We start from the raw sequence: 55,199 nt of genomic DNA on the forward strand, positions 1-55,199 counted from the left end.
GTTACATTCCGAACCCGGAAGCTAAGCCTCATAGCGCCGATGGTACTGCAGGGGGGACCCTGTGGGAGAGTAGGACGCCGCCGAACAATTCTTCTGAAGAAGCCCCCACTGGGTTCCAGTGGGGGCTTCTTCGCGTTCCGGGGTGGGGCCGGGTAAAGTCGAGCCCGCACAGCTCATCATCAGGACAGGAGGCCCCCGGGTGGAGGTCCAGGAGACGCGCGTCCAGACCGACCGCGTCCTCACCATTCCCAACCTGCTCAGCATGGCGCGGCTGGTCGGGGTCCCGGTCTTCCTCTGGCTTATTCTCTGGCCGAAGTTCGACGGGCCGAACAACGACGGGTGGGCGTTGCTCATCCTGCTGTTCAGCGGGGTCAGCGACTACCTCGACGGGAAGCTGGCCCGTCGGTGGGGTCAGATCAGCCGGCTGGGGCAGATCCTGGATCCGCTGGCCGACCGGCTCTATGTGCTCTCCACCCTGCTCGGGCTGACCTGGCGTGAGATCTTGCCGTGGTGGGTGACCGCGATCTTGCTGGCGCGGGAGCTCTTCATCGCCTCGCTTCTACCGATTCTCAACCGGCACGGCTACGGTCCGCTGCAGGTCAGTTTTCTGGGCAAAGCGGCCACCTTCAATCTGATGTACGCCTTTCCGCTTCTGCTGCTGGGACTCGGCGATGGCTGGATCCACCGCACTGCCGAGGCTGTCAGCTGGGCCTTCATCTGGTGGGGCACCGTCCTGTACTGGTGGGCCGGCATCCTCTACGCCGTGCAGGCCCGGCGGATCGTGAAGGCCGAGGCCGCCGTCGCGGGCTGACAGGGCGTAATCGTGGCGCAGATGACTCGTCTGTCCGCGCGTCGGAACTTTTCTGCCGGGTAGAGGACTCCTGGAACGGTTTGATGGACGTGGAGTCCATTGCCGAGAAGGAGGACGCACCCGCAATGAAAGCCGTTGTGATGGCAGGAGGCGAGGGAACTCGTCTCCGCCCGATGACTTCAAGCATGCCGAAGCCGCTTCTGCCGGTGGCCAACCGCCCGATCATGGAGCACGTGCTGCGGCTGCTCAAGCGGCACGGCCTCACCGATACTGTGGTCACCGTGCAGTTCCTCGCCTCGCTGGTGAAGAACTACTTCGGTGATGGTGAAGAACTCGGTATGAACCTCACCTATGCGAACGAGGAGGTTCCGCTCGGCACCGCCGGCAGCGTCAAGAACGCCGAGGACGCGCTGCGTGACGACTCCTTTCTCGTTATTTCCGGAGATGCGCTCACCGATTTCGACCTGTCCGAGCTGATCGCCTTTCACCGGCGCAAGGGCGCGTTGGTGACGGTCTGTCTGACCCGGGTCCCGGACCCGCTGGAATTCGGTATCACGATCGTCGACGACGACGGCCGGGTGGAGCGGTTCCTGGAAAAGCCCACCTGGGGCCAGGTCTTCTCGGACACGGTGAACACCGGGATCTACGTGATGGAGCCCGAGGTCTTCGACTACGTCGCGGCCGGGCAGTCGGTCGACTGGTCGAGCGATGTGTTCCCGCAACTGCTCAAGGAGGGCAAGCCGGTCTTCGGCTACGTCGCCGAGGGCTACTGGGAGGACGTCGGCACCCACGAGAGCTACCAGAAGGCGCAGGCCGATGTCCTGGAGGGCAAGGTCGAAGTCGAGCTGGACGGCTTCGAGATCTCGCCGGGCGTCTGGGTCGCGGAGGGGGCGGAGGTCGACCCGGAGGCGATCCTGAGGGGTCCGCTCTACATCGGCGACTACGCCAAGGTGGAGGCGGGCGTGGAGCTGCGCGAGCACACGGTGCTCGGCAGCAACGTGGTCGTCAAGCGCGGCGCGTTCCTGCACAAGGCCGTGGTGCACGACAACGTCTACGTGGGGCCGCAGACCAACCTGCGCGGTTGCGTGGTCGGCAAGAACACCGACGTGATGCGCGCGGCCCGGATCGAGGACGGCGCGGTCATCGGTGACGAGTGCCTGATCGGCGAGGAGTCGATCATCGCCGGCGGGGTGCGGGTCTACCCGTTCAAGACGATCGAGGCCGGCGCTTTCGTCAACACCTCGGTGATCTGGGAGTCGCGCGGCCCGGAGCACCTGTTCGGCGCGCGCGGCGTCTCGGGGATCCTCAACGTCGAGATCACCCCGGAGCTGGCCGTGCGGCTGGCGGGGGCGTACGCGACGACGTTGAAGAAGGGCGCCACCGTCACCATCGCGCGTGACCACTCGCGTGGTGCCCGTGCGCTCAAACGGGCGATGATCTCGGCGCTGCAGACCAGCGCCATCGACGTGCGCGACCTGGAGAACGTGCCGCTGCCGGTGGCCCGTCAGCACACCGCGCGGGGCAGCGCGGGCGGCATCTTCCTGCGGACCACACCGGGCGTGCCGGACTCGCTGGACATCCTCTTCTTCGACGAGCGCGGTGCCGACCTCTCCCAGGCGGGCCAGCGCAAGCTGGACCGGGTCTACTCCCGCCAGGAATACCGCCGGGCGTTCCCGGGCGAGATCGGGGATCTGACCTTCCCGTCCAGCGTCTTCGACGCCTACGCGGGCAACCTGCTGCGGGCGATCGACACCACCGGGGTCCGGGAGGCCGGGCTCAAGGTGGTGGTGGACACCGCGCACGGCAGCGCCGGGTTGGTGCTGCCCAGCATCCTGGGCCGGCTCGGGGTGGAGGCACTGACCGTCAGCGGCGGTCTGGACGAGGCCAGGCCCACCGAGGACGTCGAGTCGCGGCGGGCCGGCCTGGCCCGGCTCGGGGCCCTGGTCGCCTCCTCGCGGGCGGCCTTCGGGGTGCGGTTCGACCCGGTCGGCGAGCGGGTCTCCTTCGTGGACGAGCTGGGCCGGGTGATCGAGGACGACCGGGCGTTGCTGGTGCTGCTGGACCTGGTGGCCGCCGAGCGCCGTAGCGGGCAGGTGGCACTGCCGGTGACCACCACCCGGATCGCCGAGCAGGTGGCGGCCTACCACGGCACCCAGGTCATCTGGACCTCCACCTCGCCGGACGACCTGGCCAAGGCGGCCGCCGCCGACGGCACCATCTTCGGCGGGGACGGCCGGGGCGGCTTCGTGGTCCCCGAGTTCAGCGGCGTGATGGACGGGGCGGCGGCCTTCGTCCGGCTGGTCGGCCTGGTGGCCCGCACTCAGCTGACGCTCAGCCAGATCGACGCGCGGATCCCGCAGGCCCACATGCAGCGTCGGGACATCGCCACCCCCTGGGCGGCCAAGGGCATGGTGATGCGCTCGGTGGTGGAGGCGGCCGGCAACCGGCGGCTGGACACCACTGACGGCGTCAGGGTGGTAGAGCCGGACGGCCGGTGGACCCTGGTGCTGCCGGACCCGGCGGAGGCGGTGACCCACCTGTGGGCCGAGGGTCCGGACGATGCGGCCACCCAGGCGCTGCTGGACGAGTGGGCGGCCGTGGTGGACAGCGCCGGACGGTGACCAACCGCGCGGCGCGGACGCGCCGTTGAGCGTGCGGCCGCCGGCGGCCGGCCCCGGTTCGGGGGCTGGTCGTCGGCGGCCGCGGCGTCATGGGACGATGTCCCGCATGTCAGCGACGCGGCCACCGGTGCGAGGGAGCGGGCGGTTCGCCCGTCCCGATGCCTCGATGAGGCTGCTGACCACCGTGATGGACCAGAGCCTGGACGAGGGCTACGCCGCTGCCGCGCGGGCCCGCGGCGAGGTCGGCAAGCGTCGCCTGCCGACCACCACCCGGGGGCGGCTGCTGCTCGCCCTCGGGCTGGCGCTGGCGGCCGTGGTGGTGACGGTCAGTGGGGTCACCGCGCACGACGACGAGCCGGCGCTGGCGAGACAGCACGACGCGCTGGTGCAGAAGGTCACCGCTGGGACCGCAGCCGCCGACAAGCTGCAGCAGCAGGTCGAGGCCGCCCGCACCCAGGTCGACCAGGAGCAGCGGCGTGCCCTGAAGGAGAGCGGCGGCGACCTGGCGCTGACCGACCTGGCGGCCGCGGTGGGCACCGGTGCGGTGCACGGTCCCGGCCTCAAACTGGTGCTGGACGACGCGACCGGGACCGACTCCGGCGGCGGGATCGACCCGCGCACGGCGGACGACTTCAGCGGCGGACGCCTGCACGACCACGATCTCCAGCTGATCGTCAACGGGCTCTGGGAGTCCGGGGCCGAGGCGGTGGCGGTGAACGGGCAGCGGCTCACCTCGCTCTCCGCGATCCGGGCGGCCGGCGACGCGATCCTGGTCGACAACCGGCCGCTGGTGCCGCCGTACACGGTGCTGGCGGTCGGGGACGAGAAGCGGTTGCCCGGCGCCTTCCAGGACAGCAGCGGGGGTCAGTACCTGCGGATCCTGGAGGAGAGCTACGGGATCAAGTCGACCGCCACCGCGCAGCGCTCGCTGGACCTGCCGGCCGCGGTGGGCTTCACGCTGCGCCTCGCGACCCCGGACTCCGGGACGCCGAGCGCCGCCGGATCCACCATTGCACCTTCACCCTCCACGACAGGAGCAGCCAAGCAGTGATCGCCGTACTGGGCCTGGTAGCCGGGATCGTCGTCGGGCTGTTCGTGCAGCCGTCGGTGCCGGCGAGCGTCGTGCCGTACCTGCCGATCGCCGTGGTGGCCGCGCTGGACGCCGTCTTCGGCGGCGTGCGGGCGATGCTCGACGGGATCTTCGACGACAAGGTGTTCGTGGTCTCCTTCCTCTCCAACGTGGTGGTGGCGGCGTTGATCGTCTTCCTCGGAGACCAGCTGGGCGTGGGCTCGCAGCTGTCCACCGGTGTGGTCGTGGTGCTGGGTATCCGGATCTTCTCCAACGCGGCCGCCATCCGGCGCCACGTGTTCCGGGCCTGAGACGGGTGCCTGGCGTGGCGACGGAAGCCGAGGACGAGGCGCGCGAGCCGGACGAGGCGCAGCAACCCGACGTGCCCGACGTGCCCGACGTGCCCGACGTGCTCGACGTGCTCGACGAGCACGATGCGCCCGGCGAGGACGAGGCGCCGACGGAACAGGAGCAGGAGCAGGCCGCCCCTGAGCCGTCGGCGGAGCCACAGCAGCCCCCGCAACCCCAGCAGCCCACAGCGCTGCTGGACGGCCGTGGACGGCTGCGCAAGGCGGTCTGGCCGCCCCGGCTGTCCCGCGGGCAGCTGGTGGTGGCGCTGCTGCTCTTCGCGCTCGGCCTGGGCCTGGCGATCCAGGTGCGCAGCACGAACGACCACAGCGCGCTCCGTGGCGCCCGCCAGGAGGACCTGGTGCGGATCCTCGACGAGCTGGACAGCCGCCAGCAGCGCCTGCAGCAGGAGAAGAGCCAACTCGACCAGTCGCTGACCCAGTTGGAGAACAGCTCGAACCAGGCCAAGGAGGCCCAGGAGCAGACTCAGCAGAAGGCGCTGGAGCTCGGCGTGCTGGCCGGCACGGTCAAGGCGAGCGGTCCCGGCATCGTGCTGACCGTCGATGACCCCCAAGGGCAGGTCAAGGCCGATATGCTGCTGGACACCCTGCAGGAACTCCGAGCGGCGGGGGCGGAGGCGATTCAGATCAACGATGTCCGAGTGGTGGCGCACACCTACTTCACCGACCTGTCCTCGGGCGGCGTGTCGATCGACGGGACGAAGGTCTCGCAGCCGTACCGCTTCACGGTGATCGGCGACCCGCAGGACCTGACGCCGGCCCTGAACATTCCGGGTGGCATCGTCCGTACCTTGGAGAAGGAGCAGGTGGGCACCAACATCTCGGAGCAGCAGAAGGTCACGGTGGACGCGCTGGTCGGACCCGGATCCGCGCAGTTCGCCAAGCCGGCGGCGCAGTGAGGCGCCGCCCGCCGCCCTGCCAGGGTTCTGCGCTGACGCTCCGTCGGCTCCACCGCCCCTCACCTGCGCTTGTGAACGGCCCCCGGTGCAGACCACCGGAACACCGTCGGCCACACTGTTCGTTACCACTCTCGCAGCCCCGGTCCGATGCCGGGCTCGCAGCCTGTCCGAGGTTCTCACCCTGCCCCGCGGGCGGGTCTGTTTCACGCAAGGGGATTCGCCCGTGAGTCTGTTCTCGAAGTTGTTCGGCCGTTCCAACCGCCGTAGCGCCGCCGTGGAGATGCCCACCGCGCGTCACCGGCGCGAGGACGAGGAGCCGGGCCAGGTCCCCGGGATGCGGGGCGCCCCGCAGGACGGCTACCAGCCGGCCGGCGAGCGGCCGCTGTTCCGTGACGCGGGCTACGGCGCGTCGGTTGATTCCTCGGGCGCGCCGCGCATAGGTTTCCCGTCAGCACCCTCAACCTCTGGTGGAGGGTTTGCCCCGGATCCCTACGCCGGGCACGTCCCAGGGGGAGTGCCGCGCCAGGAGGCTGCGAACATGACCGGCCCGATCGTCTGCCCTCGGTGCGGCACCCAGAACCCGGCCACCGCCCGGTTCTGCAACAACTGCGGGAGCCCGCTGCGCGGCGGCGCGCCGGAGATGCCGGCCGAGACCACCTCGACCATCTCGATCTCCGGCCTGGAGTCCTACGACCCCACCGCCACCGGGACCGGCGCCACCCCGGCGCTGTCGGCCGAGGTACTGGCCGCGATCGACGCACTGCCGCCGGGCTCGGCCCTGCTGATCGTGCAGCGCGGTCCGAACTCGGGCAGCCGCTTCCTGCTGGACGCGGACATCACCACGGCCGGTCGGCACCCGCAGGGTGACATCTTCCTCGACGATGTCACCGTCTCGCGCCGGCACGTGGAGTTCCGCCGTCGCCCGGGCGGGTTCACCGTCGCGGACGTCGGCAGCTTGAACGGGACGTACGTCAACCGCGAGCGGATCGACGAGGTCGGTCTGAACAACGGTGACGAGGTGCAGATCGGCAAGTACCGACTGGTCTTCTTCGCCGGACCGCAGCGGTACTGACGACCGCGGCGGAGGACCGCGCCGGGCGGTGCCGGGGCACGGACAGGTGGGGGTTCGCAGCACGACGGCAGCAGGAGAGTGCGCATGACCTCGAATCAGACCGTGACAACCGTGACCAACCAGCGCCGCCACGGCGGCCCGGTGCCCCGGGCCGCCGAGCGGCGCGGGGGCGAGCTGCTGAGCATCGGCGCGGTGCTCGCCTTCCTGCGTGACGACTTCCCCGAAGTCACCATCTCCAAGATCCGCTTCCTGGAGGCGGAGGGGCTGATCGAGCCACAGCGCACGCCCTCGGGCTACCGCAAGTTCGGTCCGGCCGACGTCGAGCGGCTGGCCTACGTGCTGCGGATGCAGCGCGACCACTACCTGCCGCTGCGGGTGATCCGCGAGCACCTGGACGCCATCGAGCGCGGCGAGCAGCCGCCGGCCCTGCCCACCGCCGATGCCCGCCCCGGGCCGCTGGACGAGGCGGACCGGGAGCTGGGCGCCGCGGCCAACCAGGGGCCCACGGTGCGCCTGGGCCGGGCCGAGTTGCTGGCCGCCGCCGGTGCCGAGGAGCGGGACCTGACCGAGTGGGAGTCCTACGGGCTGGTCGTGCCGGGGCCGGACGGCGGCTACGACGCCGACACCCTGCAGATCGCCAGGCTGGTGGCCGAGCTCGGCCGGTTCGGCCTGGAGCCCCGCCACCTGCGCCAGGTGAAGGCCGCCGCCGAGCGCGAGATCGCGCTGGTGGATCAGGTGGTCGCCCCGCTGCGCCGGCACCGCAACCCGCAGACCAGGGCGCACGCCGAGGCCACCGCCCGCGAGTTGGCGACGCTCTCCGTGCGGCTGCACGCGACCATGGTCCAGGCCGGCCTGCGTGGCCATTCCTAGCGCCCGGACCGGGCCGCGCTTTCATATCTCACGGAGGGGCCATAGGGTTGCCTTGTGAATGAGCTCGACGTCGTGGGTGTCCGGGTGGAGATGCCCTCCAACCAGCCGATCGTCCTGCTACGCGAAGTGGGGGGTGATCGGTACCTGCCGATTTGGATCGGCCCAGGCGAGGCGACCGCGATCGCCTTCGCCCAGCAGGGCATGACTCCGGTCCGGCCGCTGACGCACGACCTCTTCAAGGATGTGCTGGAGGCGCTGGGCCAGCAGCTCACCGAGGTGCGGATCACCGATCTGCGCGAAGGGGTCTTCTACGCCGAGCTGGTCTTCACCGGCGGCGTCGAGGTGAGCGCGCGTCCCTCCGACGCGATAGCGCTGGCACTGCGTACCGGCACGCCGATCTACGGGGCCGAGGAGGTGCTCGCCGAGGCGGGCATCGCGATCCCGGACGAGCAGGAGGACGAGGTCGAGAAGTTCCGCGAGTTCCTCGACCAGGTGTCGCCCGAGGACTTCGGCGGCAGCGCGCAGTAGCGGCGCCCCGCGATCGGTCCGGTCGAGCCGGATTCGATCGGCGTTTTGCCAAGATCGGCCGTCCTACCCACACTAGGGGCACGCGAAACCACTCGGTGGAGTGATGTTGTTTCGGCGGCCCGGCGTGGCGATCGTTGACGCGTCTTGGACGACTGCCTACCGTCAGGGGTGGTCGCCGGGATGACCCGATCCGGGCGCCCGGCGCACGAGTGGACGGAGGTTGGCATGAGCAGCAGCGGCGATGAGGCGGCCGTGGGAGGCCCGTGCGCCCTCCACCTGCCCCGTGGCAACCGGACGACGATCGGCCGCTCCTGGGAGACCGTCGGCGTGGAGGCGGTCGCCGAACTGCCCCGGGTCGGTCGTTTCCCGGCCGTACAGCCGGGTCAGCCGGCCGTCGAGCGGATCACGCCGGCTTCGGAGTTGCTGGCCTACCGCGGCCCGACGGCCTGCGCGGCCGCCGGGATCACCTACCGGCAACTCGACTACTGGGCCCGCACCGGCCTGCTGGAGCCGAGCGTGCGGACCACCTGTCCGGCGGGCGCCCAGCGGCTCTACAGCTTCCACGACATCCTGATCCTGAAGATCGTCAAGCGGCTGCTGGACGCCGGGGTCTCGCTGCAGAACATCCGAGTGGCCGTCACCCACCTGCAGTCCGCCCAGCTGGCCGATCTGGCCGGGCTGACCCTGATGAGTGACGGGGCGACGGTCTACGAGTGCACCTCGCCGCAGCAGGTGGTCGACCTGCTGAAGGGCGGTCAGGGGATGTTCGGGATCGCGGTCGGCGCGGTCGCCCAGGAGCTGGAGACCACCCTCTCCCGGCTGCACGCCGAGCGCACCGACACGGGGGAGACCCTGGTCGGCCACGACCCGGGCGACGAGCTGGCGCAGCGGCGCAACCGGGCGGTCTGACGATCCGTCGAGCGGGCCCGGGCGGGGAACCGCCCGGGCCCGTCATGTCGTCCGCCCTGATGATGGATCATGGCGGGCGGAACCGGGGGACGAGGTCATGCGGGTGAGCGGGTTGCGGCGACTGGGCGGGCTGCCGCGCCGAGCGGGTGGACTGCTGCGCGGGCGGCGGCGGCAGCGACGGGCGTTCCAGGGCGTGCTGCTGCTCAGCGTGATCGCGCTGGTGCCGAGCGCCTGGCTGTTCTGCGCGGAGAGCTCGCGGATCCGCAGCCTGGCCGACGTGCCCGGCGAGCCGGTCGCAGTGGTCTTCGGCGCCGCCGAGGTGGACGACGTGCCCTCGCCGTACCTGGCGCACCGGCTGGACGCGGCGCTGGACCTCTACCGGTCGCACAAGGTGCGGGCGATCCTGGTCACCGGCGACAACAGCAGGACCGGCTACAACGAGCCGGGCGCGATGTACGACTACCTGGTGGCGCACGGGGTGCCGGCGGTGCGGGTGGTGCGCGACTACGCGGGGTTCGACACCTGGGACTCCTGTGCGCGGGCCAAGCAGATCTTCGGCGTCGACCACGCGGTGCTGGTCAGCCAGGACTACCACGTACGGCGGGCGCTCGCGCTCTGCGAGGCGGCCGGGATCGACTCCTACGCGGTCGGGGTGCCCGAGCCACGCGACTCCACCTGGTACCACGGCACCGTGCGCGAGATACCCGGGGCCGAGAAGGCTCTGCTGAGCGCGCTCTTCCAGCCGAGTCCGACCCTGCTCGGGCCCAAGGACCAGGGCGTGGCACGAGCGCTGGCGAACGCCGCGCAGGGCCCCAGCTGACCTGGTCCTGTCGGGCCCGGTTCTGTCAGACCCGTGCGCGATGATCGTCGTGTGCGGACCCTGCCGAGCATCCTCCACCTCGACATGGACGCCTTCTTCGCCTCGGTGGAGCAGGCGGCCAAGCCGAGCCTGCGCGGCAAGCCGGTGATCGTGGGCGGGCTCGGCGGCCGCGGCGTCGTCTCCACCGCCTCCTACGAGGCGCGGGTCTTCGGGGTGCGGTCGGCGATGGCCACCGCGGTGGCGCGCCGGCTCTGCCCGAACGGCGCCTACCTGTGGCCGAGGTTCGTCGCCTACCGCGACGTCAGCGAGCAGGTGATGGCGATGATGCGGGAGCTGTCGCCGCTGGTCGAGCAGCTCAGCGTGGACGAGGCCTATGTCGATCTGCTGGCCGGCCCCTACGGCGCCGCGCTGGCGGCGGCGTCGCCGGGCGAGGGCGCGGAGCTGATCGAGGCGATCGCCCAGGACCTGCGGGCCGACATCCAGGCGCGCACCGGCCTGACCGCCTCGATCGGGGCGGCGAGCTCGAAGCTGATGGCCAAGATCGCCTCCGAGCAGGCCAAGCCGGACGGCCTGGTGCTGGTGACCCCGGGGCAGGAGCGGACGGTGCTCGGCCCGATGTCGGTCCGGGCGCTGCCGGGGGTGGGCCCGGCCACCGAGCAGGCGCTGCGCCGGTCCGGGCTGCTGACCGTGGCCGAGGTGGCCGACCAGTCCGAGGAGGAGCTGGTGCGCCTGCTCGGCAAGGCCCACGGGGCCGGGGTGTGGTTCATGGCGCGTGGTCTGGACGAGCGTGCGGTCGTCCCGGACCGGGACACCAAGTCCGTCTCGGTCGAGGACACCTACGAGGTCGACCTGGCCGACCGCGACCAGGTGCTGCACGAGCTGGACGTGCTCGCCGCCCGCTGCGTGCGCCGGCTCCAGGCGGCCGGGCGGTCGGGGCGCACCGTGGTGATCAAGGTGCGCCGGTTCGACTTCAGCACGCTGACCCGCTCCGAGACGCTGCGCGGCCCGACCGACGACGAGCGGGTGATCGCCGCCACCGCCCGGCGGCTGGCCGCCCAGGTCAATCTGACCGGCGGGATCCGGCTGCTCGGGGTCGGCGTCTCCCAACTCGCCGAGTACACCCAGGAGGACCTCTTCGCCCAGGCAGCGGCTGAGGCCGAGGCCGAGGCTGAGGCCGCTGTCGAAGCGGCGGCGGCCGGCGCGGATGCGGCGCCGGCGCCGGGCGATGGGGATCCGCCGGAGCAGCCGTCGTCGCCCCCCACCGCCTCGGCCGACCAGGCGCCCCGCCCGCGCATCTGGCTGCCCGGCCAGGACGTGACGCACCAGGAGTTCGGCCCCGGCTGGGTGCAGGGCAGTGGCGTGGGCCGGGTGACGGTGCGCTTCGAGACGCCGGACTCGGCACCCGGCCGGGTGCGGACCTTCGCCGTGGCCGACCCGGCGCTGACGGCCTCCCACCCGCTGCCGCTGCATCCGCCGGGTGGCCCGTAGCGGCTCGGGTGGTAGCGCGGGCGAAAACGCGGATCGCCCCGCCCGAGAAGTCGGGCGGGGCGATCCGTGCGGCCGACGCCGCCGATCCCTGGTCGGCGTCGGCTGTGGGCGCCTCGTCAGGCGCCGGTCTTGGCGGGCTGCGGCGCGTCGTCCAGCGCGGCGGCCTGTGCCACCGGGGTGGAGCGGTGGGCGGTCCGGATCGCGAACGGGACGACCGCGGCCACCAGGCAGATCACGGCGGTGATCCAGTAGGCGTGCTTGTACGCGTCCAGGGTCGGGATCTGCACCGGCAGCGGGAACGGGAACTTCATGGTGGACCCGGTCAGGGTCGCACCCAGCACGGCGGTGCCGATCGCGCCACCGACGGTGCGCAGCACGGCGTTCATGCCGTTGGCGATGCCGCTCTGCTCGGCCGGCACGGCGCCGTTGATGAAGGCGGGCATCGCCGCGTAGGCCATGCCGACGCCGAGGCCGAAGAGCGCGGCCGCGAAGTAGATGTCGCCCTCGGCGCTGTGGCGCAGCGCCAGGTAGACCATCGCGACGCCGCCGAACAGGCCGCCGAGGACCAGCGGCAGGCGCGGGCCGCGGCGCGCGATCAGCATCGCGCCGAGCGGCGCGGCGACCATCGAGCCGGCCGCGGAGGGCAGCAGCAGCACACCGGCGTGCAGCACGCTGGCGGTGAAGCCGTAGTGCGCGAGCTTCTCGGGGGTCTGGGTGAAGTTGCTGATCACCAGGAAGGAGCCGTACATCCCGAAGCCGATCAGCAGGCCGGAGATGTTGGTGAAGGCGACGGCCGGGCGGGCCATCATCTTCATGTCGACCAGCGGGTGCTTGACCTTGACCTCGATGACGCCCCAGATCAGCGCGACCACGGCGGCGACGGCGAACAGGCCCAGCGTCTTGTTGGAGGTCCAGCCCCAGTCGTTGCCGCGGCTGACCGCGATCAGCAGCGCGGAGAGCCAGCCGGCCAAGGTGATGGCGCCCAGCGGGTCGGCGCCGCCGTTGCGGTCCACCACCGGGTCGTTCGGGACCCGCAGCACCACCAGGGCGACCGCGATCAGGCCGAAGACCAGGCCCATCCAGAAGATCGACTTGTAGTCCCAGTGCTCCAGCAGCAGACCGGTGGCCACCAGGCCCAGGCCGCTGCCGACGCCCATCGAGGCGCTGATCGCCGCGACGCCGCCGGTGACCTTCTCACGCGGCAGCTCGTCCCGGACGATGCTGATCGCCAGCGGCAGCACGCCACCACCCGCGCCCTGCAGCACCCGGGCGATGATCAGCAGGGTGAAGGAGTGGGTGGACACCGCGAGCCCGGAGCCGAGCACCAGGCCGGCCAGCGAGATCAGCAGCACCGGCTTGCGGCCGCGCAGGTCGCCGAACCGGCCGAGCAGCGGGGTCAGCACGGCGGCCGACAGCAGGTTGGCCGTCATCAGCCAGGTGACGTCGGAGGTGGAGACCTTAAACTCCAGCGCCAGCGAGGGCAGGATCGGCACGACCGCGGTCTGGACAACGCTGTAGGCCAGCATCGCCAGAACCAGGGCGGGCAGCACGCGGGCACTGCTCGGTTTCACGGCCGGTGCGGTGGGCTTGGCTGCCTCACTCACGGTGGCTCCTTCAGGAACGGGCTCGAACGGCTTTGCAGCTGCTTCAAGCCAGCGATAGTCAATGAACTGAAGTAACCATGCCCAAAGTGCTTCACTATGTCAAATATCTAGCGCTGAAGCTTTGGTGCGCGCGAAGGCCCGGACCCGCCGATGCGGGTCCGGGCCGTGCGGTAGTCGCCTGCTCAGCCGGTCTGCCGACCGGTTGCCTCCGCGGACATCTGCGGGTGGGCGGGCCCGCCTGCGGCGTGGTTCGCGCCCGGCGCGGCGGCGGTGCTGTCGTGGATCTCCACCTGCTCGCGGCGCAGCTCCTCGTGGATCACCTTCTCCTCGGTGTACCGCTCCACCACCATCCGCACCCGCTCCAGCGGCGCCAGGTACTTGCGCACCGCCGGGCGCTCCTCGCGCAGCGTCACCTCTTCCACCGCCTCGGCGATCTCCTGCGCGGTGAGCGTGGACCGCTCCGCGTCGCTGACCGGCACCCGCTCCACGCGGACCCGCTCGCGCACCACCTGTACCCGCCGCTCGACCGGCTCGGTCACCACGTACTTGCGCAGCCGGGCGGTGCCCAGCACGTGCCACTCGTTGGTGATCTCCAGCCGCTCCTCGCGCAGCGTCAGCTCGATCGGTCCGGGCGGCGGCGAGCTCTCCGGGGTGTGCGCCGCGCCGTGCTTCGCTGCCGCGTGCACCGGGTCCGGGGTGGGGGGCGGGGTAGGAGCGGGCTGCGGCTCGGTGGGCTTGTCCAGGCCGATGGTGGCCGGTGCTGGGGCCGAAGGCTGGCCGGCCAGCTGGGTGGCGGGCGCGGGGCCCGCGGGGGTGGGGCGGGTGGCGGTGGCCGCCGCGGCCGCCATCGGGGCGCCGGCGCCGACGCCGAAGTCCAGGTCCGCCGAGCCGCGCGAGCGGTCGGTCGCGGTATTGGTGCGCTCGGTGGGGCGGCCGCCGGCTGGCGAGTCCATCCCGTAGTAGCGGTAGAGCTGCAACTCCTGGGCGGGGGACAGGTGCTGCCCGACGCCGAAGTCGGGGGACTCCTTGATCAGCGACTTGTCGTAGGGCACGCGCAGTTCCTCGCCGGAGAACTCGCTCGTGGTCAGCGGGACGAACGCGTCCCGCCCGAAGATTCCGGTCCGCACGGCGGCCCACTCGGGTTCACCCGTCGCGTCGTCGAGGTAGACCTCGTCCACCGTGCCGATCTTGTCGCCGTTGCGGTCGACGGCCTTGTGCCCGATCAGGTCTCGGGGATCGATGTCGGTCTGCACGCTTTCCTCCAGCTCGTCACTGCCTGCGATTCACACCAAAAGGCACGAAGGGGACGCCAGCGAGCCGAGCGCGGCCGTCCGTGCGCGTACTGCGCCATCTGGGGGAGTGGATTCGCTCACCTGAGCGGCTGTTTCGCAGGTCGGCGCTGGTACCCTGGGCGCGACCGCCGAACCCGCTCGGGAGAGTCCTCACCCTTGGAAGCGCAGGGGAGTGAGGCGCCGAAGGAGCAAACCCTCCCCGGAATCTCTCAGGCATCCGTACCGTGTGGGATAGGTCACTCTGGAAAGCAGGGCAGGGCCGCCGGCAGGGAGCCGGCGGGGGCCACCCTCACCGACGGTGCAAGCCGACGGGGCGTCAGCTCCGCGCGGGCGAAGCTCTCAGGTCCCGATGACAGAGGGGGAGGCCTGTCGGGCTCGCCCGTCCAGGCTCATCCGCTCCCCACGGCGGCGAGTCCTGCGGCGTGCGTGCCCCCGCCGGTCCGTGACCAGGAGGCCTCGACCACCATGACTGCCCAGCCGACCACCGGTCGTCCCCGCAGCGCTGCCACCCTCGCCGAGCTCGAAGCGGCCAGCCCCTTCGAGTCGCGGCACATCGGCCCCGACGCCGCCGCCCAGGAGAAGATGCTGGCGCAGGTCGGCTACGGGTCGCTCGACGAGCTCTCTGCCGCCGCCGTCCCGGAGGCGATCCGCAGCATCACCGGCCTGGACCTGCCGGCCGGCCGTACCGAGGCCCAGGTGCTCGCCGAACTGCGCGAGCTGGCCGGCCGCAACCAGGTGCTCACCCCGATGATCGGGCTGGGCTACTACGGCACCTTCACCCCGCCGGTGATCCTGCGCAACGTCATGGAGAACCCGGCCTGGTACACCGCCTACACCCCGTACCAGCCGGAGATCTCGCAGGGCCGGCTGGAGGCGCTGCTCAACTTCCAGACCCTGGTCTCGGACCTGACCGGGCTGCCCACCTCCGGCTCCTCGCTGCTCGACGAGGGCACCGCCGCCGCCGAGGCGATGGCGCTGGCCCGCCGGGTGACCAAGGTCAAGGGCGGCGTCTTCCTGGTCGACGCCGACACGCTGCCGCAGACCATCGCGGTGATAGAGACCCGGGCCCTGCCCACCGGCGTCGAGGTGGTGGTCGCCGACCTGTCCGAGGGCATCCCGGCCGAGATCGCCGAGGGCGGCGTCTTCGGTGTGCTGCTGCAGTACCCCGGTGCCTCCGGCGCGGTGCGCGACCTGGCCGCCGTGATCGAGCAGGCGCACGGGCTCGGCGCGATCGTCGCGGTCGCCGCCGACCTGCTGGCGCTCACCCTGCTGAAGTCGCCCGGCGCGCTGGGCGCCGACATCGCCTGCGGTACCTCGCAGCGCTTCGGCGTGCCGATGGGCTTCGGCGGCCCGCACGCCGGTTACCTCTCGGTGCGCGCCGAGTACGCCCGCTCGCTGCCCGGCCGCCTGGTCGGCGTGTCGGTGGACGCCGACGGGCACCGCGCCTACCGCCTGGCCCTGCAGACCCGCGAGCAGCACATCCGTCGCGAGAAGGCCACCAGCAACATCTGCACCGCCCAGGTGCTGCTCGCCGTGATGGCCTCGATGTACGCCGTCTACCACGGGCCGGACGGTCTGGCCGACATCGCCCGCCGCACCCACCGCTACGCGGCCGCGCTGGCCGCGGGTCTGCGCGCCGGTGGCGTGGAGTTGGCCCACGAGGCCTTCTTCGACACCGTCACCGCCAAGGTCCCGGGCCGGGCCGCCGCCGTGCTGGCCGCCGCCCGCGAGGCCGGCGTCAACCTCTACCAGGTGGACGCCGACACCGTCTCGATCTCCTGCGACGAGACCACCACCCGTGCGCACCTGGCCGTGGTCTGGGCCGCCTTCGGCGTCGCGGGTGTCGACGCGGACGCGGTCGCCGAGACCCTGCCGGCCGGCCTGCTGCGCGAGGACGAGTACCTCACCCACCCGGTCTTCCACAGCCACCGCTCGGAGACCGCGATGCTGCGCTACCTGCGCCGCCTCTCGGACCGGGACTACGCGCTGGACCGCGGCATGATCCCGCTCGGCTCCTGCACCATGAAGCTCAACGCCACCACCGAGATGGAGGCGGTCACCTGGCCGGAGTTCGGCCAGCTGCACCCCTTCGCCCCGATCGAGCAGGCCCAGGGCTACCTGACCCTGATCCGCCAGCTGGAGCAGCAGCTGGTCGAGGTCACCGGCTACGACGCGGTCTCGATCCAGCCGAACGCCGGTTCGCAGGGCGAGCTGGCCGGTCTGCTGGCGGTGCGCGCCTACCACCACGCGAACGGCGACACCCAGCGCGAGGTCTGCCTGATCCCGGCCTCGGCGCACGGCACCAACGCCGCCTCCGCCGTGATGGCCGGCATGCGGGTGGTCGTGGTCAAGACGCTGACCGACGGCGACGTGGACGTGGAGGACCTGAAGGCCAAGATCGAGCAGCACCGCGAGCAGCTCGCCGTGCTGATGGTCACCTACCCGTCCACCCACGGCGTCTTCGAGACCCAGATCACCGACATCTGCGCCCTGGTGCACGAGGCCGGCGGCCAGGTCTACGTGGACGGTGCCAACCTGAACGCGCTGGTGGGCCTGGCCAAGCCGGGCAAGTTCGGCGCGGACGTCTCGCACCTGAACCTGCACAAGACCTTCTGCATCCCGCACGGCGGCGGCGGCCCGGGCGTCGGCCCGGTGGCGGTGCGCGCGCACCTGGCGCCGTACCTGCCCAACCACCCGCTGCAGTCGGAGGCCGGTCCGGCCACCGGTGTCGGCCCGATCTCGGCCGCCCCGTGGGGCTCGGCGGCGATCCTGCCGATCTCCTGGGCGTACGTGCGCCTGATGGGCGGCGAGGGCCTCAAGCGCGCGACCCAGGTCGCCGTGCTGAACGCCAACTACATCGCCAAGCGGCTGGCCCCGCACTTCCCGGTGCTCTACACCGGCCCCGGCGGCCTGGTCGCGCACGAGTGCATCATCGACCTGCGCCCGCTCACCAAGGAGACGGGGGTGACCGTGGACGACATCGCCAAGCGCCTGATCGACTACGGCTTCCACGCCCCGACCATGTCCTTCCCGGTGGCCGGCACGCTGATGATCGAGCCGACCGAGTCCGAGGACCTGCACGAGATCGACCGGTTCTGCGCCGCGATGATCGAGATCCGGGCGGAGATCGAGAAGGTCGGCTCGGGTGACTGGGCCGCCGAGGACAACCCGCTGCGCAACGCTCCGCACACCGCCGCCACGCTGGCCGGCGACTGGGCGCACGGCTACTCGCGCACCGAGGCGGTCTTCCCGGCGGGCGTGAACCCGGCCGACAAGTACTGGCCGCCGGTGCGCCGGATCGACGGCGCCTACGGCGACCGTCACCTGGTCTGCTCCTGCCCGCCGCTGGACGAGTACGACGCCTGATCCCAGGGCGGATGACGAAGTCCCCTGCGGCGGTCGCCGCAGGGGACTTCGTCTGATCGGGCCGGCCGTCCCGGGATCAGGCGGCGATCAGCAGCGCCCGGTGCGGCGCGATCACCCGGCCGTCCGGCAGTAGTTCGCCGGTGTCCTCGAAGAGCAGGACCCCGTTGCAGAGCAGGCTCCAGCCCTGCTCGGGGTGTCGGGCGACCGGGACGGCGGCCTCCCGGTCGGCGGATTCGGCCGACGGACACTCAGGTCGGTGCTGGCACATCCTGGTACCTCGCTTCACTCACGATCCACGCCCCCCGCAGCGGTACCGGCCCGAGTCCTCGCGGACCCGGCGGCTCCGGAACACCGTTGACGGTGGTCGGATCCTGTCCGGCCGGCCCAGGTGTGAACCGGCGCGTCTGTGGGTAGGACAGGTGGTCCTTCCACGCTGGTTCCCAGTGTCGGCATCCCGGGCCCGTCCCGCAGCTGTTTGGTGACATGCGCCACAACTACGGGCCAGAGATCACCCATTCAGATGGCTCCCCGGGATTTGGGCGCACAAACGGGCCACCCGGCTCTGGTTCGGCCGGGTGGCTACGAGATAGTCCGTCAGGATGGGGCTGGTAGCCCGGGTCGGTGGCCTGAGGGGCGGGCTAGAACGCGGGCACCGCCGCGAGCGGAGCGCCCGTCGCTGCCACCGCTCTGGCGGCGGTGGCCGTCGCGGGCCGGGCGAGCAGGGCGAGGAGTTCTCCGGCCGGATAGGCGCGGTGGGCGGTGACCCCGAGTGGTGCCGGGGCCAGTGGGATCAGCAGATCGTCGTCCGGCGTGGCGTCGATGCCGTGCAGCCAGAGCGCCGTGGCGTAGTGCCCTGGCATCGACAGCAGCCGGGCCTGATGGCTGGTGCGCTGAGCCTGCACCAGCTGCCAGGCCTGGGCCAGCGCCTGCACCGTGGAGTCCAGGTAGGGACCGGCCGCGAAGTGCGCGAAGCTGTGGCCTTCCGCCGACTTCACCACCTCGGCCGCCGCGACCACCGCCCCGCCGTGCTCGATCAGGAACCGCCAACCCGTGCGCGGCGCGGCGACCAGCGCCCGTGCCGTCGTCGTCCCGGGCGGCAGTTGGTGCACCGCCAATGGATGGGAGGGCGACAGCGTGCCGGTGGGGCTGCGCAGCGCGGCGGCCCCTGGCTGGCGCAGGGCGGCGGGCGAACTCAGTGCGGCCAGTACGGCCCGCAGGGCGCTGGGCGGGGGCTGGGGCGTTTGCAAGGTCATGGCAGGTCGCCTCTCCGTGCGAGATCGGCGTGCGAAAGCGGCATACCGGCATGGCGCGAGATGGCCGGGTCCGGTTGGGCGTGATCGCGGGGCTTGGCGCGCGGGTGGACTGCGCCGCACGCGAGGGTGTCGCCCGAGCCCGGGAAAGCGAACCGGGGCCGGGGCGACAAGCGGGGCGCAGCCTACTCGAACAAGTGCGCAGGGTGACCTTCTTATCACCTTCCGTCCTGCCCGGCAAGTTGACCTAGCGGTGAGAAATCGTCAGTTCCCTTGTGCCGCAAGGCAATGCGTCGCGTCGGGTATCGATCTTCCGGCTGGGCATGATGCAGTGCACGGTGGCACCGGCCTAAGGGGGCATCCATGGGGGAGAAGGTCATCGCGACTCGCGCGGACCTGGCTGACCGGCAGCAGTACCGGCTCAAACTGCAGGCCTGTCAGGAGGCACTGGACCGAATGCTCGTGGAGGGCCGGTTCGACAAGCCCAGGGCGGTGCTCGGCCTGGAGATCGAGCTCAACCTGGCGGACGAACAGGGTCTGCCGCTGATGCGCAACGAGCAGGTGCTGGCGGCGATCGGCTCCGCCGACTTCCAGACCGAGCTGGGCCAGTTCAACATCGAGGTCAACATCGCCCCGCACCGGTTGAGCGGCCACGTCTTCGAGGAACTGCGCGAGGAGATCGACACCGGTCTGCGGTACGCCGACCGGCGGGCCGCCGAGGCGGATGCCCGGATCATCATGGTCGGCGTGCTGCCGACGCTGGGCCTGGAGCACACCGGCCTGGAGTCGATGTCGCACAACAACCGCTACACCCTGCTCAGCGACCAGATCATGGCGGCCCGCGGCGAGGACATCGCGCTCGACATCGAGGGCGTGGAGCACCTGGTGCTCGAATCGGTGACCATGGTGGCCGAGGCGGCGGCGACCTCGCTGCAGCTGCACCTCCAGGTCACTCCGGACCGGTTCGCCTCGGTCTGGAACGCCGCCCAGGCGATCGCTGCCATCCAGGTGGCGCTGGGCGCCAACTCGCCCTTCCTGTTCGGCCGCGAGCTGTGGCGGGAGACCCGCCCGGTGCTCTTCCAGCAGGCCTGCGACACCCGTTCGGCGGAGCTCAAGGCCCAGGGCGTGCGCCCCATCACCTGGTTCGGCGAGCGCTGGGTCGACTCCGTGCTGGACCTGTTCGCGGAGAACCTGCGGTACTTCCCGGCGCTGCTGCCGATCTGCGACGACGAGGACCCGGCCAAGGTGCTGGCCTCCGGCGGCATCCCCAAGCTCGCCGAGATGCGGCTGCACAACGGCACCGTCTACCGGTGGAACCGCCCGGTCTACGACGTGGCCGACGGCGTCCCGCACCTGCGGGTGGAGAACCGCTGCCTGCCGGCCGGCCCGACGGTCGCCGACACGCTGGCCAACGCCGCGTTCTACTACGGCCTGGTCCGGGTGCTCGCCGAGCAGGGCCGGCCGATCTGGACCAGGCTGCCGTTCGACCGCGCCGACCAGAACTTCCAGACCGCCGCCCGCTACGGCATCGACAGCGCCATCCACTGGCCCCGGCAGGGCCGCGGCGCCCGCGGCGCGCTCGCCGAGGTACCGGTGGTCGACCTGGTGCTCAGTGAGTTGCTGCCGCTGGCCCACCAGGGCCTGGACGCCTGGGGCGTGCAGCCGGCCGACCGGGACCGCTACCTGGGCATCATCGAGCAGCGCTGCCTGCGCCGGACCAACGGCGCGTCCTGGCAGGCCGCCACCGTGCACCAGCTTCGCGAGCGGTACGGCATGGACCGCGCCACCGCGCTGGCCACCATGACCCGGCGCTACATGGAGCTGATGCGGGCCGGCGAGCCGGTGCACACCTGGCCGGTGGGCTGACCTCCGAGGTCACGGCCCGGCTCATCCTGGTATGACAGGATGATCGGCCATGACGATCGCACCGCCCGCACACCCCGAGAACACCCTGCCGCCCGGCTCGCCCGGGCGGCGGCTGCTCGGCTTCGAGCTGCTGATCGTCCTGGGTCTCTCGCTCGGCGCGAGCGGCGTCTACGCGGCGATCAGCTTCGTCGACTCGCTCACCCGGCACGCCGCGCTCAGCCAGCAGGTCGCCCCGCTGAACTCCTCGGCCGCTCCGGGTCGCCCCTGGCTCGACCTGGCCTACCAGCTCTACTACATCGGCCGCGGCCTGATGCCGGTGGCGCTGGTCGGCTACCTGCTGATCCGCGAAGGGGCCAGCCTGCGGGTGCTCGGCTTCGATCTGCGCCACAAGCTCGCAGACCTGGGGCGCGGCGCGGCGGTGGCGGCCGTGATCGGCGGCAGCGGGCTGGCCCTCTACCTGGGCTCGCGGGCCGCCGGGTTCAACCTCACGGTGGTGCCCTCCGGCCTGCCCGACGTCTGGTGGCGGATCCCGGTGCTGATCGGCTCCGCCTGCCAGAACGCCGTGCTGGAGGAGGTGGTGGTGCTCGGCTACCTGATCCGCCGCCTGGAACAGCGCGGTTGGAGCTGGCCGGCGATCGTGCTGGCCAGCTCGGTGCTGCGCGGCTCCTACCACCTCTACCAGGGGGTGGGCGGTTTCATCGGGAACATGGTGATGGGTGCCGTCTTCTGCCTGCTCTACCGGCGTTGGGGCCGGGTGATGCCGATGGCCGTGGCGCACGCGCTGATCGACACCACCGCCTTCGTCGGCTACGCGCTGCTGGCGGGGCACGTCAGCTGGCTGCCGACGGGCTGAGCGTCGCGGCCGCATCGAACGTCGCCGAGGGGCGGCGCGGCGCTGACGGGTCGAGCCCTGCCGACGAGTTGGCCACCGCCGAGGGGCTGAGCGCGCCGTCCAGCACGGTGACCGCGTGGCCGGCCAGCAGCACTCGCGTCCAGCCGTCGGCCGGGGGCGTCCCCAGCCCGCTCTCGCCGCGCGGGCCGCGCAGCTCGCAGTGGACCAACCCGCCGCGGGCCGAGGCCTGGTAGCCGGTCAGCACGGTGCGCCCGAGCCGCTCGGCCCAGAACGGGGCCAGCACCGTGTGCGCGTTGCCGGTCACCGGGTCCTCGGGCACCCCGGCGGCCGGGGCGAAGTAGCGCGAGACGAAGTCGTAGCCGTCGGACGGGTCTTCGGCGAGCGCGGTGACCACCACGCCGCGGGCCTGCTGGCGGGTGATGCCCGCCAGGTCCGGGGCCAGGCCGCGCACGGCGTGCTCGCTGCGCAACTCGGCGAGCAGGATGTCCAGGCCGCCGGTGGTGCGGCAGCCGAGCACCGGGCTGCCGAGCGCCTCGGCCAGGCCGTCCGGGATCTCGGCTGCCTGCGGTCGGGCTGCGGGGAAGTCCAGGCTGATCATTCCGTCGGCGCGGGGAGTGGCGGTCAGCAGGCCGCTCAGCGAGCTGAACCGGACCGGGCCCTGGCCGGCCAGGCCCTGGGTGCGCAGCGCGTGGGTGGCGGCCAGCGTGCCGTGGCCGCAGAGCGGGACCTCGGTCATCGGGGTGAACCAGCGCAGCGCCCAGTCGGCTTCGCCGCCGTCGGTCAGCGGGCGGACGAAGGCGGTCTCGGAGAGGTTGAGCTCGCGGGCCACCTGGCGCATCCACCGCTCCGCGGGCCACGCGTCCGTCTCCAGCAGGCAGACCCCGGCCGGGTTGCCGGCGAAGGGTCGGTCGGTAAAGGCGTCGATGATCGAGATGCGCATGCCCTGAGCCTAGGGGCAGTCAGTGTGCGCTCGACAGGGCCAATTCGGCAGGTCTGGCCCGGCCGGTTTGGGCACGATGGTGGGGAGCGGCCTGCCTGGCCGCTCCCCACCACCGCGTCGCGGGCCGCTACGCGGGGCTGCCGCTGGCCTCGCGGACCTCCGCGTACGGGGCGAGCCTGCGGAGCGACTCGATGTTCTTCAGCAGCGATTCCTTGGTCTCGTGCGCATCGCCGACCACGATGACCGAGCCGTTGCTGGCCTTGAGCCGGAACCGGTGCATGCCGCTCTCGTCGGTGTACAGCTCGAACTTCCCTGCCATGGAGTTTTCACCTTTCGTACTTGGTCGCACCCCCTCCTGACGCACCGTAGGCGGGGCCCGGGCGAGCCGCACGCCGGGTGCCGTCGTCCGGGTGCGCGCCTGCGGGGTCAGCCGAGCAGCCGGATCAGCGCGCTGTCGAAGAGGTCGAGCGCGCGTGGCAGCGGGCCCTGGTCGTGGTGGTGCAGGGCGGACCAGAACAGGTCGCCCGGGTGCGCGTGCTTGGACGCGTACACCCGGTACGCGTACCAGTGGCCGTCCACGCCGGCCAGTTCGACCAGCCAGCAGCATTCCGCCGACTGGTCTGACGATCCGTCAAACATGAAGAGCTGCATCGGCCGTGGCAACGGATCTCCCTCCCGGGGTGGCGGACCTCACGGGGTGAGACCGCCGTCGCGGGCGGAAGGTTGTACCGCGCGGCCGGGGTTCAGTCGCCGGTGGCCGGTCGGGCGAGCAGCCAGCGCTCCATCATGAGGTGGATCTCGGCGAGGATCGCCGGGTCGCCCTCGGGCCGGTCGCGGAAGGCGGAGTTGAGCAGGCGCCCGGCGCTCGCCACCGCGAGGTCGGCGCGCAGCGCGAAGGCGGGGGTGTCCGGGTAGCCGTAGCGGTCCACCAGGACGGTGCGGATGGCGCCGGCCAGCCGGCGATCGGTGTTCTCGTCGTACTCGCGCAGTGCGGGCAGTGCGGGGCCGGCGAACCAGAGCCGGTGGAAGCCCGGCTGCTCGCGGCGGAACCGGGCGTGCGCGTCGAGCAGTTGGGCGGCCAGCTCGCTCGCGGTGGCGGGCAGCGGGCCGCTCAGGATCTGCTCGGTGAGGGCCGTGAACTCGTCCAGCCAGCGCACCGTCAGGGTGCTGACGATCGCGTGCTTGTCCGGGAAGAACCGGTACAGCACGCCGATCGAGACCTCGGCCTCGGCGGCGATCAGCTTGGTTCCGACCTCGTCGTAGTCGTGCTGCTCCAGCAGCCGGGCCGTGGCCGCCAGGATCCGGGCCACCTTCTCCCGGCTGCGCTGCTGCTGCGGCTCGCGCAGCACGCCGGCGGGCAGCGGTGGGACGCTCGCGGTCATCGCACTCCTTGACAGGGCCTCAAAGCTGAACCAGAGTCTAGTTCATGTTTTCCACTGGGGGAGCGGCCGCCGGGCCGCTGGGACCGCGCTTCCGACTGCTCTGGACCTCGGTCACGGTTTCCGCGCTCGGTGACGGCATGCGCTTCGTCGCGCTGCCGCTGCTGGCCGCCCGGATCTCCGGAGATCCGCGTGACCTGGCGCTGGTGGCCGTCGCCGAACAACTGCCCTGGCTGCTGCTCAGCCTGCCGGCCGGGGCGCTGGCCGACCGGGTGGACCGGCGGCGCCTGCTCTGGACGGTGGACGCCTGCCGCGCGGTGCTGGCCGCCGGCTTCGCGATCACGGTGGCGCTCGGGGTCGCGCGGATTCCGCTGATCGCGCTGGTCGGCTTCCTGCTCGGCTGCGGTCAGACCCTCTACAACGCGGGCTGGGCCGGAGTGGTCCCGGCCGTGGTCCGACCGGCCGACCGGCCCCGGGCCAACGGCCGGCTGCAGGCGGGCGCGCTGGTGACGGACTCGCTGCTCGGCGCCCCGTTGGGCACCGTCTGCTTCGGACTCGCCGCGCTGGCGCCGTTCGCGGTGGACGCGCTCTCCTTCGCACTGGCGGCCGTGCTGGTCTTCCTGCTGCCCGGCAGCCTGCGGGTCCGGCGCCCCGAGCCGTTGACGGACCGTCAGGCGGCGCGTGGCCTGCTCGCCGAGGCGGCCGAGGGCGCGCGGTGGCTGGCCCGGCACCGGCTGCTGCGGGCGCTCTGCCTGGCGGCGGCGACGGCCAACCTGGTCTTCGGTGGCGTGCTGGCGGTCCTGGTGCTCTACGCGCGCGAGGTCCTGCGGCTGGGCGCGGTCGGCTACGGACTGCTGGTCGCCGCCTTCGCGGTCGGCGGGGTGCTGGGCTCGCTGGCCGCGCCCCGGCTCGGCCGGCTGCTCGGTACCCGCTGGACGCTGCTGGTCACCATGCTCGGCTCCGGCCTGGCGCTCACCGTCGCGGGGCTGACCGGCAGTTGGCTGCCGGCCGGTTGCGCCACGGTCGGCTACGGCGCGCTGAGCATGGCCTGGGGCGTGCTGGCGGTCTCGCTCCGCCAGGACCTGGTGCCGGAGCAACTGCTCGGCCGAGTCAGCATGGCCTACCAGATGGTGGCCAACGGCGGCTTGGCCGTCGGTGCGGCGCTGGCCGGCGAGCTGGCCCACGCCTACGGGCTGCGGGCCCCGTTCCTGGCGGGCGCGGCGCTGACCGTGCTGGCCGCGCCGCCGCTGTACCACGTGCTGAGTTCTCGTCAGGCCGCGGCCTGCGCGCCGGTGGGGACGGCCTCCGCGGCGCCGCCCACCGTGGGCGGCAGCGCCGACGCCCGGGCCAGCCGCCGTACCTCGGGCACCGCCAGCACCAGCAGCGACAGCAGCGTCATGCCGCCGGCGCAGGCCCAGAGCGCTCCGTTCAGGCCGAGCCCGCCGGCCAGCGGGGCAGCCGCAGCGGTGCCCACCGGTGCCAGCGCCACCGAGCCGCACCAGTCGTAGGCGGCCACCCGGGAGAAGCTCGCCGCCGGGATCTCCTGCTGCAGCGCGATCATCCAGCAGACTCCGTAGACCGTCCCGCCGACCCCCGAGGCGAACATCGCGCACCCGATCGTGGTCAGCGACGCGCCGGCCGCAAGCGTCGCGGCCGGCGCCGCGAACAGCAGGATCCCGAAGGTGCCGGCCAGCAGCAGCCGGCGGGGCTGCCAACGGACCATCAGCAGCCCGCCGGCCACCAGCCCGGCGCCCATCGCCGCGTTGACCAGCCCCCACGGTCGCGGCCCGCCGAGCCGCTGGTCGGCCACGATCGGGCCGAGCACCGATTCGGCCGCGATCAGGCAGGCGTTCACCACGCCGTACTGCACCACCACCGCCCAGAGCCAGCGCCGGGAGGTGAACTCCCGCCAGCCCTCGCGCAGATCGGCCAGCATGCCGGGTGCGGCCTCCCGGCTGGCTTCGGGGTCGCCCGCGCGCTGCTGCGGGGGTCCGGCGGGTGCCGGGTCGCGCAGCAGGACCCGCAGCGCGCCGGCCGCGGCCAGCGTGGCGGCGTCCAGCGCCAGCACCCAGCCGGGGCCGACCACCGCGACCAGGGCGCCGCCCAGCGCCGCGCCGGCGATCAGTGAGGAGTTCAGCGCGGTGCGGAAGAGCGCGAAGGCCCGTGGGGCCTGCTCCTGCTCGACCGACTCCATGATCATGCCCTCGGCCGCCGGGGCGTAGAAGGCCTGTCCGATCCCGTTCGCCGCCGCCAGCAGCACCACCTGCCAGAGCCGGGCCGAACCGGTCAACACCAGGGCGGCCAGCAGCGCTTGGGAGAGCGCGTTGCCGAGGTTGGCCGCGACCATCACCCGGTGCCGGGGCAGCCGGTCGGCCAACGCGCCGCCGATCAGCAGGAAGAGCACGATGGCGGCCAGCCGTGCGCCGGTGACGTAGCCGATCTCGGCGGCCCCGCCGCCCATCCGCAGCAGCGCGAAGGCGGTGGCGATCGGGGCGCCGGCGTTGCCGAGGCCGCCGACCACGGTGGCGCCGGTCTGGATCAGGTAGTCGCGCCCGGCCCAGGACAGCGGGCGGGCGCGGTGCTTGCGCGGGGTCCGGGTGCTGTGGGTGCTCGGGGGTTCGAGGTGGTTCGGCGTGCGGCCGACGGTGGTGGTGGCTCGGTTCGGCATTCGCCCGACTATGACGGTGGCATGGATGCCTGTCCACGTTACGGACAGGTATGGACAGGTATGGGGAGTTACCCTGCACAAACCGATCGGAAACTGGTAGAAGCTGATCGAAAATCAACTTGGATGCTCCGAATGCCCATGACAGCATCCCGTCGTGGTCAAGGGGTTCACCTGCGAGCGGCTCAGCCCAGGTGCCCGCGCAGGAAGCTGAGGGTGCGGCGCCAGGCGATCTGGGCCTGCAGCGGGTCGTAGGTGCCGTTCAGGTTCTCGTCGTTCATGAACGCGTGCCCGGCGGGATAGAAGTGGATCTCGGGTCGGCGGTCGGTGGCCTCGCCGATCCGGATCGCCGCCTCGTCCACCGTGGCCGTGGGCAGCCCGTGGTCGCGCTCGGCGAAGTGGCCCAGCACGTGGGCGGTCAACCCCCGGTAGTCGTAGTCGGGTTCGCGCGGCAGCCCGTAGAACGGGACCACGGCCGCCACCTTGTCGCCCTCCTGCGCGGCCAGCCGGAGCGCGAAGCCGCCGCCCATGCAGAAGCCGACCACCGCGACCGCGTCCCCGAGCAGCGCCGGGTGGCCGAGCAGGAAGTCGACGGCGCCGCGCAGGTCGCGCACCGCCCGCCCGGCCGGCAGCTCCTGCAGCAGCCTGGCGGCCTCCTCGCGGTCGTGCGTGGTGGCGCCGCCGTACAGGTCGGGGGCCAGCGTCACGAAGCCCTCGGCGGCGAACCGGTCGACCATCGAGGTCATGTGCGTGGTCAGACCCCACCACTCCTGCACCACCACCAGCCCTGGCCCGCGTCCCTCGGGCGGCAGCGCGAGGTAGCCGTGCGCCTGGCCTCCGTTGCTCGGGAAGGTGGTGTTCTGCGCCCCGGAGGGGGGTTCGGCCATCGGGCATCTCCTGGTGAGCCGCGGACCGGGCCACGGCGGCCCGCGGGGACGATGCTATTCGGGCCGGGAGCCGAGCGGGAGTCAGTTCCTGGACGTCATCGGCGTGTCGCGTGGCCGCTCCGTCAGCTCAGGCGGCGGCTCCGTAACCCCGGAATGCATCTGGCATGCCCATGGTCATTCAGATGTGCTGGATCTCCGTGCCGCCACCCGGCTGGAATCCCCGCAGGTACCCGGGCAACTCGCGCTCGGTGCCCGGGTGCGGCTGCGGCGTGCCGTAGACGGTCGACACCGGCACCACGCCGGACCAGTACGGCAGGTCCGCGTCCTCCGGGTCGTCCGACGCGCCGTCGTTGCGCGACTTGGCCGAGACCTCGTCGAGTACCAGTCGGATCACCGCCGTCTTGGCCAGCTCCTTCGGACTGGCCGCGCGGACGTCCGCCGAGCGCCCCGGGATCGCCTGGTCGACCAGCGCGTCGAGCGCCACCGCCAGCTCGGCCGGGTCGGTGACCTGCTCGGCGACGCCGTGCGCGACGACCGAGCGGAAGTTGACGGAGTGGTTGAAGGCCGACTTGGTCAGCACCAGGCCGTCCACCTGGGTGACCGTCACGCAGACCGGCAGGCCGGCCGCGCCGCCGGCCGCCCGCAGCGGGCGGCTGCCGGTGGAGCCGTGCAGGTAGAGCCGGTCGTCGACCCGGGCGAAGATCGTCGGCAGCACCACCGGCGCGCCGTCCGCCACGAAGCCCAGGTGGCAGACCCAGGCGGTGTCGAGGACCGCGTGGATCTCGGCCCGCTCCCAGCTCGCCCGCTCCTTGTAGCGGGTGGGCGTGGTGCGCGGGGTGCGGGCGTACCGTTCCTGCTGCTCGGTGCGAGGCTCCGACATGACAACCCCCTATGTACTAGTGCATAATGATGTTTGTGCTAGGAGACTATCGGATTCAGGGCCGCCGCGCCACGGACATCGCCGCCGACGTCGAACGCGCGGTCGGCGCGGGAGAGCTGCAGCCCGGTCAAGCGCTGCCCCCGCTACGCGAGTTGGCCGAGGAGCTGGGGGTCAACCCGAACACCGTGGCCGCCGCCTACCGCCTGCTGCGCGACCGTGGGGTGATCGAGACCGCCGGGCGCCGGGGCAGCCGCATCCGCCCGCGTCCGGTCACCACCTACCGTGACCAGGTCCGGCTCGACGTCCCGCCGGGCGCCCGCAACCTGGCGTCCGGCAATCCCGACCCGCGCCTGCTGCCGCCGCTCGCCCCCGCCCTCGCGGTGGCCGCCGCCGCCGCCGACCAGGACCCCGTGCTCTACGGCCGTCCCGCCACCGACCCCGAACTGATCGAGCTCGCCGCTGCCGGCTTCCGGGCCGACGGGGCGCCCGAGGGCGCGTTCGCGGTCACCAACGGTGCGTTGGACGCGATCGACCGGGTGCTGGCCACCCAGCTGCGGCCCGGTGACGCGGTCGCCGTCGAGGACCCGGGGTGGCGCAGCCTGCTCGACCTGCTGCCCGCCCACGGGCTGCGCACCCTGCCGGTCGCGCTGGACGACCAGGGGCCGCGCCCCGAGGCGCTGGCCGGCGCGCTGGCGGCCGGCGCCCGGGCGCTGGTCGTCACCAGCCGGGCGCAGAACCCGACCGGCGCCGCGATCACCGCCGCCCGGGCCGCCGAGCTGCGCGCCGTGCTGGCCGGGCACCCGGACGTGCTGCTGCTGGAGGACGACCACGGGCACGGCATCACCGCGCTGCCGTTCGTCACCCTGGCCTGCGCCGCCGACCGCCGTCCCGTGGTCTCCCGCTGGGTGGTGATCCGCTCGGCTGCCAAGGCCTTCGGGCCCGACCTGCGGCTGGCCGTGCTGACGGGAGATCAGGCCACCATCGACCGGCTGCGCGGCCGCCAGCGCCTGGACACCGGCTGGGTCAGCCATCTGCTGCAGCGCGCCACCGCCGAGCTCTGGCGCACCCACGGCGCTCGCCCCGCCGGTGTCGCCGAGGCCTACGCCGCCCGCCGCGAGGCGCTGTTGGCGGCGCTGGCCGCGCACGGCATCGTCGGCCAGGGCGTGAGCGGGGTGAACGTCTGGGTCCCGGTGTCGGAGGAGACCGGCACCGTGGTCGGCCTGCTGCAGCGCGGCTGGGTGGTCGCCCCGGGGACGGCGTTCCGGGTGCAGTCCCCGCCCGGGGTGCGGATCAGCGTGGCCGAACTGGACCCGGCCGAGGCGCCGCGGCTGGCCGCCGACCTGGCGACCGTGCTGGCGGGGTCGACGGCGGGGGCGCGGCAGATCTGAGCCGGGGGCGGGTGACGAGTCGACAGTAGTTAACGCAGCGGTAACAAGGCAGGAAAAGGTGCTGCAGCTACCTAGCGGTAACCGGCGCGCGCATGCCACATTCATCGCGCCACCGGCCGGCGGCTCTCCCTCACCCAGAGCGGTTCCCCACCCCACGCCGGGGAGCCGCTGACCGCAGGAGTTCCGTCGTGCCCGAAACCTGGAACAGCCCTACGCGCGTCCCCGCGGCCAAGCGGCTGCTCGCCGCCGCACTCGCCCTCCCGCTCTGCGCCACCGCCCTGCTGGCGGTCGCCGCCGCCCCCGCTCGGGCCGCCTCGGGCCCCACCGCGAGCGTCAGCCTGGGGGACAGCTACATCTCCGGCGAGGCCGGCCGCTGGATGGGCAACAGCGACACCAGCAGCGGCGACCGCGCCGGCACCGACCTGGCCTGGAACGGCAGCGGCTACGACCCCAGCCTGGTCTACGGCTCGACCTACGCCAGCGGCTGCGACCGCTCGAACTCGGCCGAGGTCACCGGCGCCACCGGCATCGCGCAGACCAGCATCAACCTGGCCTGCTCCGGCGCCACCACCGCCGACGTCTTCCGCGCGGTGGACGGCGGCCAGAGCTACAAGGGCGAGGCCCCGCAGGCCGACCAGCTCGCCACCGTCGCGGCGCAGAACAGGGTCCAGCTGATCACCCTCTCGATCGGCGGCAACGACCTGGCCTTCGGCAGCGTCATCCAGACCTGCGCCGAGGACTGGCTGATCTACGACTCGTACTGCCACGACACCGAGCAGGCCGCCGTGGACGCGAAGATGGCCACCGCGATGGCGAACGTCGGCAAGTCGATCGACGAGATCCGGGCGGCGATGGCCGGTGACGGCTACAGCCCGAGCAGCTACCGGATCGTGCTCCAGTCCTACCCGTCGCCGATCCCGCGCAGCTCGGAGAACCGCTACCCCGAGACGGGCTGGACGCGCGAGTCCGAGGGCGGCTGCCCGTTCTGGAACGCCGACTCCGACTGGGCCCGCGACTCGCTGGTCCCGGAGATCTCCGACAACCTGGCGGCCGTCGCGGCAAGCCACGGCGTGCAGTTCCTCGACCTGCGCGACTTCCTGCAGGGCCGCGAGGTCTGCTCGACCGCCACGCAGCTCGCCACCCCGGGCGCGGGCCCGTCCGCGACCACCAGCGAGTGGGCCCGCTTCCTGGACGCCGGGCTCAGCACCCAGGGCACCACCCAGGAGTCGATGCACCCGAACTACTACGCCCAGCTCGGCCTCAGCCGCTGCCTGTCCCTGCTCTGGGCGCAGCAGAGCGGCGACTTCGCCTGCCGCAACACGCCCGGCGAGGACGCCTCCGGGATGTACCTGACGGCTTCCTGACCGCCGCCGGAAGCACGCGCACGCCGCCGATCCCAGGTCGGGGATCGGCGGCGTGACCTGCTCGAACGCGCGATGCTCAGTGCTTGGCGTGCAGCGAGCTGGTGTGCTCGCGGATCTGCTCCTTGGTCAGGTACGCGTCGGTGTACTCGAAGTCCCGCAGCTTGGCGGGCCGCTGGGACAGGAACCCGATCCGGACGAAGTCGTCGCCCGCGGTCGCGTTCAGCAGCCAGCTGGCGCCGACCCGCAGCTTGGCCACGTTGGTCCGCAGCGCCATCAGGTGGTAGCCGCGCGCCACCAGCTGGGCCGGCACGCCGGTCATCTCCACGCCGAGCGGCTTGGAGACCGCGTCCTTGCCGCCCAGGTCGACCACCAGGCCCAAGTCCTTGTGGTAGTACGGCTCCAGTGGCTGGTTGCGCAGCGCGGCGACCAGGTTGTCCGCCACCTTGCGGCCCTGGCGGGCCGAGTGCTGCGCGGTGGGCGGGCAGACCGCGCCGTCGCCCTTGGCCAGGTCGGGCACCGCCGCCGCGTCGCCGAGCGCGAAGATGCCGTCGAACTGCGGCACCCGCATCTCGGCGGTCACCGCGATCCGCCCGCGCACCGTCTCCGCGTCCAGCGTGCCGATCAGCGGGCTGGCCGCGACGCCCGCGGTCCAGATCAGCGTGCGCGAGGGGATCACCCGTCCGTCGGTGAAGGTCACGGTGGTGTCGCCGACCTCGGCCACCGAGACGCCGAGCGAGACCTCGACACCGCGGTCGCGCAGCACCTTCAGCGCCCGGGTGCCGAGGTGCTCGCCGAGTTCGGGCATCAGCTTGGGCGCGATGTCGATCAGATGCCACTTGATCAGCCGCGGGTCGAGCCGCGGGTAGCGGTCCAGCGCGGCGGTGGTCAGCCGCTGCAGGCAGGCCGCCGTCTCAGTGCCCGCGTAGCCGCCGCCGACCACCACGAACTGCAGCCGGGACTCGCGCTCGGCCTGGTCCAGCGTGGCCGAGGCGAGATCGAGCTGGGCGATCACGTGGTCGCGGATGTACGCGGCCTCGGCCAGCGTCTTCATCCCGCGCGCGTGGTCGGTCAGGCCGGGGATGTCGAAGGTGCGGGTGATGCTGCCGGGGGCCAGCACCAGGTAGTCGTACGGCTCGGTGACCACCTCCTCGGTGATCTTGCGGACGATGCAGACCTTGGCCCGCGGATCGATCCCGATCGCACCGCCCGGGATGATGTCGGTGCGGTGCAGCGAGCGGCGCAGCGAGACCGCCACCGACTGCGGGGTGAGCACCCCGGCGGCGACGTGCGGCAGCAGCGGTAGGTACAGCTGATAACTGAACGGGGCGACCAGGGTGATCTGCGCCTCCGTCGCGGCGAGCTTGCGCTCCAGCCGACGGGCGCACTCCAGTCCGGCGAAACCGCCGCCCACCACCAGGATCCGAGGACGTTCCATCGCTGTCTTCCTTCGCAGTCGGCGGGGCCCATGTGACGGCACGCCACGTCCCGGCCACCCTCGCATGGCCCCTGGGGGCGCGCCACCGCAGCACGGGCGGATGGGTAGGGTTGGCGCGTGCTTCGTGAGGTGACGGCGATCCGCTACGTGACGCCACTGCGAGAAGGCGGCTCGATGCCGGGCCTGGTGGAGGCCGACGACCACCGGCTGTACGCGCTCAAGTGGAGTGGCGCGGCGCAGGGGCCCAAGGCGCTGGTGGCCGAGGTGCTGGCGGGGCGGATCGCCCAGGCGTTGGGGTTGGCGGTGCCCGAGCTGGTGCGGATCGACCTCGATCCGGTGCTGGCCCGCAGCGAGCCGGAGCAGCAGATCCAGGAGCAGATGCGCGCCAGCGGCGGGGTCAACGTGGGCCTGGCGTTCCTGAGCGGGGCGTTCAACTTCGACCCGCTCTGCTTCCAGGTGGACCCCGAGCAGGCCGCCCGGGTGCTCTGGTTCGACGCGCTGATCGGCAACGTCGACCGGTCCTGGCGCAATCCCAACCTGCTGGTGGCCGATGGACGGCTGCACCTGATCGACCACGGCGCGAGCCTGATCTTCCACCACCACTGGGCCGGGGCGGCCGGCTGGACCAGGCGCCCGTACGACGCGGGCGATCACGCGCTGGGCCGCTTCGCCGGTGACCTGACGGCGGCCGACGCGGAGCTGGCCCCGAGGGTGACCGCCGAGCTGCTGACCGCGGCGGCGGACGCGATCCCCGAGGAGTTCCTGCTCGACGAGCCCGGTTTCGAGCACCCCGCCGCCGTCCGGGCCGCCTACGTCGCGCAGTTGCTGGCGCGGCTGGCCGGGCCGCGCGACTGGCTGCCCGCCCGTTCTGCGGAGGCGACCCGATGACCGAGCGCCATGACATGACCGAGCGCCACGACTACGAGTACGCGGTGATCCGGGCGGTGCCCCGGGTCGAGCGCGGTGAGTGCGTCAACCTCGGGGTGCTGCTGTACTGCCGCTGGCGCGAGGAGCTGGTGGTGCGCACGCTGCTGCCCGAGGCGAAGCTGCTGGCGCTGGACCCGGCGGTCGACCTCGACGCGGTGGCGCGGGCGCTGCGCGGGATCGAGGGCATCTGCGCCGGCGGCCCGGCCGCGGGCCCTGCGGCCGGTGACAGTCCCGGGCAGCGGTTCCGCTGGCTGACGGCGCCGCGCAGTGCCGTGGTCCAGCCCGGGCCGGTGCACACCGGGCTGACCGCCGACCCGGCGGCGGAGCTGGCGCGGCTCTTCGCGCAGCTGGTGGCCTGAGCGGCGGTCGCTCCCGGCCCGGTTGTTTGCCGAACTCAACACTGGACTGGATAAAAGTTTTATGCGTCCTGTGATCTCATGGATGCCATGACCACCCTCGCACCCCCCGTCAGCACCCCCGCTCTGATGGAGGCGGTGGCGGCCGTGAGCGCCGCCTACTTCCTCGACTTCGCCGCCGCCGCCGGCCGGCACGGGCTCAGCTCCTCCCAGGCCAAGGCGCTCGGCGTGGTGCTGGAGCCGGTGCCGATGCGGGCGCTGGCCGGTCGGCTCGGCTGCGACGCCTCCAACGTGACCGGCATCGTCGACCGCCTGGAGGGGCTGGGCCTGGCACGTCGGGAGGCGGCCGCGAGCGACCGTCGGGTGAAGATCGTCACCATCACCGACCAGGGGCACGAGGTGCTGCTGAAGATCCGCGCGGACATGACCAGGGCGCACCGGGCGCTGGACTCGCTCAGCGAGGAGCAGCGTGCCGGTCTGCTGACGATGTGCCGGCAGCTGCTGCCGCTGCTGGGCAACTGACCCTCGGGGTCCGCCGGCCGCCCTCGGCGTCCAACCGCCGGACCGGCTGCTGGACGCCGAGGGCGGCCGTCTGATTGCGTGTGCCCGGTCGCAATCGATCGTTCGGGGGCATGCCGGTGACACACGGGTGGGAAGGCGTGCTGCTGCTGGGCGTGGTGGTGCTGGCCGGTGCCTCGGTGCAGCGGATGGCGGGGATCGGCTTCGCGCTGGTCGCCGCGCCCGCGCTGGTGCTGCTGCTGGGCGCGGGCCCCGGGGTGGTGCTGGCCAACTGTGCGGCCGGGGCGATCAGCGCGATCGGGCTGGCGACCAGCTGGCGCCAGGTCCGCCCCGGCGCGATGGTGCCGCTGGTGGCGGCCGCCGCCCTGAGCGTGCCGGCCGGCGCCTGGGTGGCGGCCCGGCTGCCCGAGCCGCAGCTGCTGGCCGGGATGGGCCTGCTGGTCAGCGTCGCGGTGCTGCTGGTGATCTGCGGCACCCGGGTGGCCGCGCTGCGCGGACTGCGCGGGGCGCTGGCGGCGGGGGCGGCCAGCGGCTTCATGAACGCCTCGGCCGGGGTGGGTGGCCCGGCCCTGTCGCTGTACGCGGTGAACGAGGGCTGGACGGTGCGCGAGTTCGTGCCGAACGCCCAGTTCTACGGCCTGCTGGTGAACCTCCTGTCGGTGCTGGTCAAGGGGACGCCCAGGCTCAGCCGCCCGTCCTGGCTGGCGGTGGCCGTGGCGCTCGGCCTCGGCGCGCTGATCGGGCGCGAGCTGGCCGGACGGGTGCCCGAACACCGGGCCCGCACCCTGGTGTTGCTGCTCGCGCTGGCGGGCGGGCTGACCACGCTGGGCAAGGGCCTGCTGGAGTTGTAGGGCCGGTCCTACCAGCGGCGCTGGGGCCGTCGACACTGGGCTGACCTCGACTGTTAACCTTGCGAAGCGTGAGCGCCAAGCCCCAGATCCCCAATGTCCTGGCCGCCCGGTACGCCTCGGCGACCCTGGCCCAGCTGTGGTCCCCCGAGCACAAGGTGGTCCTCGAACGCCACCTGTGGCTCGCCGTCCTCAAGGCCCAGCAGGATCTGGGCATCGAGGTGCCCGAGAGTGCGGTCGCCGACTACGAGCGGGTGATCGACCAGGTCGACCTCGCCTCCATCGCCCGCCGTGAGCGGGTCACCCGGCACGACGTGAAGGCCCGGATCGAGGAGTTCAGCGAGCTCGCGGGCCACGAGCAGATCCACAAGGGGATGACCTCCCGGGATCTGACCGAGAACGTCGAGCAGCTGCAGATCCGCCAGTCGCTGGAGCACGTCCGGGACCGCACCGTCGCCGTGCTGGTGCGCCTGGGCCGGCTCGCCGCCGAGCACGCCGAGCTGGTGATGGCCGGTCGCTCGCACAACGTCGCCGCGCAGGCCACCACGCTCGGCAAGCGGTTCGCCAGCATCGCCGACGAGCTGCTGGTCGCCTTCGCCCGGCTCGAGGAGCTGATCGCCCGCTACCCGCTGCGCGGGATCAAGGGCCCGGTCGGCACCGCTCAGGACATGCTCGACCTGCTGGGTGGCGACGACCGGAAGCTCGCCGACCTGGAGCGCCGGGTGGCCGGCCACCTGGGCTTCGAGAACGTCTTCACCTCGGTCGGCCAGGTCTACCCGCGCTCGCTGGACTTCGAGGTGCTCACCGCCCTGGTCCAGCTGTCCGCCGCGCCGTCCAGCCTGGCCAAGACGATCCGCCTGATGGCAGGTCACGAGCTGGTGACCGAGGGCTTCAAGGAGGGCCAGGTCGGCTCCTCCGCGATGCCGCACAAGATGAACACCCGCTCCTGCGAGCGGGTCAACGGCCTCGCGGTGATCCTGCGCGGCTACGCCTCGATGACCGCCGAGCTGGCCGGCGACCAGTGGAACGAGGGCGACGTCTCCTGCTCGGTGGTCCGTCGGGTCGCCCTGCCGGACGCGTTCTTCGCCTTCGACGGCCTGCTGGAGACCTTCCTGACGGTGCTCGACGAGTTCGGCGCCTTCCCGGCCGTGATCGAGGCCGAACTGGACCGCTACCTGCCGTTCCTGGCCACCACCAAGGTCCTGATGGGCGCGGTGCGCGCCGGCGTCGGCCGTGAGGTCGGGCACGAGATCATCAAGGAGCACGCGGTGGCCTCCGCGCTCGCGATGCGCGGCGGCGCGCGCGAGAACGAGCTGCTCGACCGGCTGGCCGCCGACGACCGGATGCCGCTGGACCGGGCCGCGCTGGACGCGCTGCTGGCCGACCGGCTCTCCTTCACCGGCGCGGCCGGGGCCCAGGTGGCCGAGGTGGTCCGCCGGGTCGAGGCGGTTGCCGCCGCCTACCCGGAGGCCGCCAAGTACGCGCCGGGCGCCATCCTCTGACGCTCAGTCAGGAGCTGGTGGATCCGGGGCGCGAGTGCCCAGGATCCACCGGCGGCGCGGTGGTGCCGCAGTACCAGGTGCTGTCCGGCTCGGCTGCCGGCGCCGGCGGGCGCCCCGGCACGGTGACCAGCGCCAGCAGGCCGGAGCCCGCGAGCACTCCCGCGCAGATCAGCACGGCGGTGCGGAAGGCCGAGTCCACCGCGCTCGGCACCTGGTACTCCTCGCCGCTCAGGCCGGTCAGCAGCGGCAGCGCCGCGACCGCCAGCAGGCCGGCGGCGCGCGCGGCGGCGTTGTTCACCCCGCTGGCGATGCCGGCCCGGTGCACGTCCACCGCCGCCAGCACGGTCGCGGTCAGCGGCGCCACCAGCGCCGTCAGGCCGACTCCGAAGACCACGGCCGCGGGCAGCACGTCCGTCCAGTACGAGGCGTGCGGGCCGATCCGCAGCATCAGCAGCACGCCGCCCGCGGCGATCAGCGGCCCGGCGGTCAGCTGCAGCCGCGGGCCGATCCGGGTGGCGAGCCGGCCCGAACGGGCGGACAGCAGCAGCATCAGCACGGTGACGGGTGCGAAGGCCACCCCGGCGACCAGCGGGTCGAAGCCGGCCACGGTCTGCAACTGCACCTGGAGGAAGAAGAACACCCCGCCCAGCGCGCCGTAGACGCCGAGCGTCACCAGGTTGATCACGGTGAACAGGCGCGAGTCGAAGAGTTCCAGCGGCATCATCGGCTGCGGGCTGCGCCGCTCGACGGCCACGAAGGCGGCGCCCAGCAGCAGGCCCGCGACGGCCGACACCCAGACCGCCGCCGTCACCTTGTTGCCCGCCGCCGTCAGCGCGTAGGTGACCCCGCCGAGCGCGAGCGCGGCCAGCACCGCGCCGGGAACGTCGAAGCGCCCGGTGGCCTGCTCGTCGCGGCTCTCCGGCACATGGCGCAGGGTCAGCACCGCGACCAGCACCGCGACCGGCAGGTTGATCACGAAGATCCACCGCCAGCCCGGGCCGCTGACCAGCCAGCCGCCGAGGAACGGTCCCACCGCCGTGGCCACCCCGCCCAGGCCGGACCAGGCGCCGACCGCCGCCGAGCGGTCGTCCGGATGGAAGGAGGCCTGGAGCAGCGCGAGCGAGCCGGGCGTCAGCAGCGCGCCGCCGACGCCCTGCAACGCGCGGGCGGCGATCAGCAGCCCGACGGTGGGCGCGATCGCGCACAGCCCGGAGGCGGCGGCGAACCAGCAGACGCCGATCACGAAGACCCGGCGCCGCCCGTAGCGGTCGCCGAGCGAGCCACCGAGCAGGATCAGCCCGGCCAGCGTGAGCAGGTAGGCGTTCACCGTCCACTGCAACGCGGACAGCGAGGCGCCGAGATCCCGCCCGATGCTCGGCAGCGCCACGTTCACCACCGTGCCGTCGAGCATCGCCATGCCAGAACCGAGCGCGGCGGCCAGCACCACCCAGCGTCCCTGGCGGCTCTTCAACCGCAGTTGACTCTCCATAACCCCTGATCCTGCGCGACCGGCACGGCGCGCCGCTACCCCGCCGCGCCGGAGTGGCCGAACCCGGGTGGCGGCGGTCAGCGGCCCGGGTGAGGGTGGCAGCAGCCGCTCAGTCCCACGTCGAGTCAGGTGATCCGCCATGACGCTGCCCTCCGCCCGCGGAGCCGGCGATCGCTCCAGCCACTGCTTCGAGCCGACCCGCGCGCCGGCCCGGCGCGAGCTGTCCGTGGCCGCGGCAGGGGAGTGAGCGCGATGGTGGACAGGAGGCGGATCGTGGTCGGCGTGGACGGCTCGCCGGCGGCCGCGGCGGCGCTGCGCTGGGCGATCGAGCAGGCCCGGGTGACCGGCGCGGACGTGGTGGAGGCCGTGATCGCCTGGGAGTTGCCCGGCTACTACGCGCTGGCCGGTGGTGCGACGCCGCCGGAAGGGATCGACCCGGAGCACCTGGCGGCCCAGGTGCTCAGCGAGGCGGTCGAGCGGGTGACCGGGGGCAGGGCAGCCGTGCCGGTCCTGCAGGTGGTGCTGCCCGGTCTGCCGTCGGCCGCGCTGCTCGCCCAGGCCCGGGCCGCTGAGCTGGTGGTGGTGGGGAGCCGGGGGCTGGGTGGCTTCGCCGGTGTGCTGCTCGGCTCGGTCAGCCGGCATGTGCTCGAGCACGCCCCGTGCCCGGCCGTGGTGGTCCGGCCCGCCCGGAGCGATCGGGGCACCGGCGAACACCCCGTCAGCGGCGGATGACCGACCGCCCGCAGCCGCACGTCGACCCGCTGGAGGCGATGGCCGCCACCGGCGTCGGCTGTTTCGAGTGGGATCCGGCCACCGGCCGCTTCACCCTGGACGCCCCCGGCCTGGCCGTCTTCGACCTGCGGCCGGACGAGTACGACGGGATGGCGGCCGGGCTCTCCCGGCGGCTCCCGGTGGAGGAGGTGATCCGGCTCTTCAAGCTGGTGGAGGACATCCGGGCCGGTCGCAGCGACTCGTACAGCAGCTACTTCCGGATCCGCCGCCGGGACGGCTCGATGCGCTGGACCCACACCCAGGGCCAGGTGATCCGCGATCCGGAGCACGCGGGCACCCGGGTGGTCGGTGTGGTGCGCGACGCGACCCAGGAGCTCTCCTACTCGGCGCTGCGGCTGATGGCCGAGGACGACCGCCAGCGCCAGGAGACCGAGCTGGGCGAGGTGGCCCGGGCGCTGGGCGAGGCGCTCAGCGTGGACGACGTGGTGGCCGTGCTGACGGGGGATCAGAGCATGCGCCGGCTCGGCGCGCAGGGCGTCACGCTGGGCGTGGTCGACCAGGGAAGGGTCAAGCTGGTCGGCGCGGTCGGGCGGGTGAACGTCCGGGTCCGCGCGATGCACCAGGCCCGGCTGACCGAGCCCCGACCGCTGAACGACGTGGTCCGCTCCGGCGAGCCCGCCTTCTTCACCTCGCGCGAGCTCTTCGCCAGCCGGTACCCGGACCTGGCCGACCAGTTGACCGACAGCCTGGCGACCGCCGCCGCGTTCCTGCCGCTGACCGCCCAGGGCCGTCCGATCGGCGCGCTCGCCCTGGTCTACGAGGGCAAGCGCAGCTTCAGCAGCGAGGACCGCACCTTGTTGACCACCCTGGCCAGTGCCATCGCCCAGTCGCTGCAGCGCGCGATGCTGGTCGACCAGTCCCGGGAGATCGCCGCCGGGCTGCAGAACGCGATGCTGCCGCGCCACCTGCCGACGATCACCGGCGGCGCGCTCACCGTGCGCTACCGCACCGCGCGCGAGGGCGTCTGGATCGGCGGGGACTGGTACGACGCGGTACCGCTGGCCGACGCGGTGGTCGGGGTGGCCATCGGCGACGTGCAGGGCCACGACACCGAGGCCGCCGCGATCATGGGGCAGCTGCGGATCGCGATGACCGCCTACGCCGCCGAGGGGCACAGCAGCGCCGAGGTGCTGGCCCGCGCCTCGGCCTTCCTCGCCGAGCTGCACGCCGACCGCTTCGCCACCTGCCTCTACCTCCAGGTCTCGCTCGCCACCGGCCAGGTCAGGGCGGCCAACGCGGGCCACCTGCCGCCGCTGGTCCGACACGCCGACGGCACAGTGGGCCGGGTCGAGGTGGCCACCGGCCTGCCGCTCGGCCTGCCCGCCGACTGGCTGCCGGACGGCTACCCGCACACCGACTTCCATCTCGCGCCCGGCGACACCTTGCTGCTGTACACCGACGGCCTGGTGGAACGGCCGGGGGAGGACCTGGAGTTGGGTCTGGCCCGGCTGGCGGCGGTGCTGGCGGCCGGCCCCGGGCAGCTGCCCGCACTGGCCGATCACGTGCGCGACCGGCTCGGCGTGCGGCTGGAGGCGGAGGACGACGCGGCGTTGCTGCTGCTGCACCGCGACGGCCGCGAGGCCGGCTGACCCCGTTGGACGGCCCCGCCGGCCGCCCCTGCCGGCCGACCGCCGCCGGGTGGCGGATCCGGCCGCGTAGTGGATCCGTCAAGGAACGGCGCCGCGACGTACGGCAAGCGTCAAGGGCCGGTGTCGGCGCAGGTCATGAGGGGTCCAATGGAGGTCGGAGCCGGTTCCCGGGCGCGTCGAAAGCGGTCGGCGCGGGCGGGCGGCCCGCGGAGAGGAAGCGGTCGCCATGGCCGAGGGAGCACGGGTCATCGTCGGGGTCAGCGGCTCGGTGAGTTCGCTGGCGGCGGTCCACCGCGCGGTGCGCGAGGCCCAGCGACGGGGCGCGGAACTGGTGCCGGTGGCCGCCTGGCTGCCCGCCGACGAGCCGCTGCGCCCGCTCTCCGAGTTGGCGCACGCGGCCCGGCGCCGGCTGGACGTGATGTTCGAGCAGGCGTTCGGCGGCTACCCCGCCGGGCTTCTGCTCAGCCCGCTGGTGGTGCGCGCGGAGGCCGGACCCGCCCTGGTGGCGGCCGCCGACCGGCCCGGTGACCTGCTGGTGGTCGGTGCGGGCCGCCCGGGCCGGGTGTCCCGGCTGCGGCACGGCTCGGTGGCGCGGTACTGCCGGGCCCACGCCCGCTGCGAGGTGCTGGAGGTGCCGGCCGCCGACCTGCTGGCCGACCTGGAGCACGCGGTGCACGGCTGGGCCGGGCCCGCGGTCCGGCAGCCGAGCTGACCCCCCATGAGCGCGCCGGGTGGCTGACGGATCCTCAGCCACCCGGCGCTTTTCACCGGATCGCGCAATCAGTTCGGAATGCGCGGCCCGGCGGAATTCACTCGCCGGCGGTGAAGCCGCTCTCCGAGCCACCCTGGCCCTGGAGGTTCTCGGCGACCATGCCGTGGCCGGCCACCACGGTGTTGTTGTGGCTGTGCATGTCGGCGTGGTAACCGGCGAAGCTGTGCGCGCTGGCGGTGGTGGCGGTGCCGACGACCGTGAGGCCGGCCACGGCAAAGCCGATCAGGGCGGTGCGAATTCGCATGCGTATTCCCCTTATCCGGCGGGCCGAGGATTTCGACCCGTGCTGACGACGAGAATGCACCACCTGATGATGCGACGGTTAACTGCATACGGACTTCTTCACCCTGTTGGCGGCGATGGACCCGCCGACCGGGTTGGTCAGCCCACCGGTCCGTCGCGAAGCCGACCCGGCTTGGCGAGAAGAAGGACGACAGGGGCCATCTAGGTCAGATCCTGTCCCAGTTCTCCGGCATCCTGGACCCCGTGACCACCGACACCCCCGCCCGCCTGCTGAACCTGCTCTCGCTGCTGCAGACCCCGCGCGAGTGGCCCGGCAGTGAACTGGCCGAGCGGTTGAGCGTGACCCCGCGCACCATCCGCCGCGACGTCGAACGGCTGCGGGACCTGGGCTACCCCGTCCAGGCCAGCCGCGGCGCGAGTGGCGGCTACCGGCTGGCGGCGGGCAAGGCGATGCCCCCGCTGCTGCTGGACGACGAGGAGGCGGTGGCCATCGCGGTCGGCCTGCGCACGGCGGCCGGCAGCGCGGTCAGCGGGATCGAGGAGGCCTCGGTGCGGGCGCTGGCCAAGCTCGCCCAGGTGCTGCCGGCCCGGCTGCGGCACCGGGTGAGCACCCTGGGTGCGGCCACGGTGCCGCTGCCGGGGGCGGGCCAGGGCGTCGATCCGGAACTGCTGGCGGTGCTGGCCGGTGCGGTGGCGGGGCCGGAGCGGCTGCGGTTCGCCTATCGGGCCGCGGACGGCGCGGAGAGCCGGCGCCTGGTCGAGCCGCACCGGCTGGTGGCGACCGGGCGGCGCTGGTACCTGGTGGCCTACGACAACGACCGCGAGGACTGGCGGATCTTCCGGGTCGACCGGATGGAAGCGCCGCTGCCGACCGGCGTCCGGGTGCCGCCGCGTGAGCTGCCGGCGCCGGACGCGGCCGCGTACGTGGCGACGAAGCTGCGGCTGCGCGGGGAGGTCCACCGCGCGGTGGTGCTGCTCCGGCTGCCGCTGGCGCAGGCGGTCCGGAGCCTCGGCGGGGCACCGGTGGAGCTGACGGAGGTGGACGAGGAGAGCTGCCGGATGCGGACGACCGCCGACAGCCTGGAGTGGATCGGCTTCCGGCTGCTGGCACTGGGGTGCGAGTTCCGGGTCGAGGAACCGGCCGAACTCGTGGACCACCTGCGACGGCTGGGCGAGCGGATCAGCCGGGCCACCGAGACCGGGGCCGGGCGGGAGTGACCACCTTGGAGCGACCGCGCCGAATCGCCCGTCCGGCCCGGGCGCGCTGCCCTGGCGGGGCGTGACGCGGGCGCTAAAGTCGCCGGGCATGTCATGTCTCTGAAGGAGCGTCAGGTGAAGATCGACCGCGTGGTCACCGGCGGCCCGTGCTGGGTCGAACTGGGGACGGCGGACCCGGCCGCCGGCCAGGTGTTCTACGGCGAACTCTTCGGCTGGCGCGCCGAGACCGACCCGCGGCCCGAGGCCGGCGGCTACACCATGCTGCTGCGCGAGGACGCCCCGGTGGCCGCGCTGACGCCGCTCTACGCGCCCGGCCAGTCGAGCGCCTGGGCCGTCTCGTTCGCCGTCACCGACGCGGACGCCACCACCACGGCCGTCACCGAGGCGGGCGGGCGGGTGGTGCTCGGGCCGCTGGACGTTTTCGACGCCGGCCGGTTCGCGGTGGTCGCCGACCCGGCCGGGGCGGTCTTCGCGCTCTGGCAGCCGCGCGCGTTCGGCGGCGCCGCCGTCTTCAACCAGCCCGGTTCCCTCGGCTGGGTCGAGCTGCTGACCCGGGACGTGCCCAGGGCCACCCGCTTCTACCCCGAGGTCCTCGACTGGAGCGTGACGGCAGGCGAGTGGTACACCCAATGGGGGATCGACGGCGCCGACTTCGGCGGCATGATGCGGATGGACGAGCACTTCCCGGCCTCGGTGCCGGCGCACTGGCGGCCGTACTTCGCGGTGACCAGCGTGGACGACACGGTGCGGGAGGCCGGCCGGCTCGGTGCCGAGACGCTGATGGCGCCGATGGACCTGGCCGGTGGCCGCCGGATCGCGGTCCTGCGCGATCCGCAGGGCGCGAGCTTCGGCGTCTACCCGGCCGGTACCGAGGGGTGACGAGGTCGCTCGCCGACCTTGCTGCAAACGCCACTATCTGAGTTATCGTCGGATTGTCAGTGCGGCACGGAAGGGGAGGGATGACCGTGCGGCGCAACCCTGGACCCCACCCCGACCCACCTCCGCGCGGGCCTCGGCGCCGGCCGCTGCGCGCGCTCGGCCGCCAGCTGAGCCAGGCGTTCGGCGGCGATCTCGGCCCGCTCGGGCGGCCGCTGGACCGGGCCCGCAGCCGGGGCCGGCTGCTGGCGGCGCTCGGCCTGATCCTGGCGCTGCTGCTCGGCTCGCTGCTGTCCGTCCGCGGGGTGGCGAGCGCGCCCCGGCAGGCCGCCGCCCGGGCCGCGCACCTGCACCAGCTCCCCGCCGAGGTGCTCGGCCCGCCCCGTCCTGACGCCACCGCACCCGCCTACCGCTTCGACGGCGGCGACCGGGTGACGGTGCGTTGGAACTACCCGCCCGGGCACACCGGGACCGCCCGGATCGACTTGCCCCGGTCGGCTCTGGCGGGCGACACGCTCCCGGTCTGGGTGACCGACGACGGCCGCCTCGGCGGCTCGCCCCCGAGCGCGGTGGGTCTGGCCGTGCTGGCGGCCGGGATCGGCACCGGGGTCTGGCTGCTGCTGAGCGCGACCGTCCTCACCGGCCACGTGCTGCGCCGCCGCGCGTTGGAGCGCCGCGCGCTGCGTGACTGGGCCGCCGGGTGGGCGAGCGTCGAGCCGCACTGGTCGGGCCGGTTGCACGGGCGGCCGGGCAACACCGCGCCCTGAGGTGGCCGTGCGCTCGGCGACCTGGCCGAACGCTCAGCCCAGTGGCGGCAGTTCGGTGCGGGCGTGGCGGCCCAGCCGGTCCAGCGCGTCGACCATACCGGCCGCCTCGGCCTCGGAGAGGGCGCCGCGCAGCAGGCGGCGCGCCTCACGGGTGTGCGCGGCGGCGGCCGTGAGCAGGGTCTGCTCGCCGTGGTCGGTCATGGCGACCAGCTGCACCCGCCGGTCGGTGGGTGACGGGGTACGGGTGACCAGGCCGGCCTCGATCATCCGGTCGATCAGCCGGGTCGCGCCGCCGCTGGTGAGCACCAGGCCGCCGGAGAGCCGGCTCATCGGGGTCCCGTCCGGCTCGGCGGCCAGGATCAGCAGCACCTCGAACATCGAGTGGCTGATCCCCGCCTCGTGCTGGATCGCGCCGCCCAGCAGCCGCTCGATCAGCGCGGAGGTGTTGAGCAGCACGCCGATCGCCTGGATCCCGGGGTCGGCGGCCACCTGCGCGGCGCGGTGAAGTGGTTGATCGGGATCCGGCACGGTGGGGTCTCCATTCAGGGGCGGACGGACGGACGGACGCCGACGCCGCCGGTCCAGTCGGGACCGGCGGCCGACGCGCCGTCAGTAGCCGCAGGCGAACCGCTCGCCCAGGTGCTGGGGCTGCTCGATCTCGTCGATCACGGCCACCGCGTAGTCCTCGACCGAGATCCTGCTGGTGCCGTCCGCGGCGGCGACCAGCTGCTCCTGCGCGGTGCGGTAGTCACCGGTGCGCTCGCCGGGCTCGATCGTCGCCGCCGGGCTGAGGCTGGTCCAGCTGACGTCGCTGACGGTGCGGTAGTAGTCGAGCGCGTCGCCGTGCGCGTGCATGATCTGCAGCAGCCACTCGGGCAGGCCCGGCGCGTCCCAGACCAGGCTGCCGTCCGGGGTGCGCAGCGAGCCGGCGCCACCGACCGAGATCAGCCGTGGCGCCTGGTCGCCGAGCGCGCGCAGGCCCTCGACCAGGGAGCGGGCGGCGGGCTCGATGGTGGCCAGGTGGCCCGGGCCGTCCCCGCCGCCGACCGCGCTGACCAGCACGTCCTGTCCGGCGGCCGCCGAGCGGACCGAGGCGGGGTCGAGCACGTCGCCCTTGGTCACGGTGAGCGACGGGTGGCTCTCGGTGATCTTGGCGGGGTCGCGGACCACGGCGGTGACCTGGTGGCCGCGGTGCAGCGCCTCGCGCACGATGGCGCTGCCGATGGTGCCGTTGGCGCCGAAGACTGCGATCTGGGACATCAGGGTTCTCCTCGGAGATACGGGTCCGGCGGCTGCCCGGACTGTCATCTGACTCAACAGTATCTGACTCAGCAGATATTTCCGGAGCCTCGGGATTCCTTCCGGAAGCTCAGGCTTCTTTCGGCAGCAGCGCCCGCACCGCCTCGACGGTGTCCGCCTCGGCGGCCGACTTGTCGCTCCGGTAGCGCAGGACTCGGGCGAAGCGCAGGGTGACCCCGTCCGGGTAGCGCGGGGAGCGCTGCACCCCGTCGAAGGCGATCTCCACCACCAGGTCGGGCCGCACCCGCACGCCCCAGGCGGGCCGCTCCACCGCGAGCCGCTCCAACTGCTCGGTCTGCCAGGCGAGCAGCACGTCGGTCAGGCCCTTGAAGGTCTTGCCGAGCATCGCGAACGAGCCGTCCGGCCGTCGCGCGCCCAGGTGCAGGTTCGACAGCCGCCCGGCCCGGCGCCCGTGGCCCCACTCGGCGGCCAGTACCACCAGGTCAAGGGTGTGCACCGGCTTCACCTTCAGCCAGGCGCTGCCACGGCGCCCGGCCGTGTAGGGGGCGTCGAGCGCCTTGACCACCACGCCCTCCTGGCCGCGGGCCAGCGCGGCCTCGGTGAACGCGGTGGCCGCCTGCCGCGCGGCCGGGTCGGCGGGGTCGGCCACCACCAGCCGGCGCACCCGAAGCGGCGCCGGCACCAACCGGTCCAGCTCGGCATCCCGGTCCTCGGTGGGCAGTTCCAGCAGCTCCCGGCCGTCCAGCGTGAGCAGGTCGAAGAAGGCGGGGGAGAGCGGCAGCGACTCGGTGGCGCCGGGGACGTCCAGCCGCGAGCCGACCCGCCCTGCGATCTCCTGGAACGGGCGCGGCCGACCGGTGGTCGGGTCCACCGCGATCACCTCACCGTCCAGCACCGCCCGCTCGGCGGGCAGCGCCAGCGCGGCGGCCACCACCTCGGGCAGCCGGTCGGTGATCTCCTCCAGGGTCCGGGTGAAGATCCGCACCGTGCCGCCGTCCCGGTGCACCTGGATCCGGATCCCGTCCAGCTTCTCCTCCACCGCGCACGGGCCGAGCTGGTCCAGCGCCTCCTCGACGCTCTTGGCGGTGTGCGCGAGCATCGGCAGCACCGGGCGGCCGACGGTCAGCCGGAACCGCGCCAGCGCGTCCGGGCCCTCGGCCAGCAGTGCCCTCGCCACCGCGCCCAGCGTGCCGCCGAGCATCACCGCCCGGCGCACCTGCTCGGCGGGCGCCTCGCTCGCGGCTGCCAGCGCGTCCACCGCGAGCGCGTCCAGGGCGCCTTGGCGCACCTCGCCGCCGATCAGCCGGATCAGGAACTCCTGCTCGGGTTCGGTGGCCGCGCCCAGCAGCGTGACCAGTAGCCGGCGCCGCTCGGCCTGCGCACCGGTGCCGCGCACGGCGGCCAGCCCGGTCAGTGCCGCGTCGACCTGATGGACCGTCAGGCTTGCCGTCGGGGCGGCCGGGACGGGCTCGGCGAGCACGCTCCAGCCCACCCCGAGCCGGCCCTGCGGCAGCCGTCCGGCGAGGTAGGTGATCACCATCGGCGCCTCGGCCGGCTCGGTGGCCCGGAACAGCTCGGCGAGCAGGGCGGTCTTGCGCGAGCGGGCCGAGGTGGCGGCGACCTCGCGCGAGGTCCGGGCGAGGTCGGCCAGCAGCATGGCCTCATGCTCGCTCGGTGCGGGGGCTCGGGCGCCGGTGACACGCCGTGGCAGGGGGGTCCCGGGTCGCGGTGGCCGTACTCGGCCGGCGAGCGCCGCAGCTGTTAATATATGCGTCAGCTAGTATATATATCCAGACAGGGGTGGAATGATGGGCCAGTCGCTGCCACGCGGATTCGTCTCGTACACGGCCAACATGGGCCTGAAGGACAGTGCCGACGACTTCGCCGTCGTCCTCTCCGAGACGCCCGCGGTCTCGGCCGCCGTCTTCACCCGCTCCCGGTTCGCCGGCCCCAGCGTGCTGCTCAGCCGGGGTGACGCGGCCCGCCAGGACGCCCGGGGCATGGTGGTGATCTCCCGCAACGCGAACGTGGCCACCGGGAAGGCCGGCGCCGCGCACGCGGCGGAGGTCCGGCGGCTGGTCGCCCAGGCGGTGGGGGTGGCGCCCGAGCAGCTGGTGATCGGCTCGACCGGGGTGATCGGGCGGCCCTACCCGATGGAGTCGATCCGGGCGGGCATCGCCCGGATCCCCGAGCCGCTGCCGCCGGCCGACTTCCAGGCCGCCGCTGCGGCCATCATGACCACGGACACCCGCGCCAAGTCCGTCCATCTGCGCTGCGGCGACGCCGTGTTGGCCGGGATCGCCAAGGGCGTCGGGATGATCGAGCCGAACATGGCCACCCTGCTCACCTTCTTCTTCACCGACGCCGACCTGCCGGCCGCCGAACTGGACGCGGTCTTCCGGCGGGTGATGGACCGGACCTTCAACGCGCTGAGCATCGACACCGACACCTCCACCAGCGACACCGCCGCGATCTTCGCCAACGGCCAGGCCGGGCCGGTCGATCCCGCCGCCTTCGAGGAGGTCCTGTACCAGGCGGCGCTTGCCCTGGTGCGTGACATCGCCTCGGACGGGGAGGGGGCGAGCAAGCTCCTCGAGGTCCGGGTGACCGGCGCCCGGGACGCGGCCCAGGCGAAGCGGGTCGGCAAGTCGGTGGTCAACTCCCCGCTGGTGAAGACCTCCGTGCACGGTGCCGATCCCAACTGGGGCCGGGTGGCGATGGCGATCGGCAAACTCGACGAGGACGCCGACCTCGACCCGGCGAGAACGACCATCCGTTACGGCGCGTTGGAGATGTTCCCGGACGAGCCGGACGAGGAGCGGCTGGCCGCGGCCGCGGCGTACCTGACCGGGGCGGAGGTCGTCATCGGCGTGGACCTGGGTCTGGGTGACGGTGAATTCGTGGTCTACGGATGTGACTTGACGCCGGAGTACGTCGAACTGAACTCCGGCTACACGACCTGACCGGCCGCTCTCCGGGCCGCTCCCGCTCGCAGGCCCGCGGGGAGCAGACTGGAGGCATGTGCCGAAGCATCAAGACTCTCCGCCCGCCCGTCCAGCTCGAGGTCACCGAGGAGGACATCCACGCCGCCGCCCTGCAGTACGTCCGCAAGGTCTCCGGCTTCCGGGCCCCGGCCGCGCACAACCGTGCGGTGTTCGACCAGGCGGTCGCGGCCATCGCGGCGGCCACCACCACGCTGTTGGCCGGCCTCGAGGTGCGGGGCGCGGCGGGCCGGCAGCCCCAGGAGTAGCGAAACGCCCGTGGTACCGGCCGGGCCGGTACCACGGGCGTGACGCTGTCTCCGGACGTCAGCGGTGCGCGCTGCGGCGGCGGGTGAAGACCACCGCGCCGACGCCGGCGGCGAGCAGCACGGCGCCGCCCACGCCGAAGGTGACCAGCTGGCCACCGTTGGTGCCGGTGAAGGCCAGGTTGGTGGGCGTGGCGGAGACCGGCTTGACCGACGGCGTGCCGACCGGCTCACCGGTGGCAGGAGCCGAGGGCACCGAAGGGCTCGCCACCGTGATGGGGGCGGCCGAGGTGCTCGGCTTGACCGTGCCGCTGACCGGGGCGGACGGCTTGGTGACCGGCGGCTTCGGGGCGGACGGGGTCGAGCCGCCGCTGGGCGTGCCGTTCGCCGGCGGCGGGGTGGTGGGACCGGTCGGGGCGGGGGCCGAGTCCGACGGGCTCGGGGAGGGCGGCGGGGTGGGCGGCGGAGTGCCCTGGCAGGCGGTGCCGCCGTTCCACGCGGTGATCAGGTTGTCGGGGAAGACGCCGTTCGGGTACTTGGGCAGCGGGCCGCTGACCCCGTCGTACTTGGTGGCGCCGTTGTAGAGGTCGATCTGTCCGAAGCAGGGCGGCAGGCTGCTGCTGATGTCCAGCGTCGCCTGCCGGTGGTCCTGGCTCAGTGTGGTGGTCGCCCAGCCGAGGAAGGTCTGGGTGCCCGAGGTGCCCCAGGTGGGGCCCTGGGTGCTGTACGAGGCCAGCGAGACCTGGTACGAACAGCCCTTGCTGACGTCGCCGTCCAGCCGGACCTGGATGGTGCCGTGCGGCGCGGACATCCGGCCGCCGGTCTGCCAGTGGGCGCCGTTGTCGACCGAGTACTCGATCGCCGCGTCACCGCAGCTCTCGTGGGCCTGGGCGGGCCCTGCGGCGACGAGCGGGGCGGCCGCGGCTATGCCGAGGGCCGCCAGTGCCGGAAGAATCCGGCGCAGAGGGTGGTGCACGAAGCTTGCTCCCTGAACGTAGGTGCGCAGAGTGTGGCGCGCACGAACCCGGCCGGTCCTGGGACCCGCCGGAGTCGTTGCGTCTGAGAGCGGGACGATATCCGACGGTCGGCCCCGTCTCGCGACCGGGGCGGGCGGTGCGGTTGACGGCTCGTCGGCGCGGAACTGACCCGGCGTCAGCCGGGCGTTCAGCGGACGTTCAGCAAGCGTTCAGAGATCCGACAGCCTCAGTCGGCCAGCTCCGGATCGACGGCCGGAAAGGGCGTGGCCAGCCGACCGACCAGGCCGAGCAGCCGGGTCTGCGGGGCGGCGTCCGGCGCGGTGGGCACCGGTGCGGCGAAGCGCTCGCTGGCCGCCAGTCGATCGGTGTACGGGGCGACCTCGCGCAGCGCGAACTCCACCAGCTCGGGTGCGAGATGGGTGTCCTGACCGGTGGCCCGGGCCAGGTCCCAGGTGTGCACCGCCAGGTCGACGGTGAGCTGCGCGCAGTAGTCCAGCGCCGGGCGGTCGCCGTAGGAGAGGTGCACGGTCAGCATCAGCGCGTGCGGCACGCCGAACGCGGCGCGGGCGCCGGCCGCGGCCCGGGCCCAGCCGGCGGCCGGGTCGGCGCCCAGCACGTCCCCGGCGAACCGGTCGCCGACCTCCGCCAGGGTGGCGCCGAGCAGCAGCTCGGGCGCCCAGAGCTGCTCCGCGGTGAGGTGGTTGACCAGCTCGCGGACCGGCCACGCGGCACACGGGGTCGGCGCCGGCCACTGGTTGGGCGCCACCCCCTGCACCCGGCGGCCGAAGGAGGCAAGCGCTTCGCGGTACAGGCGCAGCACCTCGCGCTGCCGCTGCTCGGTGCGCTCGCGGCTCATCGGGGCCTCCTGTGACCGGCGTCGGGTGTCACTGCGGGGTGGCCTCGATCCGGGCGGCGCTCTCCCGGGCGCGGGCGCCGGAGCGGGTACGGCCGGCGGTGACCAGGCGGTTCGGGAAACGGCGCAGGTACTCCGCCTCCAGTGCGGCCGAGCGCTCGGTGTGATGCCGCAGGGCGTCGTCGGACCCGTACATGAAGGTCTCGTGCCGGGTCCGGTGGAGCTGTTCCAGCTCGTGCAGCAGGCGCTCGTCCTGCAGGTCGCGGGCCGCGATGCCGTCGGCAACGCCGTCCGTGGTGGCGGTCGGTCGCATGGCGGGTGCCTCCTCGGTGGTCGACCTCGCGGGTCGTGACCCCCCTGTCTACCCCGGTGCCCCCTGCGGAGCGCCGGAAACCGGACCGGGCCGGTGGCGCGGCGCGGTCTCGCGCACCGCGAGCAGCCGGGTGCCGATCTCCTGCAGGTCCTTGCGGCGCAGCGTGGCCCGCAGCCGCGGGAACCACTCGCGTTCCTCCTGGCTCATCTGCTGGGCGGCGGCCGACAGCAGCGCGTCCACCAGGCCGGCGAAGCTCTGGTCGGTGGCGGGCCGGGTGGCCACCTCCTCGCAGAGGCGGTCGATCGCGGTGTGGTCCCGGTAGTCGCGCAGCGCCTCGTGGGCCGGATCCCGCAGCAGTGCGCTGACCAGCGGATACAGCACCTCGTCCACCAGGTAGGCGTGGACCGTGAGGTCGTGCACGATCTGCTGCGCCAGCTCGCCACGCGCCGCGACCTCGCCGGGGTCGAGGGCGCGATAGTCCCTGAAGAGCTGTTGCAGCTCCTTGTGCTCCTGCTTCAGCAGCACGATCGCGTCAGTGGACATCCGCTCTCACCTTCTCGGCCTCGCGTGTCCCCTGAAACGATGGTGCCAAATCGAACGGTCCGCCGGGCGGCCTGGCCGATCGGGTACGGCCGATCGGGGGACGACGGCCGGGCTCGCCCGGCGGACCGCATGGTCACGGCAGCGGGATCCGGCCGCGCAGGATCTCGTGCCACAGCTGGCGCAGCCGGGTCGACGGGCTGCCCGGCCCCAGGGAGGGAGTCCGCCCGGTGGCGAGCACGGCCGCCTCGGCGACCCGCTCGCGGCTGCGCCGCCACTGCTCGAATCTTCGGGCCAGCACGGGATCCTCGGCCATCAGCCTGGCCTCGATCCGTCGGCTCTCCCGAGCCTCCTGCCGTGAGAGGACCATGATCCTCACCTGCTGTCCTTTCGGCCCTTCCACCGTGGGACGCACCGTCGGGCCTCAGCGCTCCGGCGCCCCGCCGTCGGCCAGCAACTGCGCCAGGTCGTAGCCGACCGGCTCCTCCAGCTGGCCGTAGTCACAGCTTTCGGGGGACCGGTCGGGCCGCCACCGCTGGAAGCGGGTGGTGTGCCGGAACCGGGTCCCTTCCATGTGATCGTACGCGACCTCGCACACCAGTTCAGGGCGGAGCGCGACCCACCGCGCGTCCTTGCCGCCGCTCCACCGGCTGGGCGCGCCGGGCATCCGGCTCGCCTCGTGCGCGCTCTCCTCGGTCCAGGCCGCCCACGGGTGCTCGGCCGGGTCGGCCAGCCGCAGCGGGGCCAGCTCCCCGGCCAGCTCCCGCCGGCGGGCGGCGGTGAACGAGGCGCAGACGCCGACATGCTGCAGCCGGCCGGCCGCGTCGTACAGGCCGAGCAGCAGCGAGCCGACGCCCTGGCCGTCCTTGTGCTCGCGGTAGCCGGCCACCACGCAGTCCGCGGTCCGGCCGTGCTTGATCTTGAACATCGCGCGGACGCCCGGACGGTAGGGCTGGTCCAGGGGCTTGGCCACGATTCCGTCCAGGCCCGCGCCCTCGAACCTGGTGAACCAGGTCCGGGCCAGCTCCCGATCGGTGGTGGCGGGCGCCAGGTGGACCCAGGGGCCGGCTCCGGCCAGCGCCCGGACCAGCGCGGCGCGGCGCTCGGCGAGCGGTTCGGCCATCAGCGAGCGGTCGCCCAGCGCGAGCAGGTCGAAGGCGATGAGGCTGGCCGGGTTCTCGACCGCGAGCTTGCGCACCCGGGAGGCCGCCGGGTGGATCCGCTCCTGCAACTCCTCGAAGTGCAGCCGCCCGTCGTGCGCGATGACGATCTCGCCGTCCAGCACGCAGCGCGGCGGCAGTTCGGTGCGGCAGGCGTCGAGCAGCTCGGGGAAGTAACGGGCCAGCGACTTGCCGGTGCGGCTGGCCAGCTCCACCTCGTCGCCGTCGCGGAAGACGATCGCCCGGAATCCGTCCCACTTGGCCTCGTAGTGCAGGCCGGCCGGGATCTCGTCCACCGCCTTGGCCAGCATCGGCTCGACGGGGGGCAGCACGGGAAGGTCCATGGCACTGATGGTGCGTCACCCGCGCGCGGCCCGCAGCGCGTGGATCTAGCGTGGAACACATGGGCGAAGCCGTTGAGCTGCAGGTCGGGGAGCGGACGGTCAGGCTGTCCAACCCCGGCAAGCTGTACTACCCCGGCCCCGGCTACACCAAGCTGGACGTCGCGCACTACTACCAGGCGGTCGCCGAGGCGGCGCTGCGCGGGCTGCGCGACCGGCCGACCACCCTGCAGCGGTTCCCGGACGGGATCGAGGGCGAGTTCTTCTACCAGAAGCGGGCCCCGAAGAACACGCCCGACTGGCTGCCGACCGCCCGGATCGCCTTCCCCAGCGGGCGGTTCGCCGACGAGATCTGCCCGAGCGAACCGGCCGCCGTGCTCTGGGCGGCGAACCTGGGCTGCCTCACCTTCCACCCGTGGCCGGTGCGCCGCGGCGACACCGACCGGCCCGACGAGCTGCGCCTGGACCTCGACCCGCAGCCGGGCACCGACTTCTCCGATGCGGTGCGTGCCGCCCACCAGCTGCGCGAGGTGCTCGCGGAGTACGGGCTGACCGGCTGGCCCAAGACCTCCGGCGGGCGCGGCCTGCACGTCTACGTGCCGATCCGCGCCGACTGGCACTTCGCCGAGGTGCGGCGCTGCGCCATCGCGCTCGGCCGGGAGCTGGAGCGGCGGATGCCGGAGCGGGTCACCACGCACTGGTGGAAGGAGGAGCGGGGCGTGAAGGTCTTCGTGGACTACAACCAGATGGCCCGCGACCGCACCATCGCCTCCGCCTACTCGCTGCGGGCCCGCCCCGAGGCCACCGTCTCCACCCCGCTGCGCTGGCCGGAGCTGGACGCCGCCGCGCCCGGCGACTTCACGCTGCGCACCGTGCCGGCCCGGCTGGCCGAGCTGGGCGATCCGTTCGCCGAGATGGCCGGGCAGGCCTTCGGGATCGAGGCGGTGCTGGAGCTGGCGGACCGGCAGGAGCGCGACGAGGGGCTGGGTGAACTGCCCTACCCGCCGGACCACCCGAAGATGCCGGGGGAGCCGCGCCGGGTGCAGCCGAGCCGGGCCCGCAAGGAGTGACGCCCTAACCCTGCGCCGCCGGGTGCCGCTCCTCGGCCGGCGCCGGCACGGTGCCGCGCGCCGGGCGACGGCGCCGGGAGCGCAGCGCGTGGAGTGCGGCGGCGACGGTCACGGCCAGGGCCGTCCACGGCACCACATCGCCGATCCGGTCGTACCAGGTGCGGGCGCCGGGTGCGGGCAGTGCGAGCCGGACGGTGAGCACGCCGCGCTGTCCGGTGCCGTAGCGGGCCAGCTCGCGGCCCTGGGCGTCGAAGGCCACCGACACGCCGGTCAGGGCGGCCTGCACCACCGGGCGTCCGGTCTCGGCGGCCCGCAGGGCGGCCAGTGAGGCGTGCTGCTCGGGGGCCCAGCTGTGCTGGAAGGTGGAGGTCGCGGACTGGTAGACGAGCAGCTGCGCGCCTTGCAGGACGGCGGTCCTGGACAGGTCGGGGAAGGCCGACTCGAAGCAGATCAGCACCCCGGTCGGCAGCGGTTGCCCGGTGCGGTCGACCGGCTCGAAGAGGTGGAAGCTGTGGCCCGGGGTGCGGTTCTCGGCGGCCGCCTTGCTGATCCCGGTCAGCCAGCCGAGCGCCGAGCGGAACGGGATGTACTCGCCGAACGGGACCAGGCGCATCTTGGCGTACCGGGCCTGGATGCCGCCCTGGTCGATCAGCACCGCGTCCTTGGAGATGTTCCCGTCGGCCTTCCGGGCGTCCTCGTTGACCAGCAGCTCGCTGCCGGTGGTCGCGGCGAGCGCGCGCAGCCGGGTGAGCGCGGCGGTGTCCCTGGCCAGGTCGGTGGTGACACTGCTCTCGCCCCAGACCACCAGGTCCGGACGGTCCGTCAGGGCGGTGGTGAGCGCGGCCGAGGCGTCCAGCCGGGAGGCCCCGTCGGGGGTGAGGCCCGGCTGCACCAGGGCCAGGGTGGCGGAGCGCAC

54 protein-coding genes, 1 rRNA gene, 1 pseudogene and 1 riboswitch (1 of these 57 running past the window's edge) are annotated in these 55,199 nt (G+C 73.1%); of the genes and pseudogenes, 32 read left to right on the top strand and 24 right to left on the bottom strand.

What is annotated here, in order from left to right; genetic code table 11:
- The 12 genes from rrf to P3T41_RS27055 all read left to right on the top strand — a co-directional run.
- Positions 1-86 (top strand): 5S ribosomal RNA (gene rrf, locus P3T41_RS27000); the annotation flags it as partial.
- Between the two features lie 113 nt (positions 87-199).
- A complete protein-coding gene (pgsA, locus tag P3T41_RS27005; RefSeq protein WP_280693122.1) occupies positions 200-811 on the top strand; it encodes a CDP-diacylglycerol--glycerol-3-phosphate 3-phosphatidyltransferase in 612 nt (203 codons plus the stop codon).
- A 125-nt stretch (positions 812-936) separates the two neighbouring features.
- Positions 937-3,432: a sugar phosphate nucleotidyltransferase gene (locus P3T41_RS27010; protein ID WP_280693240.1), complete on the top strand. Its 2,496-nt coding sequence runs from the start codon at positions 937-939 to the stop codon at positions 3,430-3,432.
- Positions 3,433-3,598: 166 nt separating this feature from the next.
- Positions 3,599-4,483 carry a DUF881 domain-containing protein gene (locus P3T41_RS27015; protein WP_348533699.1) on the top strand — a complete coding sequence of 295 codons (885 nt, stop codon included), beginning with the start codon at positions 3,599-3,601 and terminating at the stop codon, positions 4,481-4,483.
- A complete protein-coding gene (locus P3T41_RS27020) occupies positions 4,480-4,812 on the top strand; it encodes a small basic family protein (protein ID WP_280693124.1) in 333 nt (110 codons plus the stop codon). Before P3T41_RS27015 ends, P3T41_RS27020 begins: the two co-directional genes overlap by 4 nt.
- 107 nt (positions 4,813-4,919) lie before the next feature.
- Positions 4,920-5,768 (top strand): DUF881 domain-containing protein, encoded by an 849-nt coding sequence (locus tag P3T41_RS27025; protein ID WP_280693241.1) that lies wholly within the window; start codon positions 4,920-4,922, stop codon positions 5,766-5,768.
- 181 nt (positions 5,769-5,949) lie between these two features.
- Positions 5,950-6,840: an FHA domain-containing protein gene (locus tag P3T41_RS27030; protein ID WP_280693242.1), complete on the top strand. Its 891-nt coding sequence runs from the start codon at positions 5,950-5,952 to the stop codon at positions 6,838-6,840.
- 177 nt (positions 6,841-7,017) lie between these two features.
- Complete coding sequence (locus tag P3T41_RS27035; protein WP_280693243.1) at positions 7,018-7,710, top strand: MerR family transcriptional regulator; 693 nt, start codon at positions 7,018-7,020, stop codon at positions 7,708-7,710.
- A 54-nt stretch (positions 7,711-7,764) separates the two neighbouring features.
- On the top strand, positions 7,765-8,238 hold the full coding sequence (locus tag P3T41_RS27040) for a bifunctional nuclease family protein (RefSeq protein WP_184934015.1): 474 nt from the start codon (positions 7,765-7,767) through the stop codon (positions 8,236-8,238).
- Positions 8,239-8,463: 225 nt separating this feature from the next.
- Complete coding sequence (locus P3T41_RS27045; protein ID WP_280693125.1) at positions 8,464-9,147, top strand: MerR family transcriptional regulator; 684 nt, start codon at positions 8,464-8,466, stop codon at positions 9,145-9,147.
- A 97-nt stretch (positions 9,148-9,244) separates the two neighbouring features.
- Complete coding sequence (locus tag P3T41_RS27050) at positions 9,245-9,967, top strand: ElyC/SanA/YdcF family protein (RefSeq protein WP_280693126.1); 723 nt, start codon at positions 9,245-9,247, stop codon at positions 9,965-9,967.
- A 51-nt stretch (positions 9,968-10,018) separates the two neighbouring features.
- Positions 10,019-11,455, top strand: coding sequence for a DNA polymerase IV (locus P3T41_RS27055; RefSeq protein ID WP_280693127.1), 1,437 nt, complete (start codon positions 10,019-10,021; stop codon positions 11,453-11,455).
- A 116-nt stretch (positions 11,456-11,571) separates the two neighbouring features.
- Here P3T41_RS27055 and P3T41_RS27060 read toward each other — a convergent pair whose 3' ends face one another.
- Complete coding sequence (locus P3T41_RS27060) at positions 11,572-13,059, bottom strand: MFS transporter (RefSeq protein ID WP_280693128.1); 1,488 nt, start codon at positions 13,057-13,059, stop codon at positions 11,572-11,574.
- A 182-nt stretch (positions 13,060-13,241) separates the two neighbouring features.
- A complete protein-coding gene (locus P3T41_RS27065) occupies positions 13,242-14,312 on the bottom strand; it encodes a PRC and DUF2382 domain-containing protein (protein ID WP_280693129.1) in 1,071 nt (356 codons plus the stop codon).
- A gap of 168 nt (positions 14,313-14,480) precedes the next feature.
- Positions 14,481-14,586: riboswitch (glycine riboswitch) on the top strand.
- A gap of 230 nt (positions 14,587-14,816) precedes the next feature.
- Here P3T41_RS27065 and gcvP point away from each other — a divergent pair.
- Positions 14,817-17,717 carry an aminomethyl-transferring glycine dehydrogenase gene (gene gcvP, locus P3T41_RS27070; RefSeq protein WP_280693130.1) on the top strand — a complete coding sequence of 967 codons (2,901 nt, stop codon included), beginning with the start codon at positions 14,817-14,819 and terminating at the stop codon, positions 17,715-17,717.
- Positions 17,718-17,793: 76 nt separating this feature from the next.
- On the opposite strand, the gene P3T41_RS27075 is transcribed toward gcvP, so the two are convergent.
- Positions 17,794-17,985, bottom strand: coding sequence for a DUF5999 family protein (locus P3T41_RS27075; protein WP_280693131.1), 192 nt, complete (start codon positions 17,983-17,985; stop codon positions 17,794-17,796).
- Positions 17,986-18,355: 370 nt separating this feature from the next.
- Entirely contained in the window at positions 18,356-18,970 is a 615-nt protein-coding gene (locus P3T41_RS27080; protein WP_280693132.1) for a hypothetical protein, read from the bottom strand.
- A gap of 360 nt (positions 18,971-19,330) precedes the next feature.
- Here P3T41_RS27080 and P3T41_RS27085 point away from each other — a divergent pair, with 360 nt between their 5' ends.
- Positions 19,331-20,833, top strand: coding sequence for a glutamate-cysteine ligase family protein (locus P3T41_RS27085; RefSeq protein ID WP_280693133.1), 1,503 nt, complete (start codon positions 19,331-19,333; stop codon positions 20,831-20,833).
- A gap of 49 nt (positions 20,834-20,882) precedes the next feature.
- Complete coding sequence (locus P3T41_RS27090; RefSeq protein ID WP_280693134.1) at positions 20,883-21,686, top strand: type II CAAX endopeptidase family protein; 804 nt, start codon at positions 20,883-20,885, stop codon at positions 21,684-21,686.
- Here P3T41_RS27090 and P3T41_RS27095 read toward each other — a convergent pair.
- From P3T41_RS27095 to P3T41_RS27110, 4 genes are all read right to left on the bottom strand, one after another.
- Positions 21,664-22,626, bottom strand: coding sequence for a PhzF family phenazine biosynthesis protein (locus P3T41_RS27095; protein WP_280693135.1), 963 nt, complete (start codon positions 22,624-22,626; stop codon positions 21,664-21,666). The genes P3T41_RS27090 and P3T41_RS27095 overlap by 23 nt on opposite strands.
- 127 nt (positions 22,627-22,753) lie before the next feature.
- Entirely contained in the window at positions 22,754-22,945 is a 192-nt protein-coding gene (locus P3T41_RS27100) for a DUF1508 domain-containing protein (protein ID WP_280693136.1), read from the bottom strand.
- Between the two features lie 107 nt (positions 22,946-23,052).
- Positions 23,053-23,265 (bottom strand): hypothetical protein, encoded by a 213-nt coding sequence (locus tag P3T41_RS27105; protein WP_280693244.1) that lies wholly within the window; start codon positions 23,263-23,265, stop codon positions 23,053-23,055.
- Positions 23,266-23,369: 104 nt separating this feature from the next.
- Positions 23,370-24,008: a TetR/AcrR family transcriptional regulator gene (locus tag P3T41_RS27110; protein ID WP_280693137.1), complete on the bottom strand. Its 639-nt coding sequence runs from the start codon at positions 24,006-24,008 to the stop codon at positions 23,370-23,372.
- Between the two features lie 44 nt (positions 24,009-24,052).
- On the opposite strand from P3T41_RS27110, the pseudogene P3T41_RS27115 reads away from it, so the two are divergent.
- A pseudogene (locus tag P3T41_RS27115) lies at positions 24,053-25,255 on the top strand (MFS transporter); the annotation flags it as partial.
- 20 nt (positions 25,256-25,275) lie between these two features.
- Here the strand turns inward: P3T41_RS27115 and P3T41_RS27120 are convergent.
- From P3T41_RS27120 to P3T41_RS27130, 3 genes are all read right to left on the bottom strand, one after another.
- Entirely contained in the window at positions 25,276-26,673 is a 1,398-nt protein-coding gene (locus P3T41_RS27120; protein ID WP_280693138.1) for an MFS transporter, read from the bottom strand.
- Positions 26,674-26,855: 182 nt separating this feature from the next.
- Entirely contained in the window at positions 26,856-27,557 is a 702-nt protein-coding gene (locus tag P3T41_RS27125; protein ID WP_280693139.1) for an alpha/beta fold hydrolase, read from the bottom strand.
- A gap of 178 nt (positions 27,558-27,735) precedes the next feature.
- Positions 27,736-28,437 carry a pyridoxamine 5'-phosphate oxidase family protein gene (locus P3T41_RS27130; RefSeq protein WP_280693140.1) on the bottom strand — a complete coding sequence of 234 codons (702 nt, stop codon included), beginning with the start codon at positions 28,435-28,437 and terminating at the stop codon, positions 27,736-27,738.
- A gap of 35 nt (positions 28,438-28,472) precedes the next feature.
- On the opposite strand from P3T41_RS27130, the gene P3T41_RS27135 reads away from it, so the two are divergent.
- Together P3T41_RS27135 and P3T41_RS27140 are read left to right on the top strand one after the other, a co-directional pair.
- Positions 28,473-29,825 carry an aminotransferase class I/II-fold pyridoxal phosphate-dependent enzyme gene (locus P3T41_RS27135; RefSeq protein ID WP_280693141.1) on the top strand — a complete coding sequence of 451 codons (1,353 nt, stop codon included), beginning with the start codon at positions 28,473-28,475 and terminating at the stop codon, positions 29,823-29,825.
- Positions 29,826-30,013: 188 nt separating this feature from the next.
- On the top strand, positions 30,014-31,189 hold the full coding sequence (locus P3T41_RS27140; RefSeq protein WP_280693142.1) for a GDSL-type esterase/lipase family protein: 1,176 nt from the start codon (positions 30,014-30,016) through the stop codon (positions 31,187-31,189).
- A 76-nt stretch (positions 31,190-31,265) separates the two neighbouring features.
- Here P3T41_RS27140 and P3T41_RS27145 read toward each other — a convergent pair whose 3' ends face one another.
- The gene (locus P3T41_RS27145; RefSeq protein ID WP_280693143.1) at positions 31,266-32,624 is read right to left on the bottom strand and encodes an NAD(P)/FAD-dependent oxidoreductase; all 1,359 of its coding nucleotides are present in this window, start codon (positions 32,622-32,624) and stop codon (positions 31,266-31,268) included.
- Positions 32,625-32,741: 117 nt separating this feature from the next.
- On the opposite strand from P3T41_RS27145, the gene P3T41_RS27150 reads away from it, so the two are divergent.
- From P3T41_RS27150 to purB, 5 genes are all read left to right on the top strand, one after another.
- Positions 32,742-33,512, top strand: a complete 771-nt coding sequence (locus P3T41_RS27150; RefSeq protein WP_280693144.1) for a HipA family kinase — start codon at positions 32,742-32,744, stop codon at positions 33,510-33,512.
- A 14-nt stretch (positions 33,513-33,526) separates the two neighbouring features.
- Positions 33,527-33,910 (top strand): DUF3037 domain-containing protein, encoded by a 384-nt coding sequence (locus tag P3T41_RS27155; RefSeq protein WP_280693245.1) that lies wholly within the window; start codon positions 33,527-33,529, stop codon positions 33,908-33,910.
- Between the two features lie 87 nt (positions 33,911-33,997).
- A complete protein-coding gene (locus tag P3T41_RS27160) occupies positions 33,998-34,429 on the top strand; it encodes a MarR family transcriptional regulator (protein ID WP_280693145.1) in 432 nt (143 codons plus the stop codon).
- A gap of 110 nt (positions 34,430-34,539) precedes the next feature.
- Positions 34,540-35,277 (top strand): TSUP family transporter, encoded by a 738-nt coding sequence (locus tag P3T41_RS27165; RefSeq protein WP_280693146.1) that lies wholly within the window; start codon positions 34,540-34,542, stop codon positions 35,275-35,277.
- Between the two features lie 59 nt (positions 35,278-35,336).
- Complete coding sequence (gene purB / locus P3T41_RS27170) at positions 35,337-36,776, top strand: adenylosuccinate lyase (protein WP_280693147.1); 1,440 nt, start codon at positions 35,337-35,339, stop codon at positions 36,774-36,776.
- 7 nt (positions 36,777-36,783) lie between these two features.
- On the opposite strand, the gene P3T41_RS27175 is transcribed toward purB, so the two are convergent.
- Entirely contained in the window at positions 36,784-38,265 is a 1,482-nt protein-coding gene (locus P3T41_RS27175) for an MFS transporter (protein ID WP_280693148.1), read from the bottom strand.
- A 252-nt stretch (positions 38,266-38,517) separates the two neighbouring features.
- On the opposite strand from P3T41_RS27175, the gene P3T41_RS27180 reads away from it, so the two are divergent.
- The 3 genes from P3T41_RS27180 to P3T41_RS27190 all read left to right on the top strand — a co-directional run bounded on the left by P3T41_RS27180 (position 38,518) and on the right by P3T41_RS27190 (position 41,358).
- On the top strand, positions 38,518-38,997 hold the full coding sequence (locus P3T41_RS27180) for a universal stress protein (RefSeq protein WP_280693149.1): 480 nt from the start codon (positions 38,518-38,520) through the stop codon (positions 38,995-38,997).
- Positions 38,994-40,646, top strand: coding sequence for a SpoIIE family protein phosphatase (locus P3T41_RS27185; RefSeq protein WP_280693150.1), 1,653 nt, complete (start codon positions 38,994-38,996; stop codon positions 40,644-40,646). Before P3T41_RS27180 ends, P3T41_RS27185 begins: the two co-directional genes overlap by 4 nt.
- Before the next feature lie 226 nt (positions 40,647-40,872).
- Complete coding sequence (locus tag P3T41_RS27190) at positions 40,873-41,358, top strand: universal stress protein (RefSeq protein WP_280693151.1); 486 nt, start codon at positions 40,873-40,875, stop codon at positions 41,356-41,358.
- A gap of 97 nt (positions 41,359-41,455) precedes the next feature.
- Here the strand turns inward: P3T41_RS27190 and P3T41_RS27195 are convergent, their stop codons facing one another.
- Entirely contained in the window at positions 41,456-41,662 is a 207-nt protein-coding gene (locus tag P3T41_RS27195) for a hypothetical protein (protein ID WP_280693152.1), read from the bottom strand.
- Between the two features lie 242 nt (positions 41,663-41,904).
- On the opposite strand from P3T41_RS27195, the gene P3T41_RS27200 reads away from it, so the two are divergent.
- From P3T41_RS27200 to P3T41_RS27210, 3 genes are all read left to right on the top strand, one after another.
- Entirely contained in the window at positions 41,905-42,879 is a 975-nt protein-coding gene (locus P3T41_RS27200; RefSeq protein ID WP_280693153.1) for a YafY family protein, read from the top strand.
- A 114-nt stretch (positions 42,880-42,993) separates the two neighbouring features.
- A complete protein-coding gene (locus P3T41_RS27205; protein ID WP_280693154.1) occupies positions 42,994-43,758 on the top strand; it encodes a VOC family protein in 765 nt (254 codons plus the stop codon).
- Between the two features lie 86 nt (positions 43,759-43,844).
- Positions 43,845-44,522: a hypothetical protein gene (locus tag P3T41_RS27210; RefSeq protein ID WP_280693155.1), complete on the top strand. Its 678-nt coding sequence runs from the start codon at positions 43,845-43,847 to the stop codon at positions 44,520-44,522.
- 33 nt (positions 44,523-44,555) lie between these two features.
- On the opposite strand, the gene P3T41_RS27215 is transcribed toward P3T41_RS27210, so the two are convergent.
- From P3T41_RS27215 to P3T41_RS27225, 3 genes are all read right to left on the bottom strand, one after another.
- The gene (locus tag P3T41_RS27215; protein WP_280693156.1) at positions 44,556-45,050 is read right to left on the bottom strand and encodes a MarR family transcriptional regulator; all 495 of its coding nucleotides are present in this window, start codon (positions 45,048-45,050) and stop codon (positions 44,556-44,558) included.
- A gap of 81 nt (positions 45,051-45,131) precedes the next feature.
- On the bottom strand, positions 45,132-45,782 hold the full coding sequence (locus P3T41_RS27220; protein ID WP_280693157.1) for an NAD(P)H-binding protein: 651 nt from the start codon (positions 45,780-45,782) through the stop codon (positions 45,132-45,134).
- A gap of 109 nt (positions 45,783-45,891) precedes the next feature.
- Positions 45,892-47,439, bottom strand: coding sequence for an ATP-dependent DNA ligase (locus P3T41_RS27225; RefSeq protein WP_280693158.1), 1,548 nt, complete (start codon positions 47,437-47,439; stop codon positions 45,892-45,894).
- A 148-nt stretch (positions 47,440-47,587) separates the two neighbouring features.
- Here P3T41_RS27225 and argJ point away from each other — a divergent pair, with 148 nt between their 5' ends.
- On the top strand, positions 47,588-48,745 hold the full coding sequence (argJ, locus tag P3T41_RS27230; protein WP_280693159.1) for a bifunctional glutamate N-acetyltransferase/amino-acid acetyltransferase ArgJ: 1,158 nt from the start codon (positions 47,588-47,590) through the stop codon (positions 48,743-48,745).
- 56 nt (positions 48,746-48,801) lie between these two features.
- On the top strand, positions 48,802-49,032 hold the full coding sequence (locus P3T41_RS27235; protein ID WP_280693160.1) for a DUF2277 family protein: 231 nt from the start codon (positions 48,802-48,804) through the stop codon (positions 49,030-49,032).
- A gap of 58 nt (positions 49,033-49,090) precedes the next feature.
- On the opposite strand, the gene P3T41_RS27240 is transcribed toward P3T41_RS27235, so the two are convergent.
- The 6 genes from P3T41_RS27240 to P3T41_RS27265 form a co-directional block, all read right to left on the bottom strand.
- Positions 49,091-50,005 carry a hypothetical protein gene (locus P3T41_RS27240; protein WP_280693161.1) on the bottom strand — a complete coding sequence of 305 codons (915 nt, stop codon included), beginning with the start codon at positions 50,003-50,005 and terminating at the stop codon, positions 49,091-49,093.
- A gap of 227 nt (positions 50,006-50,232) precedes the next feature.
- A complete protein-coding gene (locus P3T41_RS27245; RefSeq protein WP_280693162.1) occupies positions 50,233-50,862 on the bottom strand; it encodes a TIGR03086 family metal-binding protein in 630 nt (209 codons plus the stop codon).
- Between the two features lie 28 nt (positions 50,863-50,890).
- Positions 50,891-51,172, bottom strand: coding sequence for a DUF6158 family protein (locus tag P3T41_RS27250; RefSeq protein ID WP_280693163.1), 282 nt, complete (start codon positions 51,170-51,172; stop codon positions 50,891-50,893).
- A gap of 48 nt (positions 51,173-51,220) precedes the next feature.
- Positions 51,221-51,715 carry a hemerythrin domain-containing protein gene (locus P3T41_RS27255; protein WP_280693164.1) on the bottom strand — a complete coding sequence of 165 codons (495 nt, stop codon included), beginning with the start codon at positions 51,713-51,715 and terminating at the stop codon, positions 51,221-51,223.
- A gap of 133 nt (positions 51,716-51,848) precedes the next feature.
- Entirely contained in the window at positions 51,849-52,082 is a 234-nt protein-coding gene (locus tag P3T41_RS27260; protein ID WP_280693246.1) for a DUF3040 domain-containing protein, read from the bottom strand.
- A gap of 54 nt (positions 52,083-52,136) precedes the next feature.
- Positions 52,137-53,216 carry an ATP-dependent DNA ligase gene (locus P3T41_RS27265; protein WP_280693165.1) on the bottom strand — a complete coding sequence of 360 codons (1,080 nt, stop codon included), beginning with the start codon at positions 53,214-53,216 and terminating at the stop codon, positions 52,137-52,139.
- Positions 53,217-53,275: 59 nt separating this feature from the next.
- Between P3T41_RS27265 and ligD the strand changes: the two genes are divergently transcribed.
- Positions 53,276-54,283: a non-homologous end-joining DNA ligase gene (gene ligD / locus P3T41_RS27270; RefSeq protein WP_280693166.1), complete on the top strand. Its 1,008-nt coding sequence runs from the start codon at positions 53,276-53,278 to the stop codon at positions 54,281-54,283.
- 4 nt (positions 54,284-54,287) lie between these two features.
- Here ligD and lnt read toward each other — a convergent pair whose 3' ends face one another.
- Positions 54,288-55,199 carry the 3' portion of an apolipoprotein N-acyltransferase gene (lnt, locus tag P3T41_RS27275; RefSeq protein WP_280693167.1) on the bottom strand. It continues 642 nt past the right edge of the window, so the window shows 912 of its 1,554 coding nt (coding positions 643-1,554); the start codon falls outside the window, past its right edge; its stop codon occupies positions 54,288-54,290.

Source organism: Kitasatospora sp. GAS204B (assembly GCF_029892155.1).
Classification (GTDB): Bacteria; Actinomycetota; Actinomycetes; order Streptomycetales; family Streptomycetaceae; genus Kitasatospora.

Bases quoted from the DNA above. Each gene is read 5' to 3' on its own strand.
- P3T41_RS27195 (WP_280693152.1), bottom strand. From the start codon at position 41,662: ATGCGAATTCGCACCGCCCTGATCGGCTTTGCCGTGGCCGGCCTCACG.
- P3T41_RS27130 (WP_280693140.1), bottom strand. From the start codon at position 28,437: ATGTCGGAGCCTCGCACCGAGCAGCAGGAACGGTACGCCCGCACCCCG.
- P3T41_RS27080 (WP_280693132.1), bottom strand. From the start codon at position 18,970: ATGACCTTGCAAACGCCCCAGCCCCCGCCCAGCGCCCTGCGGGCCGTA.
- gcvP (WP_280693130.1), top strand. From the start codon at position 14,817: ATGACTGCCCAGCCGACCACCGGTCGTCCCCGCAGCGCTGCCACCCTC.
- P3T41_RS27110 (WP_280693137.1), bottom strand. From the start codon at position 24,008: ATGACCGCGAGCGTCCCACCGCTGCCCGCCGGCGTGCTGCGCGAGCCG.
- P3T41_RS27125 (WP_280693139.1), bottom strand. From the start codon at position 27,557: ATGGCCGAACCCCCCTCCGGGGCGCAGAACACCACCTTCCCGAGCAAC.
- P3T41_RS27180 (WP_280693149.1), top strand. From the start codon at position 38,518: ATGGTGGACAGGAGGCGGATCGTGGTCGGCGTGGACGGCTCGCCGGCG.
- P3T41_RS27090 (WP_280693134.1), top strand. From the start codon at position 20,883: ATGACGATCGCACCGCCCGCACACCCCGAGAACACCCTGCCGCCCGGC.
- P3T41_RS27190 (WP_280693151.1), top strand. From the start codon at position 40,873: ATGGCCGAGGGAGCACGGGTCATCGTCGGGGTCAGCGGCTCGGTGAGT.
- ligD (WP_280693166.1), top strand. From the start codon at position 53,276: ATGGGCGAAGCCGTTGAGCTGCAGGTCGGGGAGCGGACGGTCAGGCTG.
- P3T41_RS27255 (WP_280693164.1), bottom strand. From the start codon at position 51,715: ATGTCCACTGACGCGATCGTGCTGCTGAAGCAGGAGCACAAGGAGCTG.
- P3T41_RS27100 (WP_280693136.1), bottom strand. From the start codon at position 22,945: ATGGCAGGGAAGTTCGAGCTGTACACCGACGAGAGCGGCATGCACCGG.
- P3T41_RS27045 (WP_280693125.1), top strand. From the start codon at position 8,464: ATGAGCAGCAGCGGCGATGAGGCGGCCGTGGGAGGCCCGTGCGCCCTC.
- P3T41_RS27220 (WP_280693157.1), bottom strand. From the start codon at position 45,782: ATGTCCCAGATCGCAGTCTTCGGCGCCAACGGCACCATCGGCAGCGCC.
- P3T41_RS27155 (WP_280693245.1), top strand. From the start codon at position 33,527: ATGACCGAGCGCCACGACTACGAGTACGCGGTGATCCGGGCGGTGCCC.
- P3T41_RS27245 (WP_280693162.1), bottom strand. From the start codon at position 50,862: ATGAGCCGCGAGCGCACCGAGCAGCGGCAGCGCGAGGTGCTGCGCCTG.
- P3T41_RS27225 (WP_280693158.1), bottom strand. From the start codon at position 47,439: ATGCTGCTGGCCGACCTCGCCCGGACCTCGCGCGAGGTCGCCGCCACC.
- argJ (WP_280693159.1), top strand. From the start codon at position 47,588: ATGATGGGCCAGTCGCTGCCACGCGGATTCGTCTCGTACACGGCCAAC.
- P3T41_RS27010 (WP_280693240.1), top strand. From the start codon at position 937: ATGAAAGCCGTTGTGATGGCAGGAGGCGAGGGAACTCGTCTCCGCCCG.
- P3T41_RS27185 (WP_280693150.1), top strand. From the start codon at position 38,994: ATGACCGACCGCCCGCAGCCGCACGTCGACCCGCTGGAGGCGATGGCC.
- P3T41_RS27260 (WP_280693246.1), bottom strand. From the start codon at position 52,082: ATGGTCCTCTCACGGCAGGAGGCTCGGGAGAGCCGACGGATCGAGGCC.
- P3T41_RS27075 (WP_280693131.1), bottom strand. From the start codon at position 17,985: ATGTGCCAGCACCGACCTGAGTGTCCGTCGGCCGAATCCGCCGACCGG.
- P3T41_RS27105 (WP_280693244.1), bottom strand. From the start codon at position 23,265: ATGTTTGACGGATCGTCAGACCAGTCGGCGGAATGCTGCTGGCTGGTC.
- P3T41_RS27235 (WP_280693160.1), top strand. From the start codon at position 48,802: ATGTGCCGAAGCATCAAGACTCTCCGCCCGCCCGTCCAGCTCGAGGTC.
- P3T41_RS27095 (WP_280693135.1), bottom strand. From the start codon at position 22,626: ATGCGCATCTCGATCATCGACGCCTTTACCGACCGACCCTTCGCCGGC.
- P3T41_RS27050 (WP_280693126.1), top strand. From the start codon at position 9,245: ATGCGGGTGAGCGGGTTGCGGCGACTGGGCGGGCTGCCGCGCCGAGCG.
- P3T41_RS27015 (WP_348533699.1), top strand. From the start codon at position 3,599: ATGAGGCTGCTGACCACCGTGATGGACCAGAGCCTGGACGAGGGCTAC.
- P3T41_RS27120 (WP_280693138.1), bottom strand. From the start codon at position 26,673: ATGCCGAACCGAGCCACCACCACCGTCGGCCGCACGCCGAACCACCTC.
- P3T41_RS27145 (WP_280693143.1), bottom strand. From the start codon at position 32,624: ATGGAACGTCCTCGGATCCTGGTGGTGGGCGGCGGTTTCGCCGGACTG.
- P3T41_RS27250 (WP_280693163.1), bottom strand. From the start codon at position 51,172: ATGCGACCGACCGCCACCACGGACGGCGTTGCCGACGGCATCGCGGCC.
- P3T41_RS27160 (WP_280693145.1), top strand. From the start codon at position 33,998: ATGACCACCCTCGCACCCCCCGTCAGCACCCCCGCTCTGATGGAGGCG.
- P3T41_RS27265 (WP_280693165.1), bottom strand. From the start codon at position 53,216: ATGGACCTTCCCGTGCTGCCCCCCGTCGAGCCGATGCTGGCCAAGGCG.
- P3T41_RS27165 (WP_280693146.1), top strand. From the start codon at position 34,540: ATGCCGGTGACACACGGGTGGGAAGGCGTGCTGCTGCTGGGCGTGGTG.
- P3T41_RS27085 (WP_280693133.1), top strand. From the start codon at position 19,331: ATGGGGGAGAAGGTCATCGCGACTCGCGCGGACCTGGCTGACCGGCAG.
- P3T41_RS27175 (WP_280693148.1), bottom strand. From the start codon at position 38,265: ATGGAGAGTCAACTGCGGTTGAAGAGCCGCCAGGGACGCTGGGTGGTG.